At 48.2% G+C, this 57,671-nt stretch carries 45 protein-coding genes, 1 tRNA gene and 1 pseudogene (2 of these 47 cut by a window edge); 21 read left to right on the plus strand and 26 right to left on the minus strand.

Translation table 11 applies throughout. The features are described from left to right. A protein-coding gene (locus tag H8S52_RS06700) for a GNAT family N-acetyltransferase (protein ID WP_040316198.1) crosses the window boundary here: on the plus strand, positions 1–470 show its 3' portion. Its footprint begins 64 nt before the window's first position; 470 of the gene's 534 nt are visible here — the last part of the coding sequence; the start codon falls outside the window, past its left edge; it ends in the stop codon at positions 468–470. Positions 471–566: 96 nt separating this feature from the next. On the opposite strand, the gene H8S52_RS06705 is transcribed toward H8S52_RS06700, so the two are convergent. The 9 genes from H8S52_RS06705 to H8S52_RS06745 all read right to left on the minus strand — a co-directional run bounded on the left by H8S52_RS06705 (position 567) and on the right by H8S52_RS06745 (position 6,549). After that, positions 567–1,031, minus strand: coding sequence for a biopolymer transporter ExbD (locus H8S52_RS06705; RefSeq protein ID WP_005657168.1), 465 nt, complete (start codon positions 1,029–1,031; stop codon positions 567–569). Continuing rightward, positions 1,031–1,621: a biopolymer transporter ExbD gene (locus tag H8S52_RS06710; protein ID WP_117741151.1), complete on the minus strand. Its 591-nt coding sequence runs from the start codon at positions 1,619–1,621 to the stop codon at positions 1,031–1,033. The genes H8S52_RS06705 and H8S52_RS06710 overlap by 1 nt, the downstream gene beginning before the upstream one ends. Before the next feature lie 35 nt (positions 1,622–1,656). Next, entirely contained in the window at positions 1,657–2,142 is a 486-nt protein-coding gene (locus tag H8S52_RS06715) for a hypothetical protein (protein ID WP_005657172.1), read from the minus strand. A 5-nt stretch (positions 2,143–2,147) separates the two neighbouring features. Next, positions 2,148–2,957, minus strand: coding sequence for a MotA/TolQ/ExbB proton channel family protein (locus tag H8S52_RS06720; protein WP_005657173.1), 810 nt, complete (start codon positions 2,955–2,957; stop codon positions 2,148–2,150). Positions 2,958–3,037: 80 nt separating this feature from the next. Further along, positions 3,038–3,125 (minus strand) — tRNA-Ser (locus H8S52_RS06725). Positions 3,126–3,287: 162 nt separating this feature from the next. After that, positions 3,288–4,067 carry a TatD family hydrolase gene (locus H8S52_RS06730; RefSeq protein WP_186909521.1) on the minus strand — a complete coding sequence of 260 codons (780 nt, stop codon included), beginning with the start codon at positions 4,065–4,067 and terminating at the stop codon, positions 3,288–3,290. After that, a complete protein-coding gene (locus H8S52_RS06735) occupies positions 4,064–4,771 on the minus strand; it encodes a hypothetical protein (RefSeq protein WP_186909522.1) in 708 nt (235 codons plus the stop codon). The genes H8S52_RS06730 and H8S52_RS06735 overlap by 4 nt, the downstream gene beginning before the upstream one ends. A gap of 19 nt (positions 4,772–4,790) precedes the next feature. Continuing rightward, positions 4,791–5,765, minus strand: a complete 975-nt coding sequence (locus H8S52_RS06740; RefSeq protein WP_186909523.1) for a polyprenyl synthetase family protein — start codon at positions 5,763–5,765, stop codon at positions 4,791–4,793. A 97-nt stretch (positions 5,766–5,862) separates the two neighbouring features. Continuing rightward, a complete protein-coding gene (locus H8S52_RS06745) occupies positions 5,863–6,549 on the minus strand; it encodes an energy transducer TonB (protein ID WP_005657177.1) in 687 nt (228 codons plus the stop codon). A gap of 269 nt (positions 6,550–6,818) precedes the next feature. On the opposite strand from H8S52_RS06745, the gene cmk reads away from it, so the two are divergent. From cmk to pfkA, 3 genes are all read left to right on the plus strand, one after another. Beyond that, positions 6,819–7,508 carry a (d)CMP kinase gene (gene cmk, locus H8S52_RS06750; protein WP_117984164.1) on the plus strand — a complete coding sequence of 230 codons (690 nt, stop codon included), beginning with the start codon at positions 6,819–6,821 and terminating at the stop codon, positions 7,506–7,508. 16 nt (positions 7,509–7,524) lie between these two features. Beyond that, complete coding sequence (locus tag H8S52_RS06755; RefSeq protein ID WP_022104034.1) at positions 7,525–8,388, plus strand: 4-hydroxy-3-methylbut-2-enyl diphosphate reductase; 864 nt, start codon at positions 7,525–7,527, stop codon at positions 8,386–8,388. Between the two features lie 68 nt (positions 8,389–8,456). Further along, positions 8,457–9,437, plus strand: a complete 981-nt coding sequence (gene pfkA / locus H8S52_RS06760; protein WP_005657182.1) for a 6-phosphofructokinase — start codon at positions 8,457–8,459, stop codon at positions 9,435–9,437. Between the two features lie 194 nt (positions 9,438–9,631). On the opposite strand, the gene H8S52_RS06765 is transcribed toward pfkA, so the two are convergent. From H8S52_RS06765 to H8S52_RS06790, 6 genes are all read right to left on the minus strand, one after another. Then, complete coding sequence (locus tag H8S52_RS06765; protein ID WP_118939496.1) at positions 9,632–10,471, minus strand: SDR family oxidoreductase; 840 nt, start codon at positions 10,469–10,471, stop codon at positions 9,632–9,634. A gap of 40 nt (positions 10,472–10,511) precedes the next feature. Next, positions 10,512–11,735: an NADH:flavin oxidoreductase gene (locus tag H8S52_RS06770; RefSeq protein ID WP_186909524.1), complete on the minus strand. Its 1,224-nt coding sequence runs from the start codon at positions 11,733–11,735 to the stop codon at positions 10,512–10,514. A 38-nt stretch (positions 11,736–11,773) separates the two neighbouring features. Then, the gene (locus H8S52_RS06775; protein ID WP_060385428.1) at positions 11,774–12,544 is read right to left on the minus strand and encodes a DUF1295 domain-containing protein; all 771 of its coding nucleotides are present in this window, start codon (positions 12,542–12,544) and stop codon (positions 11,774–11,776) included. 223 nt (positions 12,545–12,767) lie between these two features. Continuing rightward, the gene (locus H8S52_RS06780; protein WP_117984162.1) at positions 12,768–14,111 is read right to left on the minus strand and encodes a citrate/2-methylcitrate synthase; all 1,344 of its coding nucleotides are present in this window, start codon (positions 14,109–14,111) and stop codon (positions 12,768–12,770) included. Between the two features lie 7 nt (positions 14,112–14,118). Beyond that, the gene (icd, locus tag H8S52_RS06785; RefSeq protein ID WP_117984161.1) at positions 14,119–15,300 is read right to left on the minus strand and encodes an NADP-dependent isocitrate dehydrogenase; all 1,182 of its coding nucleotides are present in this window, start codon (positions 15,298–15,300) and stop codon (positions 14,119–14,121) included. A gap of 3 nt (positions 15,301–15,303) precedes the next feature. Next, positions 15,304–17,547, minus strand: coding sequence for an aconitate hydratase (locus tag H8S52_RS06790; protein ID WP_186909525.1), 2,244 nt, complete (start codon positions 17,545–17,547; stop codon positions 15,304–15,306). Positions 17,548–17,681: 134 nt separating this feature from the next. Here H8S52_RS06790 and H8S52_RS06795 point away from each other — a divergent pair, with 134 nt between their 5' ends. Next, entirely contained in the window at positions 17,682–19,577 is a 1,896-nt protein-coding gene (locus tag H8S52_RS06795; RefSeq protein WP_186909526.1) for an AAA domain-containing protein, read from the plus strand. 118 nt (positions 19,578–19,695) lie between these two features. Here H8S52_RS06795 and ilvC read toward each other — a convergent pair whose 3' ends face one another. Genes ilvC through ilvD form a run of 5 tightly spaced genes read right to left on the minus strand, consistent with a single transcriptional unit; the run spans position 19,696 to position 25,664 of the window. Next, positions 19,696–20,739 (minus strand): ketol-acid reductoisomerase, encoded by a 1,044-nt coding sequence (gene ilvC, locus H8S52_RS06800; RefSeq protein WP_186909527.1) that lies wholly within the window; start codon positions 20,737–20,739, stop codon positions 19,696–19,698. A gap of 52 nt (positions 20,740–20,791) precedes the next feature. Beyond that, entirely contained in the window at positions 20,792–21,541 is a 750-nt protein-coding gene (locus H8S52_RS06805) for an acyl-[acyl-carrier-protein] thioesterase (protein WP_016661807.1), read from the minus strand. Next, positions 21,538–22,101 carry an acetolactate synthase small subunit gene (ilvN, locus tag H8S52_RS06810; RefSeq protein ID WP_005657201.1) on the minus strand — a complete coding sequence of 188 codons (564 nt, stop codon included), beginning with the start codon at positions 22,099–22,101 and terminating at the stop codon, positions 21,538–21,540. The genes H8S52_RS06805 and ilvN overlap by 4 nt, the downstream gene beginning before the upstream one ends. A gap of 27 nt (positions 22,102–22,128) precedes the next feature. After that, a complete protein-coding gene (ilvB, locus tag H8S52_RS06815) occupies positions 22,129–23,823 on the minus strand; it encodes a biosynthetic-type acetolactate synthase large subunit (RefSeq protein ID WP_186909528.1) in 1,695 nt (564 codons plus the stop codon). Positions 23,824–23,861: 38 nt separating this feature from the next. Beyond that, complete coding sequence (gene ilvD, locus H8S52_RS06820; protein ID WP_117955324.1) at positions 23,862–25,664, minus strand: dihydroxy-acid dehydratase; 1,803 nt, start codon at positions 25,662–25,664, stop codon at positions 23,862–23,864. A gap of 496 nt (positions 25,665–26,160) precedes the next feature. Here ilvD and H8S52_RS06825 point away from each other — a divergent pair, with 496 nt between their 5' ends. After that, positions 26,161–26,724 (plus strand): peptidylprolyl isomerase, encoded by a 564-nt coding sequence (locus H8S52_RS06825; RefSeq protein WP_005657206.1) that lies wholly within the window; start codon positions 26,161–26,163, stop codon positions 26,722–26,724. Between the two features lie 170 nt (positions 26,725–26,894). Here the strand turns inward: H8S52_RS06825 and H8S52_RS06830 are convergent, their stop codons facing one another. Further along, positions 26,895–28,175: a serine dehydratase subunit alpha family protein gene (locus tag H8S52_RS06830; protein ID WP_117984158.1), complete on the minus strand. Its 1,281-nt coding sequence runs from the start codon at positions 28,173–28,175 to the stop codon at positions 26,895–26,897. A gap of 166 nt (positions 28,176–28,341) precedes the next feature. Between H8S52_RS06830 and H8S52_RS06835 the strand changes: the two genes are divergently transcribed. Next, on the plus strand, positions 28,342–29,475 hold the full coding sequence (locus H8S52_RS06835) for a PCMD domain-containing protein (RefSeq protein ID WP_117955327.1): 1,134 nt from the start codon (positions 28,342–28,344) through the stop codon (positions 29,473–29,475). A gap of 9 nt (positions 29,476–29,484) precedes the next feature. Continuing rightward, a complete protein-coding gene (locus tag H8S52_RS06840) occupies positions 29,485–30,270 on the plus strand; it encodes a porin family protein (RefSeq protein ID WP_117906794.1) in 786 nt (261 codons plus the stop codon). A 608-nt stretch (positions 30,271–30,878) separates the two neighbouring features. On the opposite strand, the gene H8S52_RS06845 is transcribed toward H8S52_RS06840, so the two are convergent. Next, complete coding sequence (locus H8S52_RS06845; RefSeq protein ID WP_117858502.1) at positions 30,879–32,399, minus strand: PCMD domain-containing protein; 1,521 nt, start codon at positions 32,397–32,399, stop codon at positions 30,879–30,881. 369 nt (positions 32,400–32,768) lie between these two features. Between H8S52_RS06845 and aroC the strand changes: the two genes are divergently transcribed. Then, positions 32,769–33,845 carry a chorismate synthase gene (gene aroC, locus H8S52_RS06850; RefSeq protein ID WP_005657216.1) on the plus strand — a complete coding sequence of 359 codons (1,077 nt, stop codon included), beginning with the start codon at positions 32,769–32,771 and terminating at the stop codon, positions 33,843–33,845. A 52-nt stretch (positions 33,846–33,897) separates the two neighbouring features. After that, positions 33,898–35,250 carry a dipeptidase gene (locus tag H8S52_RS06855; RefSeq protein WP_016661810.1) on the plus strand — a complete coding sequence of 451 codons (1,353 nt, stop codon included), beginning with the start codon at positions 33,898–33,900 and terminating at the stop codon, positions 35,248–35,250. Between the two features lie 63 nt (positions 35,251–35,313). Here H8S52_RS06855 and H8S52_RS06860 read toward each other — a convergent pair whose 3' ends face one another. Further along, a complete protein-coding gene (locus tag H8S52_RS06860) occupies positions 35,314–37,467 on the minus strand; it encodes a DNA topoisomerase 3 (RefSeq protein ID WP_186909529.1) in 2,154 nt (717 codons plus the stop codon). A 380-nt stretch (positions 37,468–37,847) separates the two neighbouring features. Between H8S52_RS06860 and H8S52_RS06865 the strand changes: the two genes are divergently transcribed. The 4 genes and pseudogenes from H8S52_RS06865 to H8S52_RS06880 form a co-directional block, all read left to right on the plus strand. Then, complete coding sequence (locus H8S52_RS06865) at positions 37,848–39,236, plus strand: sulfatase (RefSeq protein WP_016661812.1); 1,389 nt, start codon at positions 37,848–37,850, stop codon at positions 39,234–39,236. A 44-nt stretch (positions 39,237–39,280) separates the two neighbouring features. Continuing rightward, a complete protein-coding gene (locus H8S52_RS06870; protein WP_186909530.1) occupies positions 39,281–41,911 on the plus strand; it encodes a DUF4962 domain-containing protein in 2,631 nt (876 codons plus the stop codon). Positions 41,912–41,935: 24 nt separating this feature from the next. Then, positions 41,936–44,155 carry a glycoside hydrolase family 95-like protein gene (locus tag H8S52_RS06875; protein ID WP_186909531.1) on the plus strand — a complete coding sequence of 740 codons (2,220 nt, stop codon included), beginning with the start codon at positions 41,936–41,938 and terminating at the stop codon, positions 44,153–44,155. Positions 44,156–44,619: 464 nt separating this feature from the next. Next, positions 44,620–44,787: pseudogene (locus H8S52_RS06880) on the plus strand (winged helix-turn-helix transcriptional regulator); the annotation flags it as partial. 132 nt (positions 44,788–44,919) lie between these two features. Here H8S52_RS06880 and H8S52_RS06885 read toward each other — a convergent pair. Further along, on the minus strand, positions 44,920–45,540 hold the full coding sequence (locus tag H8S52_RS06885; RefSeq protein ID WP_117899221.1) for an HU family DNA-binding protein: 621 nt from the start codon (positions 45,538–45,540) through the stop codon (positions 44,920–44,922). Between the two features lie 158 nt (positions 45,541–45,698). Between H8S52_RS06885 and H8S52_RS06890 the strand changes: the two genes are divergently transcribed. The 6 genes from H8S52_RS06890 (at position 45,699) to H8S52_RS19925 (ending at position 52,528) form a co-directional block, all read left to right on the plus strand. Then, positions 45,699–46,070 (plus strand): hypothetical protein, encoded by a 372-nt coding sequence (locus tag H8S52_RS06890; protein ID WP_222620298.1) that lies wholly within the window; start codon positions 45,699–45,701, stop codon positions 46,068–46,070. Next, positions 46,039–48,138 carry a BT4734/BF3469 family protein gene (locus H8S52_RS06895; protein WP_186909533.1) on the plus strand — a complete coding sequence of 700 codons (2,100 nt, stop codon included), beginning with the start codon at positions 46,039–46,041 and terminating at the stop codon, positions 48,136–48,138. Before H8S52_RS06890 ends, H8S52_RS06895 begins: the two co-directional genes overlap by 32 nt. Positions 48,139–48,429: 291 nt before the next feature. Next, on the plus strand, positions 48,430–49,119 hold the full coding sequence (locus H8S52_RS06900; RefSeq protein ID WP_186909534.1) for a DUF6250 domain-containing protein: 690 nt from the start codon (positions 48,430–48,432) through the stop codon (positions 49,117–49,119). Between the two features lie 162 nt (positions 49,120–49,281). Continuing rightward, a complete protein-coding gene (locus H8S52_RS06905) occupies positions 49,282–50,550 on the plus strand; it encodes a DUF4995 domain-containing protein (RefSeq protein WP_186909535.1) in 1,269 nt (422 codons plus the stop codon). Between the two features lie 16 nt (positions 50,551–50,566). After that, on the plus strand, positions 50,567–52,231 hold the full coding sequence (locus tag H8S52_RS06910) for a heparinase II/III family protein (RefSeq protein ID WP_255470002.1): 1,665 nt from the start codon (positions 50,567–50,569) through the stop codon (positions 52,229–52,231). 39 nt (positions 52,232–52,270) lie between these two features. Further along, on the plus strand, positions 52,271–52,528 hold the full coding sequence (locus tag H8S52_RS19925) for a hypothetical protein (RefSeq protein WP_255470003.1): 258 nt from the start codon (positions 52,271–52,273) through the stop codon (positions 52,526–52,528). A 249-nt stretch (positions 52,529–52,777) separates the two neighbouring features. Here the strand turns inward: H8S52_RS19925 and scpA are convergent, their stop codons facing one another. Together scpA and mutA are read right to left on the minus strand one after the other, a co-directional pair. Beyond that, a complete protein-coding gene (scpA, locus tag H8S52_RS06915; RefSeq protein ID WP_117739905.1) occupies positions 52,778–54,925 on the minus strand; it encodes a methylmalonyl-CoA mutase in 2,148 nt (715 codons plus the stop codon). 1 nt (position 54,926) lies between these two features. Then, on the minus strand, positions 54,927–56,825 hold the full coding sequence (gene mutA, locus H8S52_RS06920) for a methylmalonyl-CoA mutase small subunit (RefSeq protein WP_117741127.1): 1,899 nt from the start codon (positions 56,823–56,825) through the stop codon (positions 54,927–54,929). A gap of 265 nt (positions 56,826–57,090) precedes the next feature. On the opposite strand from mutA, the gene H8S52_RS06925 reads away from it, so the two are divergent. Further along, a protein-coding gene (locus tag H8S52_RS06925; protein WP_117666320.1) for a putative transporter crosses the window boundary here: on the plus strand, positions 57,091–57,671 show its beginning. 1,081 nt of this gene lie beyond the right edge of the window; the window shows 581 of its 1,662 coding nt (coding positions 1–581); its start codon is at positions 57,091–57,093; the stop codon falls past the right edge of the window.

Below are 57,671 nucleotides of genomic sequence, written 5' to 3' on the forward strand. Positions count from 1 at the left end.
TGACTGCTTCTTTCCCTTCTGAAGAATATCGTCCATTGGAAGAATTGCGTAATTATACAGATAGCAAACCGCATTTTTACTGTAACATTATTCTCCATCAAAATACTCCGGTAGGCTTTATTACCTACTGGGATTTCGGACATTTCTGCTATGTAGAGCATTTTGCCATTGACCCGTCTCAACGCAATGGAGGTCATGGCAAAAACGTTTTAAACCAATTATGTCACCAGCTAAAGAAACCCATTATCCTGGAAGTGGAAATGCCGGAAGAAGAAATGGCAATACGCCGAATCAATTTCTACAAACGGCAAGGTTTTACATTATGGGAAAAGCCGTACATGCAACCGCCTTATAAATCCGGAGATGATTACCTTCCCATGCTATTAATGGCTTATGGCGATTTAGAATGCGATAAAGACTTCGAACAGGTAAAAAAGTGCATCTATCGGGAAGTATACAACACTAAATAAATAGGAACACTCATTCTTCCAAAGTTCCCATACATAATAAAATAAAGGTCGCCTGTTTTTACAAGCGACCTTTATTCAATATAGTCTGAACTAACTTTACTGACGCGGCTGCGCAGAATAGTTAATCTTCAATGCATACGCTTTACGAAGAGCCTCTTTGATATCTGTTACGATACCCATTTTCGTATCTTGGTCAACTTTCAAAGACACTGTCATCTGCGGCTGATCCTCTTCCTTCATACTAGCACGTTCACCAATAATATAGTCTTGGATTGCTGCAACTTCAGCATAACTGTCATTCAACTGGATACGGCTTTCATTACCTAATTTCTTACGGAATTCAGCAGTAGGTTTTCCTACATAGATAAACGTAACCAAAGACTTCTTTTCAAGTTTTTCCAACTCTGTAGCTTGCGGAACCTTAAACTCAACCTTTAATGTTACCTCACGCATAGTTGTTACAATCATGAAGAAGAACAACAGGGTGAAGATAAGGTCAGGCAGAGAAGAAGTGTTCAACGCCGGCATTTCTTTTTTACCAGTCTTATTAAATTTTCCCATTACTTCTTATCTCCGTATTTTTTAGGTTCTGCCTCAGAGATCTTCTGAGGATAAATGTCACGAATTGCTTTTTGTTGATCGTCATTCAAATCAACATAGTTCTTTTGCCATTTTTCCTGAGCCAACTCATCACGTAACTCATTGTATGCTGCAACCAGCTCGTTTTGTACAGCAAGATATGCCTTATAAGAAGAACCACGGTCGCAACGCAAAGAAATTACATGCTTTTCCGTAATCATCATGTTACCAAAGAAAGGAATATCCTTTGCATGTTTTTCCGGTTTGGTTTCATCGTTATACGGATTGGCAATAAATTCTTTTGCTTTAGCACGTAACTGATCTGTTGTGATATAATCGTTTCCGCACATCAACTGGTCGTTCATATTCAAGAAGACCTGCAACACGTTGCGTTCCTTCAACTTAATATCGTCAGTATTTTGGTTCTGCTCCGGTGGTGGCGGCAAACGTCTTGCCAAACCACGGTCAGTATCCATTGACGTTGTAATCAAGAAGAAGATCAACAACAGGAAAGCAATATCCGCCGTAGAACTTGAGTTAATATCAGGAACTTTTCTTTTTCCTTTTGCCATTGTAATTACTCTTTAAATTGAGTTATCTCAATTGATTATGATAATTTCTTCTTAATACTACTAAAAATGATAGCAAGCACTGTTGCACCAAACAGGATGTAGATAGAATAAAGGAACATATCAGTGATCTTCAACCAGAACGGAACATTGTCCGTACCGTCATAACCCGGGATATTAAGCGGTTCATCACTACCCATAGCCCATGCTATAACAACAACTGCAACCAATACGATTACACCGATCAAAGACTTCAATGCATTTCCCGGATTATCTTTCAAGGCAGTTCCGAACTGGAACAGGAAAGCAGCCACTGTAGCAACGACAGCGATACCAAACAAACCGTACATCAAGAAGAGCAGTGCATCGGTTTGGGCGGGTTGCCACATTTCAGAGTCAACGCTCATAAGTACTGCATCGCCCTGAGCATCTCCACCGAAGTAGAACAAGCCCAACACTACCAGAATGGCAGCGAACATTACGTACAGTACGTAGTATGATACTTTATATGATAACTTAGCCATTTTACTTATTTTTTGTATTTCAAGTCATATTTGATAACCATATCCAACAGTGAGATAGAAGAATCTTCCATTTCGCTGGTCAAAGCTTCAATCTTAGACAGGATATAGTTATAGAATACCTGCAGAATCAAAGCAACGATCAAACCGAAGATAGTTGTAATCAAGGCAACCTTCATACCACCTGCTACAACCGTCGGAGAGATATCACCTACTTGTTGGATCTTATCAAATGCCTGCACCATACCGATTACAGTACCCAAGAATCCTAATGACGGAGCCATTGCGATAAACAGTGTGATCCAAGAGCAACCTTTTTCCAGGTAACCAGCCTGTACACCACCGTAAGATACAACTGACTTTTCAACTACATCGATACCCTGATCGATTCTCATCAAACCCTGATAGTAGATAGAAGCGATAGGACCTCTTGTGTTGCGTGCAATGTCTTTGGCAGCTTCAACATCACCTTTTTCCAAAGCAGCTTCGATAGCGGCAATAAACTTCTTGGTGTTGATTTCAGCCAAACTCAAGTAAATGATACGCTCGATACAGAAAGCAAGACCGATAACCAATGCGATAGCAACCAAACTCATGAAAGATGCAGTACCTTCAATAAATTTAGTCTTGATTTCTTTGTGAATACCGCCTTCTTCAGCTACAACAGGAGCGGCAGCTTCATCAGCAGGAGCTGCTTGTGCTGCAGGAGCAGCTTGTTCTGTTTGTTCAGCAGCAGGAGCATCTTGAGCCTGAGCAAGTTGAGTTGAGCCAAATGTTAAGACTCCCATCACAGCAACAATTGCAAATAACTTTTTCATTGTGTGTCTAATTTTTAAGATTAATTAATTAAATTACTTATTATGTTTATTTATTGTTCTTCTCTTATTTTAAAACTTCGCGGAGAGACGGGGATTCGAACCCCGGATACCCTTTAGGGGTATACACGCTTTCCAGGCGTGCCTCTTCAACCACTCGAGCATCTCTCCAATCAACATCTATTCTGAAATCGGGTGCAAATTACAAAAAAAATGCGAACCGCGAGCGTTTTCAGCTACAAATGTATTCTTTTTTTTGTTCTTCCACTGCATTCTCAAAGTTTTATCCGCAAGAAAATCTCAAAATTAATAAACTTTAAAATCTTCGGAACGTTATTTGAGCATTCCAAACACTTTTAAAGCGTTTTCAGAAGTGATACGGCCTATTTCTTCAGGCGAATTTCCGTATATTTCCGCTACTTTTAACAGAGTATCCTTTACATTCGCACTCTCGTTTCTTTTACCCCGGTTCGGCACGGGAGTTAGATAAGGAGAATCAGTTTCAAGAACAATCCGTTCCAAGGGGATATTTTGCAAAACTTCCGGCAATCCCGATTTCTTAAATGTCACCACACCGTTAATCCCAATGAAGAAATTAGAAAACTCCAGCATACGGAATGCCTCTTCCCGTGTTCCCGTAAAACTATGGAAAATCCCCCTTAGAGAAGACGTTTTATACGGTTTCAATATATCATATATATAGTCGAATGCCTCCCGGCAATGAATCACTACGGGTAATCCATACTCCAACGCCCACCGCACCTGCCGTTCAAAGACAATCTGCTGTTCCTCCAAGTAAGTTTTATCCCAATAAAGATCCATGCCTATTTCACCGATTGCGACATAACCGTCCGGCATTGCCAGATGTCCGGCCACAACAGCCAGTTCCTTCTCATAACCGGCATCCACGGAAGTGGGATGCAGCCCTATCATCGGAAAACAATACCCCTTGTACTCCGAACAGACCTTAAGCATGGGTTCAATAGTGGTACTGTCTATATTGGGCATAAAAATATGGGTGACTCCCGCTTCCCGGGCGCGCATCATCACCTGCGGCAAATCCGATTGGAAGTCCTCCAAAAAAAGGTGGGAATGTGAATCTACTAATTTCATTTTGTAATCTCTTCTTTTTCACCGGTACGGTAATAATAAATCAAGCCATAAGCGCGACACAACTCCAGACGTTTTTCATTCGGCATAACCTCTGCGTATTTCCGTTCCACCTGATTCCAGATATCCAGAATCAGAGCATCGGCTTCGGAGCGCATGGAAGCAAGAGCTTCCAGACTGCGCGCTGTCAGCGCCTGCAAGTTCCTCTGTCTCTCGTAGCTCTCCATGAAAATATCATAATGTACCCTGACTTTGGCAATGGTAGGATTATAAATAGGAATTCCGCCTTGGGAAATGCGCCGGCTCTCGCCTTCCACTATTTTACGTCCCCACTCTGCAAGGGCTGTCTCCGTAGACAAATCCGGAACATTATTGTTCCTCATATCCAAGCCGTAGAACTCCTTATGAACGGTACGCACCTCCGAACGAATCACTGCCAGATTCAGTACCTGGATAAAATGCGATATGTAAAGACGGGCAGTCTTTACATTCGCCTGATGCTTACGGCCCGCCTTTGACTGACGCTCAAAACATTCCACATAATACGAATGCGCCGCTTCAAACTTTACCAGGAAATTCCGGGCATCCGTAAGTACCTTCAGAGACACAGCCAAATCATACACATTATATGTATCACCTTTGGCAACAACGGCTTTCAACGCACGTATTCTTGCCTGATCTGTATTTGGTAATCTTCTATAAGGCATTCTAATCGGCTACTGACAATTACACTTCCCGGTACATCAACTCCTTTATAAGTCTATCCAGTTCTCTTTTCCTCTCAGCCGTCACATTCACGGCAGCCAGGCTCTCCAAAGCCTTATTGTTATATTCCGACATTTTGTTTTCACAAAGGACTTTAACCCCTATCCGGTTATACAAACCGGTTACAGCCTCTATCTTCTCAGTCGGGTCAAAGTCCGTAACGGTTATCCAATGCTTCAATTTCGCAGCCTGCTCCTTATCCGCATGTTCCAAGGCCTTTATCAACATATAGGTTTTCTTGTTGCACAGGATATCGCCACCTATATTTTTACCAAATACGGCAGTATCGCCGTACACATCCAGCAAATCGTCTTTCAGCTGAAAAGCGACACCCATATTCATGCCAAAGTCATACAGCCGTTCCGCATCTTCATCAGAGGCACCGCCCAACAACGCTCCGATTTTCAAACTTGCCGCCAGCAGCACGGATGTTTTCAGACGAATCATCTCCAGGTATTCCTCCTCCTTCACATCGCTCCGCTGCTCAAAATCCATATCCATCTGCTGGCCTTCGCAAATTTCAAGAGCCGTCAGGCTGAACAAATCCATCACGGCCTTTAAGTGTTCGGCCGGACATTGCGCCATAAACTGATAAGCCAGCACCAGCATTGCGTCACCCGAAAGGATGGCCGTATTATCATTCCATACCTTATGCACCGTTTCTTTTCCGCGGCGTTTATCGGCACGGTCCATCAGGTCGTCATGCAGCAATGTATAATTATGATAGACCTCGATGCCTGTTGCCGGTGAGAATACAGGTCTGACATCTTCCTTATAAAGATTATAAGCCATCAGCATCAGCACGGGGCGGATTCTTTTTCCACCCATGGACAAAACATAGGCAACCGGGTCGTACAACCCTTTCGGAGTACGTTCAAACTGCAAATCCGCAATATGGGAATTTATTTTATCGAGAAGTTCGGAAGCTGTAAACATAAGTATTTCAAATTAGGAATGGCAGAGAATGAAAAGAGGCTGCCTAAAAGCAACCTCTTTACGCAATATTTAAATATATTAACTAAAAAAAACAAAATTACTGCAAGCGGAACATCACAGGTACTGTGTATTTAACACGTACCGCTTTACCACGCTGCATACCCGGTTTCCATTTCGGCATGGAGCTGATCACACGGATTGCCTCTTTATCCAAATACGGGTCAACACCTCTAAGCACTTTAGCATCTACGATACTACCGTCTCTGTTAACAACGAACTGTACGGTTACACGACCTTGAGTTCCGTTTTCCTGAGCGATAGTAGGATATTTGATGTTCTTGCTCAAATACTGCATCAAACCAGCCATACCACCGTTAGGGAATTCCGGCATCTGTTCTACTACCTCGAAGATAGTTTGTTCTTCCGGTTCTTCCTCTTCAACAGCTACGGGAACATATTTGATTTCCACAGCCTGATTGGTTTCTTCAGATGTAGCTATCGTGGTTTCCTCCACATCTGCGTCGTCATCCACGATTGTCAGGGTTTCTGCAATCGACGGAGCTTCGGGGGGCGGTGGAGCCACCTGCTCGGGTTGTTCCGTAATCGGAATGATTTCCTCTTCAAATACAAGGTCGGTAATTGCCTGGCTCGTATCAATCTTGATATCACGTTTTGTCCATTCGAATGCAACGAACATAAACGCGAGCACAATCACGTAACCGACAAGCAGCCAAGTTGACTTTTTGTTCTCCAAGTCTGCCTTAGGTGTCTTTTTAATTTCCATAATTTATACTATAATTATTAGTGTTTCTCATTTTGGGCAAATATAGCACTTTTCCCATGATTGTTCTTGCCCGGCTGTGTTTTTTTACACAATAAGCAAGGCATTTTTATTTTTTTAATTCTTCAAAAGCCTTCGTCAGCTTTTGTAGCGCAAAAGTAACGAGATATTTTAAAAATACCGTATCTTTGGCAAGAATTTTAAATGAAACGTTCAAAAAAATCTACCGAGAGAGAGATTCCTATATAAATTATGGTATAAAATCATTTCATATGAAAAAGATAACAATCGCAATCGACGGCTTCTCTTCGTGCGGAAAAAGCACAATGGCCAAGGACCTCGCCCGTGAAATCGGCTATATTTATATCGACAGCGGAGCCATGTACCGTGCCGTCACTTTATATAGTATGGAGAACGGTATCTTCACAGCCGAGGGCATCGATACGGAAAAACTGAAAAAGCAGATCAACAACATCCGCATATCCTTTCAGCTAAACCCGGAAACGGGACGTCCCGACACCTACCTGAACGGCATCAATGTGGAAAAGAAAATCCGCACAATGGAAGTATCCTCCCGCGTCAGTCCCATTGCCGCCCTCGACTTTGTGCGCGAAGCAATGGTGGCCCAACAACAGGAAATGGGCAAAGCCAAAGGCATTGTCATGGACGGTCGCGACATCGGCACTACCGTATTTCCGGATGCCGAACTTAAGATATTCGTAACTGCCTCTCCCGAAATCCGTGCACAGCGCAGATACGATGAACTGAAAGCCAAAGGAGAGGAAGCCGGTTTCGACGAAATCCTGGAGAATGTGAAGCAGAGGGATTATATAGACCAGAACAGGGAAGTGAGTCCGCTCCGCAAAGCCGACGACGCACTGCTGCTCGACAACAGCCACATGACCATTTCCCAACAAAAGGAATGGCTGGCAGAACAGTTCGAAAAAGTGTGCAAATCATAACGCAAAAAACTGCAATATGGCAAAAGTGGAAATAGATGAAGGTTCCGGCTTCTGCTTCGGGGTAGTTACCGCAATCAATAAAGCAGAAGAAGAGTTATCCAAAAGCGGAACATTATACTGTTTGGGAGACATTGTGCACAACAGCCGTGAAGTGGAGCGTTTGAAAGCAATGGGGCTTATCACCATCAACCACGAGGAGTTCAACCGCCTGCATAATGCCAAAGTTTTATTGCGGGCACACGGCGAACCACCCGAAACCTATATAACCGCCAGGCGCAACAATATTGAAATAATCGACGCCACTTGTCCGGTGGTTCTCCGCTTACAAAAGAAAATCAAGCAGGAGTATATCCAGGAAGACAATGAGGACAAACAAATCGTCATATACGGAAAGAACGGACATGCAGAAGTCCTGGGACTGGTGGGGCAAACCACAGGAAAAGCAATTGTTATAGAAAAGCTGGAAGAAGCCAAGTCACTTGATTTCAGCAAGAGCATACGCCTCTACTCGCAAACCACCAAGTCGCTGGATGAATTTCAAAAAATCGTGGAATACATAAAGGAACATATATCCTCCGATGTCACTTTCGAATATTACGACACCATATGCCGGCAAGTAGCCAACCGCATTCCCAACATCCGGAAATTCGCAGCTTCGCACGATTTGGTATTCTTCGTCAGCGGCAAGAAAAGTTCCAATGGAAAAATCCTGTTCAACGAATGCAAGAAGGTAAATCCCAACTCGCACCTTATCGACAGTGCGGAAGAGATAGACAACCGGTTACTCATTGGCACAGAGTCCATTGGTATTTGTGGAGCCACTTCCACTCCCAAATGGCTGATGGAAGAAATATCCAAGGCAATAAAATCACGAATTTAAAAAGCTTTTGTTATCTTTGCGAGCAGATTTTTTTAAGGTAATTATTAACACTAAATAAAGAGATTGTTATGGGAACAATTAAGTGTATCGGTATTTTAACATCGGGCGGCGACGCTCCGGGAATGAATGCGGCTATCCGTGCGGTAACACGTGCGGCTATCTACAACGGACTTCAGGTTAAAGGCATATATAGAGGTTACAAAGGCTTGGTAACCGGTGAAATCAAAGAATTCAAGAGCCAGAATGTAAGTAACATCATCCAATTGGGCGGTACTATCCTGAAAACAGCACGCTGTAAAGAGTTTACCACGCCCGAAGGACGGCAGATAGCATACGATAACATGAAGAAAGAGGGTATCGATGCTCTGGTGGTTATCGGTGGCGACGGCTCTCTGTCCGGTGCACGCATCTTTGCGCAGGAATTCGATGTGCCCTGTATCGGTCTGCCGGGAACCATCGACAACGACCTGTACGGAACGGATACCACAATCGGTTACGACACCGCCCTGAATACGATTTTGGATGCCGTAGACAAAATCCGCGACACCGCAACTTCTCACGAACGTCTTTTCTTCGTCGAGGTTATGGGACGCGATGCCGGTTTCCTTGCCTTGAACGGCGCTATCGCATCCGGAGCCGAGGCTGCCATCATACCGGAATTCAGCACGGAAGTGGACCAATTGGAAGAGTTCATCAAGAACGGTTTCCGGAAGTCTAAGAACAGCAGCATCGTGCTCGTTGCCGAAAGTGAACTGACCGGTGGTGCAATGCACTATGCGGAACGTGTGAAAAACGAATATCCCCAATACGATGTACGCGTCACAATCCTCGGACACTTGCAGCGTGGCGGCAGTCCTACGGCACATGACCGTATCCTTGCCAGCCGATTGGGTGCTGCCGCAATCGACGCCATCATGGAAGGACAACGTAATGTGATGATAGGCATAGAACACGATGAAGTGGTTTATGTACCTTTCACGAAAGCCATCAAAAACGACAAGCCGATCAAGAAAGACCTGGTTAATGTACTGAGGGAACTTTCCATTTAATAAAGCCCCGATAGGATAAACCCAAGAGGGCCGAAGTGGTTTTAACATTTTCTTTCAGGCACGGAGTGCACAGATTTCATGGTTCTTGTAAACCGGAACCGTGAAATCCATGCACTCCGTGCCTGAAAAATTATCATAATGCAAGAGGTTCTTTAAATTTTCCTCAACAAGTGTTCTATCCGTTTTTTGAGGATTTATAACCACTTCTCCACAATCTTCTCCGTCCTGTTCCACAACTCCTGCATCTGCACATGGCGGGTATACTTCCCGGAAAGATGCTTGGGACGGCAACTCGCATTTAAAGTTCCCGTACGTTTTCCGGCATCCTCATCCAGCAGCAGATGAACGGCTGTTGCAGCTCCTTGCCGGGGAGTACGGATAAAAGGCCGGAATAAGATATCTGTCAGCGGGTCGAACCACATGTGCATCGTTATTATATCGGTAGACACGATACCCGGATCGGCCGCATTCACCACAATCCCTTTTTCCCTGACCCGATTCGCCAGATTAACGGTAAACAAGGTCAGAGCCAGTTTCGTATTGCTATAAACAGGAATGCGCCAGAAACCTCCTCTCTTTCCAAGATGGAAGAAATCCGGAAAGTCGAGACGCCCTATGGCATAAGTACAAGACACCATATTGACAATACGGCTCCCCTTTTCCATCAGAGGAATAAGTTTGCGTGTCAGCAAATAAGGAGCAACATAATTAACACTCACCGTACGTTCCAAACCATCCTCAGTGATGTGACGCCCTGTTTCCATTGTTCCGGCATTATTCATCAGCAGACTGACGGTATCACCCCTTTCCAACATTCTTTCGGCAAAAGCCGCCACAGATGCAAGCGAAGCTAAGTCAATGCCCAATACCTCAATATATGGGTTACCGGTGTCATGCACCAACATATCCCTTACCCTTTCCGCTTTTTCCGGACGGTAACAGGCCATGATTATTTTATATCCGGCTGTAGCCACAGCACGGGTTATTTCCGTTCCCATACCACCGTCTGCACCGGTTATGATAGCAAGTTTCATGTTTACCAAGTATAAATTGCCAATAATAAGAAAGATTCAATCACCCCTTCGCTTCTATTTTCTCTATCTCCTTTTTCAAACAGGCAGGCAGTTCTTCCTGCAAATGCTGATGACAAGCCATTTCTATGGAATACATCCGGGCTATGCAGTAATTACTATGCCTACAGCTGCAACGGGCATTCTCCTCCTTGCGCATACGGTTCACAAAGCCCGGTTCGTTGAGTAGGGCGCGTGCCATCTGTACAGCCTCAAAACCATTGTCCAGCACCTCATCTATCTTGGCACGCGACACCAGTCCGCCCACATATATCAACGGCATCTTCAGTTCTGCACGGAACTTCAGGGCATCTTCCAGGAAATAGGCTTCTTTGAACGGCACAGACGGTATCATCCACCTGCCCGCCATGCGTACTCCATACTTCAACCACCAGCATGTCATATAATGTGTCATGCTGCGAATCGGCATTTCCCCACGCATCACATACATAGGCGCTTTACTTACAAAACCGCCGCTTAATACCAATCCATGTGCACCCGAGCATTCAAGACGCTTTGCCACTTGCATCGTCTCATCTATCTCCATGCCGCCCCGGAAACCGTCACGCATGTTCATCTTCACAAGCACTGCCATATCGCTGCCGGCAGCCTCCATCACTTCATCCATCACCATATCCATAAAGCGCATGCGGTTTTCCAGAGAACCGCCAAATTCATCTTTGCGATGATTGGTCGAAGGCGAAAGGAACTGGCTGATAAGGTAGCCATGTCCGGCATGAATTTCCACTGCATCAAATCCCGCCTCACGGGCCAGATTCACCGCCTTTCCGTAAGCACGTGCCATCTCCGGCAGTTCACCGGCACGCAAACCACGCACAAAAGTAGGTGAATACAGGTTGAAACCGCTGCTGGCACCGACCGGGGTACACCCGCAAATACTCTTATGGGACATGTTTCCGCAATGCCCCAACTGGATTCCGGCGGCGGCACCTTCCGCATGTATCGCATCGGTCAGCTTGCGAAGCCCCGGAATTATTTCAGGGCGCATCCACAACTGGCGGTCAAAAGAAAGCCCGCTCTGAGTAACGGCCGCATAAGCCACAGTAGTCATACCGATGCCTCCTGCCGCAACCGAACGGTGATAATCGAGCAACATGTCCGAAGGAGCATTTCCGGGACACATACTTTCAAAAGCAGCCGAACGGATGGTACGGTTGCGCAATGTCAGCGGTCCGAAAGTAACCGGAGTGAATAATTTTGATTCCATGTGATAGTTTCCTGATTTATGATTTATGGTTTGTCCTTTCAATAGATATAAGGTATGATACGCTTGCGTTTTCCTACCGCCTCATCACCGAATTCTTTCCGGTAACGGCCGTAAATGGCATTGGCACGGGGAACGAGATTGGCAAAAGTCCACCACACAAACACCCATGCGGCAGGCGAAGCAGTAAGTATGGCAAAACCGGTCCATTCTACCAATTCACCGAAATAGTTGGCAGAAGTGACATAGCGATAAAGACCTTTCTCAGGAAGGTAATGATTCGTGTCGCCCGGCTTACGCAAATGGCGAATCACATGGTCGGAATGAAGATTGATAAGCATACCGGCAAAAAACAACAGAAGCCCCGACCACGCATGGGTCTTCAGCAAATAAGCCCAACCACCGGAATACATCCCTTCGGAAGCAAAGTAAAACAGACCGCCAGCCTGCATCATTCCGTTCAGTACATTAAATACAATGCCCATCATCATAATAGTTACCGGCATCCGGCTTTTTCCTTTCAGCAGAAAAGGAAAAATAAACGACCTTTGGAAATAGTGTAGCTGGAACAGCAGGAAGAAAAGATATACCGGCACGGCAAAGCCTGCCCCGCTCCTGCCCCACAACCAAAACATAACGATAAAGACCGGCGCTTCCATCAATACCCACGCCGCCTTGTTACTAATGGAATATCCCCACGATGCAGTACGGAACATCCCATATCCGGCTTTGACGAAATAAAGAGCGATGAATACAAAAAGCGCAATGACGCACATCACTCCCAAAAACAGATGAAACCCTTCTTCGCTCATGTTCTTTTGTTTAAGTGTGACAAATATAGGGAAAACCTGTAACAATCAAATCGTTTTCCCGCAGCAATTATCAAAAACATACAGAAACGGATAACGCAAAGAGCGTGGATGTTTATCCGTTCCGCCACGGGAAAATGAATAAGGTATCGCTGTCCGGCTTTCCAACCGCAACAACGATACCTTATACGACCCGGCAATCCGAGGTCTGTGCTTTGAAACGGATCTACCGCTTCTTAATAGGAATGTATGCTACTTCTTCCAATACATTCTTATATGCCGGACGAATAATGCGCTTACCTTCGAAGTTCAACTCTTCATTACGATGTGCACACCAGCCCACGATACGCGCCATGGCAAACAGCGGAGTAAATATTTCCTGCGGCAACCCGATCATTTCATATACGAAACCGGAGTAAAAATCCACATTGCTCGAAACCGTCTTACCGTTGTTCTTCACACGGCCGAAAACTTCGATGGCTCGTTCTTCCAGCAATTCAAGGAAAGCAAACTCACGCTCTTTCCCTTTCTCGCAGGCAAGGTCGCGGGCAAGTTCCTTTAAAAGTATGGCACGAGGGTCTGAAATGGTATAGACGGCATGTCCGATACCGTATATCAATCCCGTCTTGTTATATACCTCCTTGTTCAGCATACGGGTGAAATAAGTGTCAATCTCGTCTACATTCGTCCAATCCCGGATATTCTCCTGCAAATGGTGGAACATGTCGGTAACCTGGATATTGGCGCCACCGTGAAGCGGGCCTTTCAGGGAACCGATGCCCGCAGCGATGGCAGAATAGGTATCAGTTCCGGTAGAGGACGTTACGCGTACGGTGAACGTAGAGTTGTTACCGCCGCCGTGCTCCGCCTGCAACACCAGCAACAGGTCAAGGGTACGGGCATCCAGTTCCGTATAATCCTTTTTCAGCATATACAGGAAATTCTCCGCGAGAGAAAGATTCTCCTGCGGATGCCGGATATGCAACGAACGGCCGTGAGTGGCATGGCGAAGCATATTGAAAGCATAGGCTATGATGGTGGGGAACTTCGAAATAAGGTCTATGCTCTGGCGCATCAGATTATCGCGCGACGTATCATCGGCCTTCGGGTCAAAGCGGTACATCTCGAGCACGCTTCGCGCCAGGATATTCATTATATTATTCCCTTCAAGCTCGATGATGTTCATCTTCGTTTTCTGCTCCAACGGCATATTATCGTTAATCAGCTCACGGAAAGAAGCCAGTTCCTCCCTATCGGGCAAACGGCCTGAAAGCAGCAGATACGCCACTTCTTCAAAGCCGAAACGTTTCTCCTTGAGAATGGCATGTGCCAAATCCTCAAGATCGTAGCCACGGTAGAACAATTTGCCCGGAATAGGCTTCAGACCTCCGCCCGGAATGCGCTCGTACCCCACTACGTTGCCAATCTTGGTGAGCCCAACCAGCACACCTGTACCGTCTTCATTACGCAATCCGCGCTTCACATCAAACTTCTTGAACAGTTCGTTCTCAATCCGGGTCGCTTCTTTCAGGTCTTCGGAAAGTTTGTAAATCAAATATTCTTTCTTCATAATATTTTTATTTTTTCTGGTTTATGGGGGAATTATTTACGGAAGTTTCTATCCTGTTCACGATTTCCCGTGTAAAAGCCGATGTAGACAATGGGACACCACCCTGCATGAAGCGGGCCAAATCGACTGTAGCACGACCTTCTGTGAAACTCTTCTCCAGTGCTTCCTCTATCAGCAAGGCAGCCTCTTTCCAACCCAGGTGTTCGAGCATCATCACCGCCGAAAGAATCATGGAACACGGATTCACAATGTCTTTTCCGGCAATATTGGGAGCCGTGCCATGAGTGGCCTCAAAAATGGCATGTCCCGTCCTGTAATTGATGTTGGCTCCCGGAGCGATACCGATGCCGCCCACCATAGCAGCCAACTGGTCGGAAATATAATCACCGTTCAAGTTCAGAGTGGCAATGACCGAGTATTCTTCGGGAACAAGCAAGGTATTCTGCAAAAAGGCATCGGCAATGCAATCCTTGACAACAAGACGTCCCTCCGCTATATCTTTTCCAAACTCACGCTCCGCCAGCTCATAGCCCCATTTCTTGAAGCCGCCTTCGGTAAACTTCATGATATTGCCTTTGTGTACCAGCGTTACAGAGGGCAGACCGTTTTCGAGCGCATAACGGCAAGCCGCACGCACCAGCCGCTCCGTTCCCTCTTTAGACACAGGTTTCACGCCAAAAGATGAAGTTTCGGGAAAACGCACCTTGGTCACGCCCATCTCATCATGCAGGAAGCGATAGAACTTTTCGGCTTCCGGTGTTCCGGCTTCCCATTCGATGCCGGCGTAGATATCTTCCGTATTCTCACGGAATACGCACATGTTTACCTTCTGCGGTTCTTTCACCGGCGAAACTACGCCTTTATACCAACGCACGGGACGCAGGCACACATACAAATCGAGTGTCTGGCGCAACGCCACGTTCAGCGAACGGATACCGCCACCGACCGGTGTAGTCAACGGCCCCTTAATACCTACCTTATAAGTGCGGAATGCTTCCATCGTTTCTTCCGGCAACCAGGAACCCGTTTCATTAAATGCCCGCTCACCGGCCAGCACTTCTTTCCATCCGATACTCCGGCTGTCTCCATAGGCTTTCTTCAAGGCTGCATCCACCACAGCCTGCATAGACGGAGTGACCTCTGCCCCTACTCCGTCACCTGTAATAAAAGGTACAGTAATCTTTTCCATATTCTATCGTGCATTTAATGCAGAGCCGGCACGGAACCAGCCTATCTGCTGTTCATTATACGTATGTTGTACTTCGATGCTCTCCTTGCTGCCGTCCTCGTGATGAAGCACCACTTTCAGGTTACGTCCCGGAGCAAAGCCTTTCAAGCCGACAACGGAAAGCAAGTCGTGCTCCCGAATTTTATCATAATCCGCCTTATCGGTGAAGGTCAGCGCCAGCATGCCCTGTTTCTTCAAATTCGTCTCGTGGATACGTGCAAAGCTCTTTGCCAGTATGACACGTACATTCAGGAAACGCGGTTCCATAGCGGCATGTTCACGGCTGGAACCCTCGCCATAGTTTTCTTCGGCAACGACAATGGAAGGAATCCCTTCGGACTTATACAGTTTGGCTGTACCGGACACCGTTCCGTACGTATTTGTAGAACGGTTCCACACTTTATTCGTTTCTCCGTTAAAGGCATTGACAGCCCCCATCAGCATATTGTCCGAAATATTCTCCAAATGCCCGCGGAAACGAAGCCACGGACCTGCCATCGAGATATGATCGGTGGTACACTTACCCTGCGTTTTAATCAGCAAAGGCATATTCAGCAAATCCTCTCCGTCCCAAGCCGGGAAAGGAGCAAGCAGTTGCAGGCGTTGCGACTGGGGAGCCACCGCAATATCCGTCTTTGCATGGGAAGGCGCGATATATCCCTCGCTCCCTGCCGTAAATCCTTCCGGCGGCAGCTCTTCGCCTATCGGTTCGGAGAGTTTAACCTGTTCGCCATCGGCATTGAGCAATGTATCTTTCAGCGGATTGAAACACAAATCTCCGGCAATGGTCAATGCCATTGTCAGTTCGGGAGAGGCTACAAAGGCATACGTATTCGGATTTCCATCCGCACGCTTGGCAAAGTTCCGGTTGAAAGAAGTTACAATAGAATTCTTACGAGTAGGATCATCGGTCACACGCTTCCATTGTCCGATACAAGGGCCGCAGGCATTTGCCATAATTGTAGCGCCTATTTTTTCAAAAGCGTCAATCATACCGTCACGCTCTGCGGTTGCACGTATGCGTTCCGAACCCGGATTGACAATCAGCGGAGCAGCCGCACGCAACCGCTTCTCTGTTACCTGATGCGCCAAAGACACCGCACGGCTCAAATCCTGGTAGGATGAATTGGTACAGGAACCGATAAGCCCTACCTCCATCTTACGGGGATAGCCGTTCTTCAAAACCTTCTCGGCAAACTCCGAAACAGGCGTGGCGGCATCCGGAGTAAACGGTCCGTTGATATAAGGCTCCAATGTGGAAAGGTCTATGTCGATAATACGGTCATAGTATTTCTCCGGATTGGCAACTACTTCATCATCGGCACGAAGTCCTTCGGCAACGGCAGTAGCCATATCTGCCACTTCCGCACGTCCGGTAGCTTTCAGATAGGCAGCCATACGCTCATCATAAGGGAAAAGAGAAGTCGTAGCTCCCACTTCCGCACCCATGTTGCAAATCGTAGCCTTTCCGGTAGCTGAAAGTGAAGCAGTACCCGAACCGAAATATTCGATAATGGCATTTGTTCCGCCTTTTACAGTCAAAATTCCTGCCAGTTTCAAGATAACGTCTTTAGGAGCAGCCCATCCGTTTAATTTTCCAGTGAGGCGCACGCCAATCAAGCGGGGCATCTTCAACTCCCATTCCATACCTGTCATCACATCCACCGCATCAGCACCGCCGACACCGATAGCCACCATTCCCAAACCGCCGGCATTCGGGGTATGAGAATCGGTACCTACCATCATGCCGCCGGGAAAAGCATAGTTTTCCAACACCACCTGATGGATGATACCTGCCCCGGGTTGCCAGAAACCGATACCGTAACGGGAAGAAACATCCCGAAGAAAATTATACACCTCCTCATTCGTTTTGGTTGCAGTGGCAATATCTTCTTTCGCTCCTTTATAAGCCTGAATCAGATGGTCGCAATGTACGGTCGAAGGAACAGCCACCTCATCACGTCCTGCATTCATAAACTGTAATAATGCCATCTGTGCTGTTGCATCCTGCATAGCCACACGGTCGGGCCGAAAGTTCACATAGTCTTCGCCGCGTTTATAGTCTTTCACATTCTTCTCATCGTACAAATGAGCATACAAGATTTTTTCCGCTAAAGTCAACGGACGTTGCAATATCGTCCGAATGCGTTCTATTTTCCCCTCATAAAGTGTATAAAACGCTTTAAGCATTGCTAAATCATATACCATAACCACTCTTTTTTTAAGAAATTCAATATTGTAAATATTACAAATTAATACAATAAACAAATCATAATAAGGAAAAGTTTAACAAAATAAAGCATTTCTTCCCCTAAAGGCTGAGATTTATTACCTTTGCAGGTATGAAAGAACAAGATACAAACAGTCCTATTATACATCTCCAGCGGCAACAGCTTCTGTTGCGTATGGAATACGAATACGAAAAAGAAGAATTCAAGCGACAAACAGAGAACATGGGCGTCGCCCGAAAAGTCAAGCGGGGAGTTTGCTGGTATCCTGCCTCACCGGGTCGAAGTTACTATAACTCGTTGAATCAATTAGTAATAGAAATTACACATACCGGGAACCTCGATATAGAACATAACTTTGAGTTCGGACGCCCCGTCTGTTTCTTCCGTCAATCTGCCGACGGTAAAATCACTTACTTCAATTTTACAGCCACCGTCAGTTATGCTGACGAAGCACGCATGGTAGTGATTATGCCCGGTGCCGGGGCTATTATGGATATACAATCCGCAGATAATCTCGGAGTCCAGCTTTATTTCGACGAAACTTCTTACCGCACGATGTTCGAGGCACTGGAAGATGTCCTGCGTGCAAAAGGCAACCGGCTTGCCGAATTGCGGGATATCCTGTTGGGTACGGTCAAAACCGGTTTCCGTGAGCTTTATCCGGTACGCTTCCCCTGGTTGAACTCCACTCAGGAGAGCGCCGTCAATAAAGTGCTATGCGCCCGCGATGTAGCCATTGTACACGGTCCTCCGGGAACAGGCAAAACCACCACGCTTGTAGAAGCCATCTACGAAACCCTGCACCGCGAACCCCAAGTATTGGTATGCGCCCAAAGCAATATGGCTGTCGACTGGATTTCCGAAAAGCTAGTGGACAGAGGCGTGAATGTGCTACGAATCGGCAACCCCACACGCGTCAACGACAAAATGCTCTCTTTCACTTATGAACGCCGTTTCGAAAATCATCCGCTTTATCCCGAATTATGGAGTATCCGTAAAGAACTGAGGCTACTGGGCGGTAAATCCCGCCGCGGCAGTTACGATGAACGCGAAGGGATACGCAACCGTATGAGCCGTCTGCGTGACCGTGCCACCACATTGGAAATACAAATCAACAGTGAGTTGTTCGACAGCGCCCACGTCATAGCCTCCACACTTGTAAGCAGCAATCACCGCCTTTTAAACGGACGCCGTTTCGGCACACTGTTTATCGACGAAGCCGCCCAAGCCCTGGAAGCCGCCTGCTGGATAGCCATCCGTAAAGCAGACCGTGTAGTATTGGCAGGAGACCATTGCCAGCTTCCGCCTACCATCAAATGTTACGAAGCCGCACGTGGCGGGCTGGAACGGACTTTAATGGAAAAAGTCGTAGCCGGCAAGCCGTCTGCCGTATCTTTATTGAAAGTACAATATCGCATGCACGAAGACATCATGCGCTTCTCATCGGATTGGTTTTACGGCGGAGAGCTGGAAGCTGCTCCCGAAATACGTCACCGGGGAATATTGGATTGGGATACTCCCGTTACATGGCTCGACACATCCGAAATGAATTTCAAGGAAGAGTTTGTCGGAGAAACCTTCGGGCGTATCAACAAAGAAGAAGCAGGCTTATTGCTGAAAGAGCTGGAAGCGTACATTCAACGGATAGGCGGAAACCGGATTCTCGAAGAACGTATCGACTTCGGACTCATCTCACCTTACAAGGCACAAGTGCAATACTTGCGGGGAAAAATAAAAGGCAGCGCTTCGCTACGTCCCTACCGCAGTCTGATAACAGTCAATACCGTCGACGGATTTCAGGGACAGGAACGTGATGTAATCTTTATCAGTCTGGTACGTGCCAATGAAGAAGGGCAAATCGGCTTTCTGAACGACTTACGCAGAATGAATGTAGCGATAACCAGGGCACGCATGAAATTGGTTATCCTGGGAGAAGCGGCTACCCTAAGCCACCATGCTTTCTACAAGAAACTGCTTGAATATGTAAGGACAATTAATGATAAGTAATGGAAAAGAGGGTATGTCAAAACTAAAATCCGCTTGCCATTTGTTTCTTTTCAGATACGGAATCATCAAGCGTATTTTGACACACCCCCTTTTGTCATTCTCCGATTTACACCGGGAATCAGTTGTTTTCCGGACGGAGTTTGCGAACCGTTACGGCTGTCTGCCACATTTCGCTTTCACGCAATGCTTTCAGCTCTTCGTTCAGTTTCTCACGATAGTCGGGTTTGGAATTGCTGTCGATGGAAATCTGGGCTTCATTACCGGACTTCACGCTCTGATACAGTTTCTGTACAACCGGCTTGATAGCATCGTGGAACGGGCCCATCCAGTCAAGTGCCCCGCGTTGGGCAGTAGTGGAACAGTTGGCATACATCCAGTCCATACCGTTCTTTGCAAACAACGGCATCAATGACTGGGTCAGCTCTTCAACCGTTTCATTGAACGCTTCCGACGGAGTATGGCCGTTTTCACGCAACACCTCGTACTGAGCCAACAGCAATCCCTGGATAGCACCCATCAAAGAACCGCGTTCACCGGTCAGGTCGGAAGTTGCTTCACGGATGAAAGTAGTTTCAAACAGATAACCGGAACCGATGCCGATACCCAATGCAAGCGTTCTGTCCAAAGCCTTGCCCGTAGCATCCTGATAGATAGCGTAAGAAGAGTTCAAGCCACGGCCTTCGAGGAACATTGTACGCAGTGACGTACCCGAACCTTTGGGGGCAACCATAATAACATCAATATCCGTGGGAGGAACCACACCCGTACGGTCGCTCCAGGTAATAGCGAAACCGTGAGAGAAGTAAAGAGCCTTTCCGGGAGTCAAGAACGGCCTGATAGTAGGCCATACGGACATTACAGCCGCATCCGACAACAGACACATAACGATAGTACCTTTCTGGCAAGCATCCTCGATGCTGAACAACGTCTCGCCCGGAACCCATCCGTCTGCAACCGCTTTCTCATAAGTCTTACCCTGACGCTGGCCTACGATAACGTTGAAGCCATTGTCGCGCAGGTTGCAAGCCTGGCCGGGACCCTGTACACCGTAACCGATAACTGCGATTGTCTCATCCTTTAAAATCTCACGTGCTTTTTCCAAAGGAAACTCTTCGCGGGTCATTACATTTTCAATAACACCGCCAAAATTCAATTGTGCCATTTTTTAGTTTTAATTTTTATTTGTGGCTTATGCCAACCGATTGATTAATAAATTATTTCTCTACAAATATCACTTTAGAACGGCAAACCGCTTCGCCGCCATTCTTTCTTACTTCTATATCATACGTGCCGTTTCCTACATAGTCCTTATAAAAGGTAAGCTCGTCACCGTAATAACTCTCCGCCACATATGCCATTTCGAAACGGCGGATGCGGCTCTCCTTATACAACTCTATCGGAAACAAATCAAGAATATGCTCGATATAGCGAATGCTGTTCACATGTCCGTTAATATCAATATCGCTATATTTGGCATTCAGGGAAGAAGCCGGTTCCGCAGATGTCACTTTTATACGCGAGGGCTTCTCGATGGGGCAAGGCTCATCGCACACATAATCCACGATACTGCCGCCATGCAAAGCCAGCAGGTCGGCGGGTTTACGGGTCTTGAGGCTAATCATCGCCCATACGGAACGGGCATACCCTATCTTCTTTCCGTCTTTGTCGATAATGGCAAAGTTACGGTCGGTGAAGAGACGGTACACGTTTTCCACCCACGTCCGGATAGAAAAATCCTCGTATTGATACGGCATTTCATCCAACTCGACAGCCAGGCGGGAAAGCACCCACGTATAATTGTCCTCATTCAAGGTAGCAATACCGAAACCGCGTTCCGTGGCATGAAACCCTGCACAGTTCAGCAGATGGTTGCCAAGCACACCCATTGTCAGGCGGCCGGTAAAGTCCACATGGAACGGTTCGGCTACAAACTTATAAGTTCCTATCTTGTTATTCTCACTCATAGTCCTTCTTGTTCTTTACTCCGGCGGTATTTTGCTTCACGATCCGCCAGATATTCGTTTACGCGTTCAAAGCAGCTTGTCGTGATGGCCACGCGGCCGGAACGTACAAATTGGAGTACGCACTCCAAAGCACTCAGCTCTTCATAGAGGTTGGTTATCTCCTCGCTCATGCCGTTCTTTTCTACAATGGAGAACACGGAATTCACCTCCACGATGCGCGCGTTGTATTTACGGATGATTTTGGAAACTTCCGGTTTTTCTTCCAGTATGGGGGTCGTTATCTTATACAGCGCAATCTCATGCTGGTAGATTTCATCGTCCGTGAAATAGTGCGCCTGCAGCACATCTATCTTTTTGGTGATTTGCTTCGTCACCTTCTCGATAGTATCCTTATCCGTCCAGGCTGTAATGGTATATTTATGTACCCCCTTGATAGAGGATGCCGAAACGTTCAAACTCTCGATATTGATTTGCCGGCGGGTAAATACAGCCGTTACCTGATTCAGCAAACCTGCAAAGTTTTCCGAATGAACGATGATTGTATATAATGTCTTGTCCACGTTGGTTTAATTATAATTCATAATTCTCTAACATTCCAGCAACATCTGGTTCACCGAACCGCCCGGCGGTGTCATCGGCATCACATTTCCTTCCTCCTCTACGCAAGCTTCCAGCAGGAACGGGCCGTCTGTTGCAATCATCTCACCGATGGCTTTCGCTAATTCCTCGCGGGTAAATACCCGACGTGCCGGAATTTCGTAGGCGGAAGCAATCTTCATATAGTCGGGATTCATCATCGGAGTGAACGAATAGCGGCGGTTGAAGAACATGGCCTGCCATTGACGAACATTACCGAGGAAGTTATTGTTCAGCAAAATCATCTTGACGGGCGCTTTCTGTTCCATTACCGTACCCAGCTCCTGCAGGTTCATCTGCAAACCGCCGTCACCCATAAAGACGCAAACCGTGCGGTCGGGGCGACCGAAAGTAGCGCCGATAGCGGCAGGAAGACCGAAGCCCATTGTGCCCAAGCCGCCGGAAGTGACGATGCTGCGTTCCTTGCTATATTTAAAGTAACGGGCGGACATCATCTGGTTCTGACCTACATCCGTCACCAAAACAGCCTCATTGTCCGTAGCCTCGCTGACGGCACGCACCACTTCGCCCATGCTCAACTTATCTCCTGCCGGATGCAGTTCGGGACGGATAACCTTCTCCTCTTCCATCTGTTCGTAGGGCAGGAAGCTGTCCAGCCACTCTTTATGTCCGGCAGGTTTCAGCAATTCGGTTACTGCGGCAAGAGTCTCCTTACAGTTGCCCAATACGGCTACATCCGTCTTTACGTTCTTGTCTATCTCCGCCGGGTCGATGTCGAAATGGATTATTTTTGCCTGCGACGCATACGTAGCCAGCTTGCCCGTAACACGGTCGTCAAAGCGCATACCCACTGCAATCAGCACATCGCATTTATTGGTATTGATATTCGGTCCCAGATTGCCGTGCATACCCAGCATGCCTTTGTTCAGAGGATGAGCCGTGGGCAATGCGGAAAGCCCCAGCAGCGTACATCCCGCAGGCATATCCGCCTTTTCGATGAAAGCACGCAATTCGTTCTGCGCATTGCCGAGTTCCACTCCCTGCCCCACCAATACCAACGGACGCTCCGCCGCATTTATCAGTTCGGCGGCTTGTCGTATGGCTTCCGGTTCCATTTCGGGCACAGGCAGATAACTGCGTACATAATCCACTTCGACAGGCGTGTATTCCGTCTTATCCACCTGGGCATTCTTGGCAAAATCCAGTACCACCGGACCGGGACGTCCGCTCCGTGCGATATAGAAAGCGCGTGCCACCGCCCATGCCACATCTTCCGCACGGCGAATCTGGTAACTCCACTTCGTGATAGGCTGCGTAATGCCTACCAAATCCACTTCCTGAAAGGCATCCGTTCCGAGAAATCCCGTAGCCACCTGTCCGGCAATGACAACAACCGGTGTGCTGTCTATCATGGCATCTGCAATACCTGTAATGGTATTCGTAGCGCCCGGACCGCTGGTAACCAGACATACGCCGACCTCGCCCGACACACGTGCAAAGCCTTGTGCGGCATGAGTAGCCCCCTGTTCGTGGCGAACCAGGATATGATTCAAATTCTTCCGGTGATCGTACAAGGCATCGAATACCGGCATGATGCTGCCACCCGGATAACCGAAAATGGTCTTTACTCCCTGATGCTCCAGAGAGCGCATCAATGCTTCTGCGCCTGTTATTAAGTTTTCCATATCTATTTATTATTGTTTTTCGGGTACGGAATTCCCAATTATTCTATCAGTCTCACAGCCCCTTTATCAGCCGAGCTTACCATACTTGCATACGCTTTCAATGCTTTCGACACCTGGCGGTCGCGGGTTACCGGCGTCATGGGACGGGCAGCCAGCTCCTCATCCGTCAGTTTCACATTGATGGAGCGGTTCGGTATATCTATTTCGATGATGTCACCGTCCTGAATCTTACCGATATTGCCTCCGGCAGCAGCTTCGGGAGAGATATGTCCGATGCTCAGTCCGGAAGTGCCGCCACTGAAGCGTCCGTCGGTAATCAGCGCACACTCCTTGCCCAAATGGCGGGATTTGATGTACGAAGTGGGATAAAGCATTTCCTGCATGCCCGGGCCGCCTTTCGGCCCCTCGTGGGTAATGACAACGACATCGCCGCTGACAACCTTTCCACCCAGAATACCGTCGCACGCAGCTTCCTGCGAGTCGAATACTTTGGCAGGACCGGTAAACTTCCAGATGCTTTCATCCACTCCCGCCGTTTTTACCACGCAGCCGTCCTGCGCTATATTTCCTTTCAGTACAGCCAGTCCGCCGTCCTTGCTGTAAGCATGCTGCAGGTCGCGGATACAACCTTCGGCACGGTCGGTGTCCAATTCCTTATAATAAGTATCCTGCGAACCGAGTGCCAGATTAAACTTTCCGGCAGCGGCACTGGAATATTTCCTGACCGCCTCCTCACAGACATTCGGGCCGGTGATGCAATACCTGTCTATCTCCTCGGCCAGCGTCATTCCGTCTACGCGGCGTACGGCCGTGTCCACCAATCCGCCTTTGGCAAGTTCGTCCATAATGGCAACGATGCCGCCGGCACGGTTTACATCCTGTACATGATATTTTTGGGTATTGGGAGCAACTTTACACAGGCAGGGCGTTTTGCGCGACAGCATATCTATGTCGTCCATCGTGAAGTCCGCTCCGGCTTCATGGGCCACCGCCAGCAGGTGAAGCACCGTATTGGTAGAACCGCCCATTGCAATATCCAGCGTCATCGCATTCAGGAACGCCTCGCGGGTGGCAATGCTGCGGGGGAGCACACTTTCGTCTCCTTCCTCATAATACTTATAAGCGTTTTCAACAATCAGCCTGGCAGCGTCCTTAAACAGTTGCTTGCGGTTTGCGTGGGTAGCCACAATCGTACCGTTACCCGGAAGAGCCAGACCGATAGCTTCGTTCAGGCAGTTCATGGAATTGGCGGTAAACATACCCGAACAGCATCCGCAGGTGGGACAGGCATGTTGTTCAATCTTGGCAACCTCCGCATCGCTCACGCTGTTGTCGGCCGACTTAATCATCGCATCGATCAAGTCGAGATGCTGTCCGTTCCACTCCCCGGCTTCCATAGGACCGCCGGAGACGAACACCGTAGGGATGTTCAGCCTCATCGCAGCCATAAGCATACCCGGAGTAATCTTGTCGCAGTTGCTGATGCACACCATGGCATCCGCCTTATGCGCATTCACCATATACTCCACGCTGTCGGCTATGATGTCGCGCGAGGGCAACGAGTACAGCATACCGTCATGCCCCATCGCAATGCCGTCGTCAATGGCAATCGTATTGAATTCGGCGGCAAAGCAGCCTTGCTTTTCTATCTCTTCCTTTACAAACTGACCTATCTCGTGCAGATGCACATGTCCCGGCACAAACTGGGTAAAAGAGTTGACTATCGCGATTATGGGCTTTCCCATCTGTTCTTTCTTCATGCCGTTGGCCGTCCACAACGCGCGGGCACCTGCCATACGGCGGCCTTGTGTGCTGAACGAACTGCGTAACTGATGTTTCATCTTATCTGTCTCCTTTTATGAAAAAAGCCTTTCTCACCGTAATGAGAAAGGCTTACTATAAATATCTTTACCGTACAAATACATACACAACCTTTCTCACGCTCTTGATGCCACCACCACGACGCGAATAATATGCAGGACTGCCAGGTTTATGGATGTATGCAGGTTCATAACTAAATTATCTTTATTATTCTCTTATCCGTTATTTATGCTGCAAAGGTAAGTGCTTTTTTATAATCTCCAAACAAATTGAAGAAAAAAAAGATATAAACATGAATAATCGTAAGGAAACCATGCTTTAAAATCTTATTTTATCACTTGTCGATTATCCATAAAACGATTCGGATACTTTGCAGAAGTAATGCCAAACACTTACAAAGCACTTAATAATCTGAAAATTACCGGGACGCTTCCTCTCCCGAAGCAAAATATTCGTATCTTTGCGCATTGTCAAAACAGACAATGCAGTATTTACTAATAAAGAAATAACAAATTAATGGAAACAGTAGAAAACAAGTACATCACCTTAGCATATAAGTTGTACACAATCGAAAACGGAGAAAAAGAGTTCACAGAAGAAGCTCCCGCAGAGCACCCGTTCCAATTCATATCGGGACTGGGCCTCACATTGGAATCTTTCGAAAACCAGGTGAAAGACCTGAACAAAGGCGATAAATTCGACTTTACAATCAAAGCCGAAGAGGCTTACGGCGAGTATGACGAGGAGCATGTCATCGACCTCCCCAAAAACATCTTCGAGATAGAAGGCAAGTTCGACAGCGAACGCGTAGTAGAAGGCGCCGTAATCCCCTTGATGACCTCGGAAGGCCAACGTATCAACGGAAGCGTAGTCGAAGTAAAGGACGATGTAGTAGTAATGGACATGAATCACCCCCTGGCAGGCTGCGACCTGAACTTCGTAGGTGAAATCACCGAAAACCGTCCTGCCACCAACGACGAACTGTCGGAAATGGCACGCATGATGAGCGGCGGCGGATGCAGCGGCGGATGCGGTGGCGGATGCAACTGCGGAGACTGTAGCAGCGAATGCTGTAGTTAACGGTTAGTGATTAAGGGTTAGTGATTAAGGGTTAGCGATTAGTGGTTAGTGATTAAGAGGTGGTGATTTGGTTTATCAATGGCACATATTCATAATGCTGCGATTAATCGCTAACCATTAATCACTAATCATTCCCCCTTAATCACTAATCACTAATCGCTAACCGCTAATCACTTACCTGTCATTATTTCCAGGACTACTTTGTCGGTTTCATTCATTCCTTTGGAACCTATCTTCGTGAGGTTTCGGATACTTTGGTCTACATCTTCATCAATAATTCCTTCGACGGAAGTAACGCAACGGTTTTCCATAGCCATGATGGCGGAGAGGACGGCGGTAGAGACGCCGGTAGTTACTTTCAAGGCGCAACTGGGTTTGGCGCCGTCGCAAATCATTCCGGTAAGGTTGGCAATCATGTTTTGGACGGCAAAGGACACTTGTTCGTACGTACCGCCCATGAGCCAGGTAATGCCGCAACTGGAGCCGGTGGCGGCTACTACGCAACCGCACAGGGCAGACAGACGTCCCAGACTTTGCTTGATATAAATCACGGTCAGATGGCTGAGCATGAGGGCACGGATCAACTCTTCTTCCGATTTGCCGTTCTCCTCGGCATAGACCAGCACGGGCAATGTAGCGGAAATACCCTGGTTTCCACTGCCCGAATTACTCATGACCGGTATCATAGCGCCTGCCATACGGGCATCGCATGCACCGGACGTATAAGAAAGGATATGGGAGAATACGCTATCGCCCAAAATCTTGTGTTCATAATTGCCACGTAACATTCTGCCCAGTCCATGACCGTAGTTCCCGTCGAAAGAACGTTCGGCGGCGGCTTTATTCAAACGGGCGGTTTCAAGGATAAAACGGATTTCGTCCAGCGGGGCATTCATGGCAAAGTCATATACCTTCCGCAAGGTCAGGCCTGCGACTTGTGCCTCCTCTTCTCCGCAACCCGCACTTTGCTTGTTTAAAAGGACATCACCGTTACGGGCTATATATATAAAGGTGGTATGGCCGCCGGCTATAATGGCAGTGGCTTTATTCCCGCCGGATTTGCAGCACACCTCGATATAAAGCTTTTCCGTGATATTCTTCTTCAGCGATATATCGATGCGTTTTTCGCCGATAAAGCGTTTTCCCTCTTCTACGGCGGCAGGATTGCTGTCTTTCAGCACTTCCAACTGATACTCCGACTTGCCTATCAGCGCTCCCAAGGCTATAGCTATGGGCAGTCCAATCATACCTGTGCCGGGAATGCCCACTCCCATTGCGTTTTTCAGGATATTGGCACTCAACAAGACATCTATTTTCTCCGGCTTTGCACCCAAGGCTTCGGTTGCTTTCGCCACACATAAGGCAACAGCAATGGGTTCCGTACAGCCAATGGCAGGAACTACTTCGCGCTGTACCAAAGCAATTATTTGTTTTCTTTCGGCTTCAGTCATACCATATATATTTTTATTCAATCCTTATACAAAGATATACGGAATAACAAATAAATACCAGAGTTTACCGCACTTTTTTCTTCTTGTACCTGTTATTACAAAATAATAGCGTATTTTTGCAAACTGCTAAACTGTATTTATTTATCAACATTCAAAAAAGAAGGATATGAATTTTAAGAAGTGGACTACTGCTCTCATGCTTGCCTTAGCCGTTTCGTCCTGCATACAAGACGAAGCGCTCAACTCCGAAGCAGCCATTGACGCCTGTACAGGCGCGGATGTACAATTGGCTCACATCAACAGTGACTCTAAAGAAATAAACATATATGTACATAAAGGGGCAAACCTTGCCAAACAGCAACTGCTGTTTACGCTGCCCGACGGTGCTACCATCAAGGCGGACGAACATTCACCGAATGACATCCTTAACAATTACGATTTCAGCAACGAGTCTCACTCCCGCACCTTCACCGTCACTTCCGAAGACGGCGAATGGACCGCTACCTATACCGTAAAAGTAGTACCTGCCGAAATGCCGGAAACATTCCACTTCGAAGACCTGCTTCCCTCTGCCGGTACCGAATACGACATTTTCTACGAATTCGAACCCGGAACTTCAACCAATGTTTCGCGCGTAGCGCAATGGTCCAGCGGCAACCCCGGCTACAAACTTACCGGCATGACAGACAACCGCACCGGCTATCCTACGCAGCAGGTTACTGACGGCTACCGCGGCAACGGACTGAAACTGACCACTTGCGACACCGGAAGTTTCGGAGCCATGGTGCAAATGTATATTGCCGCCGGAAACCTGTTTATCGGTTCCTTCGACCTGGCAAACGCACTGAAAGATCCTCTGCGTGCCACCAAGTTCGGCATACAGTATTACAAACGCCCCATAGCGTTGAAGGGTTACTTCAAATTCAAGGCAGGAGAGGTTTATACCGATGAAGGCGAAGTACAGAAAGACATGAAAGACCGTTTCGACATTTACGCCATACTGTACGAAGCAAACGAGAACTCCTTTATGCTGGACGGCAGCAACAGCCTGACTTCCGAAAACATTGTAGCCAAAGCTCAAATCAGTGAAGAGGCTGCTGTAGAAACCGATGAATGGACAGCATTCGAGTTACCTTTCGAACCTATGAACGGTAAAGAGATAAACAAGTCGAAACTGCAGGACGGCAAGTACAAATTAAGCATCGTCCTCTCCTCCAGCGTAAAGGGCGCGTACTTCAAAGGAGCAGTCGGCAGCACATTATACGTAGACGAATTAGAACTTATAAGCGAAGAAATCTGATTATAGAATATGAAAAAGCATCATTTTATTTGCACGATAGCCGTACTGCTGGCAATGGTAGCCAACGTACAGGCACAAGAAGAGAGAAACAAAAGTCTTATCAACTCCTATCTGCACGGTTGGGAATACAACATTAAAGCCGGATTCAATATCGGCGGTACATCTCCCATTCCCCTGCCCAAGGAGATACGCAAGATAGACAGCTACGCACCGGGCATCGCCATTGCCATCGAAGGTAATGCCACCAAGTGGTTCGACGAAAAGAAAAAGTGGGGACTTACCCTGGGAGTGCGGTTGGAGAACAAGAACATGACTACCGAAGCCACCGTAAAGAACTACGGTATGAAAATCATCAATACCAACGGCGGAGAGCTGGCAGGTCTTTGGACGGGTGGAGTCAAAACCAAAGTGAAGAACTCCTACCTCACCATTCCCATCCTTGCCGACTACCGTATCAGCAAGCGCTGGATAGTATCGGCAGGTCCGTACTTCTCCTATCTGCTGGAAGGCAACTTCTCCGGACACGTGTACGAGGGTCACTTGCGCACACCCGACCAGACCGGTTCCAAAGTAGAGTTTACCGGTGAAAGCATCGCAACTTACGATTTCTCCAACGAGCTGCGCAAGTTCCAGTGGGGTATCCAATTCGGGGGCGAATGGAAAGCGTTCAAGCATCTCACCGTGCATGCCGATGTAACGTGGGGATTAAACAATATCTTCCAGAAAGACTTCGATACGATAACGTTTAATATGTATCCTATCTATCTGAACTTAGGATTTGGATATGCTTTCTAAACAAGATTTTTTCGTTTTTTGTCGTCACTCGTCACTTTTCGTCTTAATGCATTAAGAACAAGAGTATTAACGGGTAACGATAAGTTATATCAACGGTGATGACCAATATTGGTCGTCACCGTTTTTTCTATAGCATCTTAAATCAAACAGAGCTATCATTCTGTTATTCAGCATAAAATGAAGAGATTATTCTTCTCGTATAAAAAATGTGAAAATCTTCGTTTTCTCCCTAATATCCTACATTTCGTACAAATTGTTCCACTTAACATCAACACTTGGTGCTTAATGTATCGAAAAGCGGTACTTATATTATATTGATAACACTCTTTTTAAAGCTGTCATAAAGATATTCTTTTCCTATATTTCATAGTATTTCGCAGCCGCTAAAGTAGACCTTTATGATGCCCGAATAAGTAGTGATGATTAATTGGGAGCGTCACTTTTTACAAAACTTATCATTCTTAATAACTATATTATTTTTCAACATTTTATACATAAAAGTGACGAGCAAGAAGAAGAATAATTATAAAAAAAGAGTATATCAGAATAGAAATTTTCAAACTTCTATTCTGATATACTCTTTAAAGAATCAATATATTATAAACTACTTATTCACAAATAACTTCAAAGTTATCTACAGTCAAAGTACTACCTCCTGCTCCTTTGAATCTATCCCCATCCTTACTTGAAGAACACACAATAGCAAATTTATATTCATTTCCTACTTTATATTCTTTTCTATAAGTAAACTCTATATTAAATGAAGTAAATTCTTCTTTTTCAGTACCATCAGCAAGTACAGCTGACGCAACAATGTAATCAGAATCATTTATATCATGTCCATTCAAGACAACTTCTTTTCCATCAGCATCCTTAGCTTCATACAATACAGCCTGAATAGCACATTCGTCTTTCTTGCCTTCAATGACATCTCCTTGTATATTTTCTGAAGCATCTAAATATTTATCTCCAGATTTATATTTATATACCCCTCTGAAAAACAAAGGCTTTCCTGAAATCAAGCGTGATGCTTCCACACCGAAAGATGTACATTTTAATCTATCGTTTGTTGGCGGCAATGCAGGTGTCATATCAAATGAACCTGTATATAAAGATCCTGATGTTATTTTGGGGATTAAAAAATTTGCAGCATTGGGATACTCAAAAGTTGTCATTTTAGCAGCATAAGTATTTTCACCTATAGGCTCATTTTCCAATAATACACCGCCTAAAAATCCCGCAGCCGAAGCACCAGATGCCCATATATCATTAGGTAAAAGAGCATTATTTTTTCCTAAACCATATTCCGGATGCTCCCATTCGTCAAAATTAAACTTCATCACTGTATTTTTAGTCGGAGATTTCACTACATACTCCACTATTGTACCATCTTCCGCTGTCACAGCAATAGTCACATCTGATGAAAGATTCATAGCCTTACCACTTTCTACAGAAGAAGTAGCCTTATCAGAAATAGTGAAGGTAGGAACCAAGTTTTTCAAAGCATCCGGATTCTCTTCAACTTTTGCTTCATCTACTCTGAATGTAATCGTATTATCCTCATTAATAACCGGTTGTTCAATTACAATCGCATTCGCCTCATTGGACATATCGAAAGAAAAAGCTGTAATCTTTGCCTCGCTACTTTCAGAACCTGTCAGACGAGTACCCTCGTATACAACTTTTACACTCTGCTTCAAGCCGCCTACAGTAGCATCAATATCCATATCTACCTTTACAGCACTATTTGCAATAGTACCTTTGGCATTGATTGTACAAGACAAGGCATCAACCTTTAAATCTTGAGTACCGGTAAATGTATATACATTACCATTTTGAGATAATACACAATTCTTTAACTCTACATCACCGATAGTAATTCCCATAAAGCTAAAATTGGCCAAAGAGAGATTTATAGCAGAAGGACCGGCCTTTTCAATCTTTATTTTTTGAGGTTCTGAAGGCATTGTAGTCCCCTCTACTGTTACAGTCAATGTACCTTTATAGTTACCGGCCATCTCACTTTCAATGACCTTAGAATAATCCGGCGCCTCATCGTCATCGCTACAAGCGGTAAATAAACTCATTGAACAAATCAATGCGAATAAATAAAACAAATTTTTCTTCATACAAATACTTGTTTAGTTAATAAAATCCCTACATAGTTAAGGGTTAGTTAATATTCTCTTTTATATCGAGGGTGCAAAATAACAGTTTTTAAAGCCTTTAAACAAGGTCTTTAATAAAAAATAGATGTCCTTTTTTTCATATAGGAAGAATTATAAGCATTCTTTACATTATTAAATACTCTTACATGTTCCCGCAAAAAGATACGGTTTCAAACAGTATTTTTATTCTCTAAAAGTCGGGAAATAAAAGATTTATTGTCATTTTTGAAACGTTTTACAAAAAAAATTGTTACCTTTATAAAGTCAAAGCCTTTTATAACAAGGCAAACTGGCACATTAACCTCATTATAAACCCTTAAAGCAATTGATATGTTCAACTCATTCGGCAATATTCTCCGCCTTACCAGTTTCGGAGAATCACACGGTAAAGGCATAGGCGGCGTAATAGACGGATTCCCCGCAGGAATCACCATCGATATGGACTTCGTACAATCGGAGCTCGACCGCCGGCGACCGGGGCAATCACGCATCACTACCTCACGCAAAGAATCCGACAAGGTGGAATTCCTTTCCGGTATCTTCGAGGGCAAGTCCACCGGATGCCCCATCGGATTCATCGTGTGGAACGAGAACCAGCACTCCAACGACTACAACAACCTGAAAGAAGTGTACCGCCCCTCGCACGCCGACTATACATATAATGTAAAATACGGAATACGCGACCACCGTGGCGGCGGACGCTCATCGGCACGCGAAACCATTTCGCGCGTAGTGGCAGGCGCATTGGCAAAACTCGCCTTGAAACAGCTTGGCATCCGCATCACCGCATACACCTCGCAGGTAGGCCCCATCAAACTGGAAGAAAACTATACCGCCTACGACCTCGACCTGATTGATACCAACCCGGTGCGTTGCCCCGACCCGGAGAAAGCCAAAGAAATGGAAGAGCTTATCTTCAAGATAAAGGGCGAAGGCGATACCATCGGCGGCGTGGTGACCTGCGTCATCAAAGGATGCCCCATCGGACTGGGACAACCCGTTTACGGCAAACTCCAATCCGCCCTTGCCGCCGGCATGCTCAGTATCAACGCCGCAAAAGCGTTTGAATACGGCGAAGGCTTCAAAGGACTGAAGATGAAAGGCTCCGAACAGAACGACGTGTTCTATAACAACAACGGACGCATCGAAACGCATACCAACCACTCCGGCGGCATTCAGGGCGGCATCAGCAACGGACAAGACATCTACTTCCGCGTAGCCTTCAAGCCCGTGGCAACCGTACTCATGGAGCAGCACACCGTAAACATGGACGGCGTGGACACCACCCTCAAAGCCCGCGGACGTCACGACCCCTGCGTACTGCCCCGAGCCGTGCCCATCGTGGAAGCCATGGCAGCCATGACCCTGCTCGATTTCTACTTGATTGACCGTACTACACAATTATAACAAACGGGTGATAAAGTAATAGGATATCACCTCATCATTTCACATTATTATTATGGAAATAAAGAAATATATCGCAGAGAACGAATCCGGAATGCTGGAAGAACTGTTCAGTCTTATCCGTATCCCCAGCATCAGTGCCAAACCCGAACACCACGACGACATGCTGGCGTGTGCCGAACGCTGGGCGCAACTGCTGCTCGCCGCCGGTGCAGACGAAGCACTGGTAATGCCTTCGGCTGGCAATCCCATCGTATTCGGACAGAAGATTGTAGACCCGAAAGCCAAAACCGTATTGATATACGCACACTACGACGTAATGCCCGCCGAACCGCTGGAACTCTGGAAAAGCAATCCCTTCGAGCCCGAAGTACGCGACGGCCACATCTGGGCGCGCGGTGCGGACGATGACAAAGGACAGTCCTTCATCCAGGTAAAGGCTTTTGAATATCTGGTAAAGAATAACCTGCTGACTCATAACGTCAAGTTCATCTTCGAAGGAGAGGAAGAGATTGGCTCGCCCAGCCTCGAAGGCTTCTGCCGGGAACACAAAGAACTGCTGAAAGCCGACGTAATCCTCGTGTCCGACACCAGCATGCTGGGTGCAGACCTTCCCTCGCTGACTACCGGCCTGCGCGGACTTGCCTACTGGGAGATAGAGGTGACCGGTCCGAACCGCGACCTGCACTCCGGACATTTCGGCGGTGCGGTGGCCAACCCCATCAATGTGCTTTGCGGAATGATAAGCAAGGTGACGGATGCCGACGGACGCATCACCGTTCCCGGCTTCTACAACGATGTGGAAGAAGTGCCGCAGGCGGAACGTGAAATGATAGCGCACATCCCGTTCGACGAGGAGAAATACAAAAAGGCTATCGGCGTAAACGCCCTTTTCGGCGAAAAAGGATACAGCACGCTGGAGCGCAACAGTTGCCGTCCGTCTTTCGATGTATGCGGCATCTGGGGCGGCTATACGGGCGAAGGTTCCAAAACCGTACTGCCCTCCAAGGCATACGCCAAAGTATCCTGCCGACTGGTTCCGCATCAGGATCATCACAAGATTTCGCAACTGTTTGCCGATTACATCATGGCTATCGCTCCCGATACCGTACAGGTAAAAGTCACCCCCATGCACGGCGGGCAGGGATACGTATGCCCCATCACGCTCCCGGCATACCAGGCTGCGGAGAAAGGCTTCGCCAAAGCTTTCGGCAAAAAGCCGTTGGCAGTACGTCGCGGTGGCAGTATTCCCATCATCTCCACATTCGAGCAGGTATTGGGCATCAAAACCATACTGATGGGATTCGGTCTGGAGTCCAACGCCATCCATTCTCCCAACGAGAACATTCCGTTGGATATACTGCGCAAAGGAATCGAGGCAGTTGTTGAATTCCATCTGAACTACTGACACCTGAAAAGATTTCAGAGCTGCAACCGGAAAATACGGAAAGGATTATAACCGGATATAACTTTACTCGAACGGCTTGCGGAATGTACAACCGCTTTTCCATTCGGAACAACCGTAAGCCGTTTTTCCTTTAATAACCGTTCCTTTTCCGCAAAGCGGGCAAGGCTGGCCTACCAGCGCATCGGCAGGTTGCTTCTCACCGGCTGCCTGCTCCGTTTTCTTCGTTGCAGACTTCCGCGGCGCTCTTTTCTTCGGTTCTTTTTTCGGTTTATCGGATGCGGCAGCAGCTTTTTCCCCCTTACCCTTTTCTAGCACGGGAGCCTGTATTGTGATATGACGGTTGCTGTTATCGGAAAGTACACTCATCACAATCTCCGATACCATCTGCTTCAGCTCCTCCAAAAACTGTCCGGCATTATAGGTACGCTTCTCTATTTCACGCAACTTCTTTTCCCATATACCCGTCAGTTCGGCAGATTTCAACAACTCTTCGTGGATAATCTGAATCAGTTCCACACCCGTAGGGGTAGCTATCAGGTTCTTTTTCTCCTTACGGATATAGTTGCGCTTGAAGAGCGTCTCGATAATGGCGGCACGTGTGGAAGGACGGCCGATGCCGTTCTCTTTCAAGGCATCGCGCAGTTCGTCGTTGTCCACCAGCTTACCGGCAGTTTCCATGGCGCGCAGCAAGGTGGCTTCGGTGTACGGACGCGGCGGTTGCGTCCACTTCTCGTACAGGTCGGGCAGGTGCGGGCCGCTCTCTCCCACCACAAAGGCGGGGAGCACGTTCTCTTCTTCGCCGCCCTTCTCCTCTTTTTCCTCCTGCGACTGTGCCGAGGGCGTGCCGAATACCACACGCCAGCCGGGTTCCAGTATCTGCTTGCCCGAAACCTTAAACTCTATCTGCTCCACCTCGCCTATTACGGTGGTTGTAGCGAACAGACAGTCCGGATAGAACACGGCAATGAAACGGCGTGCAATCAGGTCGAATACGCGGCGCTCCATATCCGTCAGGTTCTGGGGCGGCTGGCCGGTAGGAATGATGGCATGGTGGTCCGTCACTTTCGAGTTGTCGAACACCTTCTTCGACTTCGGCAGAGTAGCCCCGTCCAACGGAGCAGTCAACGCCTGATAATCGCGCAGTCCCTTCAGTATGCCGGGACATTTGGGATAGATGTCGTCACTCAGGAAAGTGGTATCTACACGCGGATAGGTCGTTACTTTCTTTTCGTAAAGCGACTGGATGGTTTTCAGCGTCTCATCGGCGGAGAAAGCGAATTTCCGGTTGCACTCCACCTGCAGGGAAGTCAGGTCGAACAGACGGGGCGGAGCCTCTTTCCCGTTCTTACGGGTGACGTTCGTTATGGTAAAAGGAGAATTCTTTATCTGTTCCAGCAAAGCCTCACCCCGTTCCCGGTCTGTGATAGGTTCTATTCCCCGGTTATCTTCGGGTTTGGCAGCTTTGGCGGCTGCCCCTTCTTTCTGTTTTTCCGCTTCCAGCACCAGTTCCTCATCGCTCTTGCGGAGAATGGCGGAGAAGGTGGTGTCGCGATACACCGTCTTCAGTTCCCAGTATTGCTTGGGAACGAAGTTCTGTATTTCGAGCTGTCGGTTTACGATGAGCGCGAGCGTAGGCGTCTGCACACGTCCTATGGAAAGCACCTGCCGGTTCTGCCCGTACTTCATGGTGTACAGGCGGGTGGCGTTCATGCCCAGCAGCCAGTCGCCGATGGCACGCGAAAGCCCCGCCTCGTACAACGGCTGGAAATCGGACGCATCCCTCAGTTTGGCAAACCCTTCGCGGATGGCTTCTTCCGTCAGCGAGGAAATCCACAGACGCTTCACCGGACAACGCGCACCGGCTTTCTGCATCACCCAACGCTGAATCAGCTCTCCCTCCTGTCCGGCATCACCGCAGTTTATAATCATGTCGGCATGCTGCATGAGGTTCTCGATTACGTGGAACTGGCGTTCGTAGGTAGGGTTGCTGATAAGCTTGATGCCGAAACGGGGCGGAACCATAGGCAGGCTGCCCAAGCTCCACGACTTCCAGTTGGGTGTGTATTCGTGCGGTTCCTTAAGGGTACAGAGATGCCCGAACGTCCAGGTCACCTGGTATCCGTTTCCCTCGATGTACCCGTCTTTCTTATCTTTCGCTCCGAGTACATCGGCTATGTCACGCGCCACGGAAGGCTTTTCGGCAATACAAACTATCATTCGCTTTTCTTTTTTAGGCAATGCAAAGATAATGCAAAAATTCGATTAAGCGAGCCGGGGAAGGAAGTTGTTCTTGTTTCAGACACAGAGATGCAGAGACACAGAGTCTTAAAAACGGCTCTTTTCATGTAAGGCTGTTCCTCTCCCTATCCCCTCTTCTGCTCTGTGTTTCCGCATCTCCGCGTTCACATTCCTCCCCGCGTTTCAGTGCCTCCGTATCCCTCTTTTAGCACAAAATTAAAACAGAACTATACAAAATTAGCAATCAAATAAACATTCCGTACCATAAAAAAAACATTAGAGTCCGCAGATACATGGAAAAAGGCGTAATTTAGCAATCGAGGAACAGTCTCCGAAAAAACAATTATAAAACTAATAATATGGTAAAACAAATCTCAGTGAAGCACATAGCCTGCCTATCCCTGCTCAGTACATCAATGGCACACGCTGCCGAACGTCCCAACATCATCTACATCTTTACCGACCAGCATACGGCAAACGCCATGAGCTGCGCCGGAAACCCGGACTTGCACACGCCCAATCTGGACAGACTGGCTGCCGCCGGTATCATGTTCCAGAATGCTTACTGTACCGCACCGCTCAGCGGCCCTTCACGCGGCGCCATGTTTACAGGATGCTATCCAGGCACAACAGGACTGTTGGTCAACGGTGCTCCGCTACAAGAATCGCTCCAGACACGAACCCTGGGCACACTGGTAAAAAATGCTGGATACGAATGCGCCTACGGCGGCAAATGGCATGTGCCCGAACTCGATATCCCGGATAAAGTGCGAGGATTCGACCAAATTTACAAACACAGCGATGACGGACTGGCAGAAGCATGTGTGGAATTCCTTTCGCGCAAACACAACAAGCCTTTCTTCCTGGTAGCTTCTTATGACAATCCGCATAATATCTGCGAATATGCACGCAGCCAGAATCTTCCCTACGGCAACCTGGACATACCCGAAATACGCAATTGTCCGGGACTTCCCCCTAACTTTGCCAAGAATCCGTACGATGCCGATGTCATCGAGAAAGAAAGGGAAAACAATTTCAACGTCTACCCCACCGCCACTTTCACCCCCGAAGACTGGCGTATGTACCGCTACACATACTACCGCCTCGTAGAGAAAGTAGACCGTGAAATCGGCAAGATTGTAGACGCCATCGACAAGAATAACTTGTGGGAGAATACCGTCGTTATCTTCTCCAGCGACCACGGAGACGGAATAGGCGCCCACCACTGGAACCAGAAATCGGCCCTGTACGAGGAAGTGGTAAACATCCCGTTCATCGTAACCCTGCCCGGCAAGAAACATGCCGGCACAAAGCTGCCGCAGCTCATCAGTAACGGTGTGGACTTCTTCGCTACCGTTTGCGACTGGGCAGGCGCCAAACTGCCGGAAGACGCTGACGGAAAGTCGTTCCGCAAAATAGCCGAAGAAGGCAATCCGCAAGCTCCCCACCAGGAGTATGTCATTACCGAAACACAATTCGACGGCAGCAAGACACGGGGCTGGATGGTACGCACCGCACGCTACAAATATGTATTGTACGACAAAGGAAGACACCGCGAACAACTGTTCGACATGCAGAACGACCGGGGCGAGACAAGAAACCTGATGATGGAGAACGCCTATACGAAAGTGGCGCAGGAACATCGTGATATTCTTGAGAAATTCATGAATAGCCATAAAATCAGACCGACGCGTCCCAAATTGCACGATGTACCGGGAAAGGTGCTCACAAAAGCAACCAAACATTAAACCGCCATCAGACCAAGAATCAATAAACTTATATAACGCTGTATATGAATAAAATAGTATCCACCATCATTTTCTTCAGTCTTGCAGCCACTGCACAGGCGCAAACGGCCGGAGAAGCCACCATCAGGCTCACCGGCACAACGCTGATGCACGAAATGCGTGCAACTCCCTCGCCGCTGGACGGCGCTGAAATCAGCGACCGTGCCGTGTCTTTCCAATGGCCGCTGCCGGCAGGCCTCAACATCCTGCGAAGCGGACTGGACGGTGCGGAAGAGAACACCCCAAAAAAAGAAACAGACAAAAGCAAGCTACGCTACTTCCTGCGCTACTCGCAAACTCCGGCATTCAAGCCGGAAGCGACCGTACAGGCCGAGACGCGCTGGCCGTTCTTCAACCCCAAACAGGATTTGGCTCCGGGCACATGGTACTGGCAATACGGCTATGTTACGGACGGAAAGACCGAATGGAGCGATACGCTGCAATTTACGGTAAACAACAATCCCCGGAAATTCTGCCCGCCCGCACTGGATGCCGTACTTAAGAACCTGCCTGCCCACCACCCCCGCGTATGGCTCGACAGGGACGAATGGGACGGTTTCATAAAGCGCAGCGAGGGCAAAGCCGAACGCAAGACTTACCTCAAACGTGCCGACAAAGTACTTGCCACCCCGATGAAGTCGGTAAACGACATCAACTCGGACCTGGCAAAAGGGCTGGCTAACGAGATGCAGAAAAATGCCATGCTCACCCGCGAAAGCCGCCGCATCATCGACAGCGAAGAAGCGAATACCGACGTACTTATCCGCGCCTACCTGCTCACCAAAGACCGCCGCTATGCCGACGAAGCCGTGAAGCGCGTCAAGGAGATGGCCACCTGGGGAGACAACAAAAACGTGGTGGGCGACTTCAACGAAGCCACCCTGCTTTCGCTCTGCTCCATGGCATACGACGCACTGTACGATGTTCTGGACGATGCCACGCGCAGATTCCTGCTGAACGAAATAAAAGCATTCGGCAACAGCATGTACATGCACGATATCAACCGCCTGGAAAACCACATCGCCGACAACCATGTGTGGCAGATGACTTTCCGCATCCTCACCATGGCAGCCTTTACCGTTTACGGTGAACTGCCCGAAGCCGATGCGTGGACGGACTATTGCTATAACCTGTGGCTCGCCCGCTTTCCCGGCCTGAACAAGGACGGAGCCTGGCACAACGGCGACTCCTACTTCCACGTCAACATCCGTACACTTGTAGAAGTGCCCTATTTCTATACCCGCCTCACCGGCTTCAACTATTTCTCCGACCCCTGGTATCAGGGAAATGCCCTGTACGTCATCTACCAGCAGCCGCCATTCTCAAAATCGGGCGGCAACGGCAGCTCGCACCAGAAGATACTTACCCCGAGCGGTACGCGTGTTGGCTACGCCGATGCTCTGGCGCGTATGACCGGCAATACATTTGCCGCAGATTACGTGCGCCACATCAGCGCCCGCCAGCCCGACATACTCGAACAGGGAAGCACCTCGAAAGCCGGCGGCCTTGCATGGTTCCGCCTGCAATGCGACAAGCCCTTGCCGGACGGGCCGGGTTTGAAAGACCTTCCCATGGGACATGTATTCCCACAGAGCGGACTGGCCTCGTTCTCCACCAACCTGGACGATACCGGCAAAAGCGCAATGCTCAGCTTCCGCAGCAGTCCTTACGGCAGTACCTCGCACGCCATAGCCAACCAGAATGCTTTCAATACTTTCTGGAACGGCCAGTCGCTCTTTTACAGTAGCGGACACCATACCAGCTTTACCGACATACACGGCGTTTACTGCCACCGCGCCACCCGCGCCCACAACACCATTCTGGTGAACGGCATGGGACAACGCATCGGAACGGAAGGTTACGGCTGGATTCCCCGTTACTATGTCAGCGACAATATCAGCTATGTGGCAGGCGATGCTTCCAATGCTTACGGAAAGGTTATCTCTCCGCTCTGGCTGCTACGCGGCGAACAGAGCAACCTGGAATTTTCCCCTGAAAACGGTTGGGACGATACCGGTCTGAAAATCTTCCGCCGCCACATCGTAACTTTAGGCAAAAGCGGTTATTCCTTTATATACGACGAGCTGGAAGCCGAAGAACCCGTGACCTGGAGCTACCTGCTACATACGGTTACCAACCCCATGAATGTGGACAAGACCCGGGAATACGTACACATACAGGCCACCAGCAAGGACGGTGCGTCCGATGCCTATCTCTTCTCCTCCGGAACGCTGGAAACGGATACGACCTCCCGGTTCTTCGTACCTGCCGTCAACTGGCTGCGTGCCGATGAGAAGGGACACTTCGCACCCTATCCCAACCACTGGCACTTCACCGCAACATCGGACAAGCAGAAAGTGTACCGCTTCGCTACAATTGTGTACACACATGCCAAAGACAATGATGCGGAAAACGCACAAGCTGCTCCCCGCAAACTGAAAGACGGTAGTATCCAAATCGGTGACTGGAATATCAAAGCAAACATATCCACTGCCGGAAAGCCTTCTTTCGAGGTACGCAACACGCGCAAAGACTGCGACGCAAGCATCAGTTACAAGGATTACGGTGCAACCGTGATACACGATAACGGCAAAAAGACCGAGTTGAAAGACGAAGTTCCCGAACTGGAAATCTAACAGCAAGAAAACATATACGGACACATGAAGAAACTGCTACTGCTCACAATCGCAATCTGGTACCTGACAGCCGGCTGTTACAGCCAGACAGACTGGAAAAGTTTCATGTCCCGGCAGGACATGACCTGGACCCGCCTGCCCCAAACCTGGTACGAAGCCCCCTTCATGGGAAACGGCAGCATGGGTTCCTATATCTGCAAAGAACCCGGAAAAAACGCCATACGGGTAGATGTAGGCAACAGTATGGTACACGACCACCGCACAGACGATGCGAGCATCTATGGAAGAGGCCGGCTGCTTATCGGTTATTTTCTCCTGCATCCCGTGGGAGAAATAAAATCCGGCGACCTGAGGCTGGACTTATGGAACGCTGAAACCACCGGGTGTATCCGTACCACCCGGGGAGAGATAAAGCTAAGAGCCTGTGTCACTTCCGAGAGTCCCTATATCCTGGTCGAAGCCGAAGCTACGGCAGGCGAAAAGGAGTTCACCTGGAAATTCTATCCGGAAAACACGGATTCGCCGAGGCAGTTGAATGCAATCCGGAAGGGTAACAAGAACCACCTCAAAAAAGACTATGTGTCCAATCCCGCCCCGCAACTGTCCGCACGCAATGGGCTGAACCTCTGCTGGCAGCCCCTGCTTGCCGGCGGCGGTACTGCCACAGCCTGGAAAGAGATAAGGAAAGAGAATACAAGCACGCTTATCGTAAGCAACGCACATTCCTTTCCCGGAACAGAGGCTTTGCAAAAGGCGGAAACGGCACTGGCAAGCCTGCAGGAAGCCGACCTGCCCGTGCTCCGGAAAGTACACCGGGAATGGTGGCATAACTACTATCCGCAAAGTTTCGTGAGCCTTCCCGACAAGAAGATGGAGAATTTCTACTGGGCGCAGATGTACAAGCTGGCATCGGCCACCCGCACCGGCGGCGGACTGCTCGACAACAGCGGTCCCTGGCAAGTGCTGACTCCCTGGCCCAATGCCTGGTGGAACCTGAATGTGCAACTGAGCTACTGGTCCGTATACCCATCCAACCGGCTGGAACTGGGCATGCCGCTGGTGGATGCGATAGGAAACAATCTGGATAACCTGATAAACAACGTTCCCGAACCCTACCGGAAAGATGCCGCCGCACTGCCCGTAGCCACCGACTTTACCCTGACGGGAGCAACGGTGAATGTTCCCGGAACCGAAAAGAAAGCCCAGGTAGGCAACCTGACGTGGATTTGCCATAACCTCTGGCTACAATACCGCTTCAGCATGGACGAATCGATATTGAGGAGTACCCTGTACCCTACACTGAGACGGGCCGTCAATTTCTATCTGCCTTTCCTGACAGAAGACAAATCGGGCAAGCTTCATTTGAAAAGAACCTATTCTCCGGAGTACGGTACTGCCGAAGACTGCAACTACGACATCGCCCTGTTGCGCTGGGGATGCAATACATTGCTCGAGGCAAGCAGGATTCTATCTGTCGATGACGAGCTGATACCCCGCTGGAAACAAGTTGCAGAATACCTGACCGACTACCCGCAAGACGAAAACGGCATGATGATAGGCAAGGATGTACCTTTCAGCCGCTCGCACCGCCACTACTCGCACCTGCTGATGTTCTATCCGCTCTACCTGTTGAATGCCGAGCAGAACGGCAGCAAGGAACTTATGGAAAAATCCGTAGAGCACTGGCACAGCCTGCCGGGCAATATCCTTGGATATACTTATACGGGGGCTTCTTCGCTGTATGCGGCATTCGGCGAGGGAGACAAGGCGCTGGAGAAACTCAACGGCCTGTTTGCCCGCACCCTGCGCCCCAACACCATGTATATGGAAAGCGGACCGGTTATCGAGACCCCGTTGTCGGGCGCACAGTGCATACACGATATGTTGCTGCAAAGCTGGGGCGGAAAGATACGTGTGTTCCCTGCCGTACCTTCCCAATGGAAAGATGTACAGTTCAAGGACCTGAGAACCGAAGGCGCTTTCCTCGTATCCGCTGTGCGGAAAGGCGGAAAGACAAGCTTCATCCGTATCAAAAGCCTTGCCGGAGAACCGTGTATCCTACGCACCGATATGGCAAATCCGGTTGTAAAGGCAGGCAATGCCACATTGACCCTGCAAAAAGAGGGTGAGTACCTATTGGATTTAAAGAAGGGAGAAAGCGTAATCCTGACTGCCGCAGGGGGGAATATTCCCGTCATAAGTCCTGTCGGCGGAGAAGGAGAAAATTATTTCGGACTGAAATAGAAGGGCGGCTTTAGCGGAATGAAAAACAATCGGTAAGCAAGCCCCCGCAAATACCCGTAAAAACAGCCTGGGTTTACGTATTCAGCGTAATCCCAGGCTGTTTTTATATACCTGTCCCATACTTTTTCTACAAAAATATAAGAAAACTGAACAGAACTAAAAGCCAAATCAACGATACTGTAGAATTACAACACACACTAAAAAGCGATTGAGCGGGAAAGAACCTAATTTAGCAAACACAAAAACAAATTGTTATTACTATCATAGATTCCGTATGAAAAACATCCAAAGAATCGTCCTTGTAAGACAGAGATAATAGCTTGATTGATAAGGAAAAATCGCTTATTTTTTTTATTTGTTCCGTTATCCAATATCACTAATTTTGCAAAAGGCAATTTGGGAATATAGCCCAATGATACGGTTAAAGACAAATAAAATAAAGCTTGATGGAGTTATATAGAACAAATGATACTGTAAATGATACCGTAAATGATACTGTAAATTCCAAAGAGCAGGAAGTCTTAGATATCATCAATCAATATCCGGGACTTAATTCGTCTAAGATAGCCAAATTGATAGGGAAAAGTACATCTACTACTAAGCGCTATTTAAATTCTTTAGTTAGATTATGAATATTTGTCATCACTCATCACTACCTACATTAACCTACTGATTATAGGACAATTGACGTAGTAAAAAGAACATTATAACAGTGACGACCAATATCCGGTCGTCACTGTTTTTAAGGTACATTCCGTTATATCTTACTCTGCAACACACTGATTTACAACCCTTACATACACTTTATGCGACCCTTGCCCCAATGTTGTTAAAATACCTTTCTCCACCAGTAAATTGAGGTCATTCAACGCCTTGTTCTTCAAAAGTCCCGTAATTCCGCTGTAATCCTTGCGCGTAATGAAAGGATTTGCATCCAAAAACGCGCATAGTCTGCGGTAACGTTCCGCACCGCTGATATCCTCACTGTGCCGGAAGCCATACCCTGCCCTTACACGTTCCACAAATCCGGCACACTGTTTCCGGAAGCCGGGCGATACGCGGAAATGCACCTTGCCGAAAAATATCGTCTGCGCATGGATTTCCTTCTTGTCCATGACGGGACGCGCTGTCAGTCCCGCCGAGAAATGTCCCATATTGCCCAACTGTACATGATGCCCTTCGGAAAGGTAATAGGAGATGCGGCTTTCCAATGCAGCAAGCACTCCCTCGACGTCTCCGGGAGTAAAACTGGTTGCCTGTGAAATATCGCTGACCAGACGTTTGCCGGTGATAGTCCCCTTGTTCACGATGCGGGGATACATGGGTTGTAATTCGCCGTCTCCTTTCGGGTTGGGCTTTCTTTGGAAATCATACTCTGCTGCCATTGTCGTTCTGTTTTTTTAGTTATGTAATAATTGAAAATCCTGTTGTATCGGTAGCTTACGCCATTCGGCCGCATAAATTCGGATATTCTCCGCGGTCCGTTCGGGAAAAGCCGGAAGATAAACAACGCTTTGCTTCGTTGTTTTTATTTGTCCGGACCATGCAAAATGCCATTATGCTTACAGTAAAACCCCGTTTTGCAGTTGCAGGCCCGGCGGTTGCCGGCTGCGGGCTGTGGGGCCCGCATATGAAGGCTCTTCGGCCCGCAATTGCAAAACGGGGTTTTACACCTTGTAAAGGTACAAAATCCATCAGGAAAAGTCAAGTTTTCAACGGTTTGTTTTCCGATTATTTCCATTTATTTCCGGAGATAAATGCTGGCAAAAATCTTAAAACAAAAGGGCGGATTTGCTTGCTTCCGGCCCATTTTATGCGTATCTTGCAGAGCCTAAGAGAAACGCTCTTATCTCCACTAAATTTTTCCAAACAACCAACACCGGATGAGAATAACCTTTATCAAGGAAAACCGTGACGCGGGCACGGAAAGTATCAGCACCTGCGATACAGCCGCATTTATTACCAGAATCAAGTCGGAAACCAAACCCGGACACGTCAGTGCATTACGCACCATGCTCGAATATACAAGCCATGGTAGCGGCGGAACCTACGGACATATCGACAAGCTCCCCCGCATATGCCCCGCTACGGAGTACGGACGCAACCGCGAGGGCGAACGGCGGATGAAACGCTACAACGGCATCGTACTGCTGGAAGTGGGCGGTCTATCCGGCATGTCCGAAGCGGAACTGGTAAAAGAACAGGCGGCACTCCTTCCCCAAACCTATGCGGCTTTCGCAGGAAGTAGCGGACGGAGTGTGAAGATATGGGCGCTGTTTGCCTTACCGAACGGCAAACTTCCGCAGCGGGAAGAAGAAATCAGCCTGTTCCATGCACATGCCTACCGCATGGCGGTACAATGTTACCAGCCCCTGCTTCCGTTTCCCGTAACGTTGAAAGAACCCTCGCCTGCCGATACTTTCCGCATGACGCTGGACGAAACGCCTTACTTTGCTCCCGATGCCGTGCCTTTCTGTCTCGAACAACCCGTGACGATGCCCGGCGAGCGGACATTCAACCAACGAAAATTGGCGGAAAACAACCCTTTAAAGCGGTTGCAGCCAGGATTCTACTCCTCGCAAACTTTCACTCTGCTGTTTGAAACAGCCCTGGGTCGTGCGCTGGACGAAGTGGAGAACTGGCAGCGCGACCGGGATGATTTTCACCCGCTGCTTATCTCCATAGGCGAGCAATGCTTCAAAAGCGGCATCCCCGAAGAGGAAGCCGTCCGGCAGGTAATGATGCACTACCGACGGCAGGCAGACGAACAGACGGTGCGCACCGCACTGCACAATCTCTACCGCGAGTGCCGGGGATTCGGCAGAAAATCCGTACTGACTCCCGAACAGGACACGATGCTGAAACTGAACGAGTTCATGGAACGCCGTTACGAATTCCGGTACAACCAGCTGATGGGTGATTTGGAATATCGCCAACGCGACTCCATCCACTTCTATTTTCATGTAATGGACCAGCGAGCGCGCAACAGCGTGGCTATGGATGCCCTGCAAGAGGGATTGCGTGTGTGGGACAGAGACGTGAACCGCTACCTGACCTCTAACCGCGTGCCGCTGTACAATCCAGTGGAAGAATACCTGTGCGGCGTAGGCCGCTGGGATGGCAAAGACCGCATCCGTGCGCTTGCCGGACTTGTACCCTGCAACAATCCGTATTGGCGTGAGCTGTTCTACCGTTGGTTTCTGAACATGGTGGCGCATTGGCGCGGACTGGGCAACAGGATGCACGCCAACAGCACATCACCGCTGCTGATAGGTGCACAGGGTTACCGCAAGTCCACCTTCTGCCGTATTATCCTTCCTCCCGAACTTCGCTTCGGCTATACCGACAGTCTGGATTTCGGCAGTAAACGCGATGCGGAAATGTACCTGGGGCGCTTTCTGCTGGTGAATATCGACGAGTTCGACCAGGTGAGCATCCATCAGCAAGGCTTTCTGAAACACCTTCTGCAAAAACCCGTTGCCAACCTGCGCAAGCCCTACGGAAGCAGCATTCAGGAGATAAGGCGGTATGCCTCGTTCATCGGGACGAGCAACCACAAAGACCTGTTGACGGACAGCAGCGGCAGCCGCCGTTTTGTATGTGTGGAAGTGACTGCTCCCATTGATACGAACGTGACGATAAACTACCGCCAGTTGTATGCACAAGCCATGCAAGCGATACGCAGCGGTGAAAGATATTGGTTTAATGACAAGGATGAAGCCGTTCTGAAAGAAAATAACCGGGAATTCGAGCAAATCAGTCCGATTGAGCAGTTGTTCCATTGTCATTTCCGTTTACCGCAAGAAGGGGAAGAGGGAGAGTGGATGTCGCCGATACAGATTTTGGAAATTCTGCATGCAAAAAACAGTGACATAAAGCTGACAGACGGGCATGCAAAGCATTTCGGACGTATCTTGAAGAAGAATAACCTGGAAAGCAGGCATACTCAAAAAGGAGTTGTATATCGAATTGTAAAATCCTGATATTTTACTTTTTGTGGTGATGACCGGAATTTGGTCATCACCACAAAACTGTTATCAACATGCAATAAAACACTATCTCTCAATATATTACCACATAAATGATGAGTGATAACCAAATATCCGTTTTTACCATTGCAGATAAAAACCACCTATCCAATGCAATGCACAATAAAATATAACACATAAAATCCTTCCAGCACAACCGGGCTCTACTTTATAAATATTTGGTTACCTTTGCCACAACAGCAAAAACTACTATCAGAATATCAACTGTAAACTAAAGTAATATTTATGACAAAAAGCTCCTTTCACAAATTGCTATTGGGAAGTGTACTGATGTTACTTCCTTTCACGGTTCAGGCACAGGTCGTTTTAAAGAACTGGACCATCGAAGACCACTCCGGAAAAGTAAAAATCCTTATATCAAGCGATACGCTGGAAATTACCGCACCCGACGGTCTCACACTTTGGTACAACCAACGCCTTACCGGTGATTATGAAATCGGCTATCGTGTGAAGATGCTGATGCAAGGCGGAAAATACGACCGACTTAGCGACCTGAACTGCTTTTGGGGCGCCAATGACCCGGAATACCCCGACAATCTCTTCGCACGCAGCGAATGGCGAAACGGAATTTTCCAACATTATAAAACGCTAAGCCTGTTTTATGTGGGATATGGCGGAAACCACAACTCCACTACCCGCTTCCGCCAGTACTTTGCCAAAGCGGCGGATACCAGTGATGCCATAGCCCGCCCCGTAATCAAAGAGTATACGGACAAGGCGCACTTGCTGATTCCCAATAAATGGTACGACATCAAAATCCGTGTGGAAAAAGGAATCACAACTTACAGTGTCAACGGCGAAGAGTTGTTCCGACTGCCGGTTAAAAAGAATGAGGGAGACGGATATTTCGGACTCCGCTTATTGGAAAACCACACACTATTTACAGGCTTTCAGGTAAAAAGCCTGAAGGGGTAAATGTAAGGCTTCCACCCAAGAAAATACAGAATTAAAACAGTATTCGACAAAAGTAACATACCTTTAAACTACACCCAAACACCTTTCAACAATCCTGCACAGGATATTTCACGAATATCCATATTTTTGCCGGTGAACAAAAATCACTAAATACTTACTGACATGAAAAGAAACTCTCTGTTGCTTGCAACCGCTCTGCTCATAGGCATGACAGGCTGCAAAAACACTCCGGTCCAGAAAGAAGCCTGGATAAGCAACGCACTCGATGCCGCTTCCTATCAGTTGAAATCAACCGCCGAGGAACTCTCCGGAACAAACAAGTTCCCACGTTCCATACATTCCGGCTATGATGTAAACTTTCTCGATGCTCAGTTGCAGCGCGAGGACAAAGCATACATCGACTCTTTACACCCCAACCCCGAAGCCCTGCAATTAGGACAAAAACGTCTTTGCGGCATTGCCGACTGGACCAGCGGGTTCTTCCCCGGAAGCCTTTGGTATGCCTATGAACTGACCGGTGATGAAGAGTTGAAAAAACGCGCCATCGAATATACCAACATCCTGAATCCGATACGTGAGCTGAAAGGTACCCATGACGTGGGCTTCATGATGAATTGCAGCTATGGCAATGCCCTCCGCCTCGCCCCTAACGACACCATTAAAGCCGTACTCGTAGAAACAGCGGATAATCTGTGCGCCCGTTTCAACCCGGAAATCGGTTGTATACGCTCGTGGGACTTCGGTGCGTGGAACTTCCCCGTAATCATTGACAATATGATGAACCTGGACCTGCTGTTCAACGTATATAAGCTGACAGGAGATGAGAAGTATAAGAATGTGGCTGTAAAGCATGCACAAACCACTATGAAAAACCACTTCCGTCCGGACTACACCTCCTATCACGTGGTCAGCTATAACAATGACGGAAGCGTGGAAATCAAACAGACACACCAGGGTAAAAATGCAGAATCGGCCTGGTCGCGCGGCCAAGCGTGGGGAGTATACGGCTACACTTCCTGCTATCGCGAAACCCGGGACACGGCTTTCCTGCAGGAAGCCGTTCACATTGCAGACATGATTATGGAACGTGTAAAGACGGACGACCTGATTCCTTACTGGGATTATGATGCCCCGGCAGGTGAAAAGACTCCGCGTGATGCGTCTGCCGCGGCTGTCACGGCATCTGCCTTCCTGGAGCTCAGCACATTTGTACCCGACGGCAAAAAATATTCCGACTATGCCGAAACAATCCTGAAAAACTTGTCCGGCACGAAATATCTGGCAGCCAAAGGCAGCAATCAAGGTTACGTGCTGATGCATTCCACCGGCTCACTGCCGCATGGCTCTGAAATAGACGTACCGCTGAACTACGCGGATTACTACTATATGGAAGCATTAAAAAGATACATCGATTTGAAAAATAAAGGGTAAAGAATACATTCCGCAAATGTCAAAAATAAAAAGCCTGTTACTGGCAAGTTCAGTATGTATCGCAACTGTCTGTATCAATTTTCCCGCCCACGCAACCGAAAGGCATCTTCTTGAACAGACCGTTTCTTACGAGGAATTGGGCAATGTACTCCGCTACCGGCAAAGCTGGGTGGACTATCCCGCCTATACCGACCGGAAATCCTGGAAAGAGAAAACAGCCCCCGAAATGAGGGAGCTTATCATCAGGAACGGCGAACGCGCCCTGAAACACGAATGGAAACCGGATCTTGCCTCCGACTACCTTGCCTTTAAGCGCACCGGCGAAATCCGCACCGGACGCGCCAACCACAAAGCCCTGCAAGCCTTGACCCTCGCAGAACTGGTAGAGGGACAAGGCAGATTTATGGATGCCATCATAGACGGTGTATGGTTTCTGTGCGAGACATCCTGGATACACTCGGCACATCTCGGCTTTCAGAAAGACCGCTCCGGACTGCCCGACAGGCATGAACCGACCATCGAACTGGTAGTGGCCGACATCGGCGCGCAAATGGCATGGACTTACTATTTCCTGAAAGACGAATTCGACAAGGTAAGCCCGCTGATTAACGAACGGATTATCGAGGAAGTCAACAGAAACCTGATAAACCCCTACTTCGCACGGGATGATTACTGGTGGATGGGATTCGGCGGCCAGCAGGTAAATAACTGGAATCCGTGGATTAACTACAACGTGCTGCAAGCCCTGATGCTGATAGAGAAAGACCCGGAACGTGTACGGCAAGGAGTCTGGAAACTGATGAAATCCACTGATTTCTTTTTCAGCATGTATCACGAGGACGGAGCCTGCGACGAGGGTCCCACCTATTGGAGCGGGGCTTCCGGCTATGCCCTGAAGTTTCTGGATTTGCTGGCTAAAGTAACCGGAAACAAGGTGAGCATATTCAGCTCTCCCCTCTTGCGCAATATGGCGCAATACATTTACCGGGTACACATCGGCGGCAACTATTTTGTAAACTTCGCCGACTCCGCACCCAAAGTAAGTCCAAGCCCGGGTATCCTCTACCGGTACGGAGAACTGACCGGAGACCCCGCCATGATGAAATTCGCCTCATTCATGGCACAGCAAAACCAAAGTTTCAAGGACGGGGTAAACGGATACTTCGCTTCTGCATTGGACGAGCTTTTTATGTACAAAGACATCGTCGGCCATCCGCAAGGCGAACCGCTAACCGGCACTTATTGGTTTAAAGACACCCAAATCTGCGTGGCACGCGACACCGAAGGCAAAAGCGACGGCTTCTTCTTCGCAGCGAAAGGCGGAAACAATCAGGAAAGCCATAACCATAACGATGTGGGGTCGTGCATCCTTTACTACAATGCCCTGCCGGTGCTTATCGATGCAGGCGTAGGTACTTATACCCGACAGACCTTCGGACCGGAACGGTACACGATATGGACCATGCAGTCCGATTATCACAACCTGCCCCTCATCAACGGAACCCCGCAGAAGAACGGCCGGGAGTTTGCCGCACACAGCCAGCAATACAAAGCCACCGCCAAAACCGTATCCTACCAGGTGGACATTGCCCGTGCCTATCCGCAGGAAGCAAATGTAAAAAGCTGGATTCGCAACTATACGCTGCACAGGAAAAAGGATTTCATAATCACCGACAAATGAAAACTTTCGGCATGCAACGAACCGAGTGTATTAAACCTGATGACCTGCTGCGAAGTCGAAATCGACCGCAACAAAAACATTATACTGACAGGAGAGGCAGGTAGGTTCAGAGTGGAATACGATAAAAAGCTCTTATCGCCCGCAACGGATACCGTCGAACTGACCGATCCGAAATTAATCCACTCCTGGAACCGGAAGAAGCTGACGCGCATCCGTTTCACAATTGTGCCGCAACAAATTTCCGGTGAAAGCAAACTAGTGATAAGGAAGGCTCAGTATAAGACCTTGAATGATTGATAATCATTGATTTCATAGTCTCTCCCCTAAGCTCATCCTGACGTAAGGGCATAAAAAAAGGAGTACCGCTGTACTCCAACCTTTGTTAACCTTAAATCTAATACTATGAAAAACACATTGCAAAGATACGGACATTTGCTAAATCTGCAAATTATCCAAGAAAAAAAGTATGTTTTATAACACAGATTAAGAAAAAAGGACGGATATGCAAACGCACACCGTCCTTTTTTTAACATTTATCGTTGCAGATTATTCCTCATCCAACAGGATTTCAAGAATCTGGCAAGCAGCCTTTGCCACCGGAGTACCCGGCCCGAAGATGGCAGCTACGCCGGCCTTATAAAGGAAATCATAGTCCTGTGCGGGAATCACACCGCCTGCAATCACTACGATATCCTCACGGCCCAACTTCTTGAGTTCTTCAATAATCTGCGGAACCAATGTCTTGTGTCCGGCAGCCAATGAAGAAACACCCACTACGTGAACGTCGTTTTCCACCGCTTCGCGGGCAGCTTCGGCAGGAGTCTGGAACAGCGGTCCCATATCTACGTCGAAACCGCAGTCGGCATAACCCGTTGCCACTACTTTGGCACCGCGGTCGTGACCGTCCTGACCCATTTTAGCTACCATGATACGGGGCTGACGTCCCTCTTTCTTCGCAAATTTCTCAGCCAACTCACAAGCTCTGTGGAAGTCGCTGTCGTTCTTACTTTCTGATGAATACACGCCTGAAATAGTTCTGATTACTGCTTTATAACGTCCTACAACTTTTTCGCAAGCATACGAAATCTCGCCCAATGTGGCACGGACACGTGCTGCTTCCACTGCCAGTTCCAGCAGGTTACCTTCCTTCGTCTCCACACATTTGGTGATGGCATCGAGCGCTTTCTGCACGGCAGCCTCATCACGGCCTTCCTTCAATGTCTTCAGGTTCTGGATCTGCTCCTGACGGACAGCCGTATTGTCAATCTCAAGAATATCGATAGGAGCTTCTTTCTCCAGACGATACTTGTTTACACCCACAATGGTCTGCGAACCGCTGTCGATACGTGCCTGCGTGCGTGCGGCAGCCTCTTCGATACGCATCTTGGGGATACCGGTTTCGATGGCCTTCGCCATACCGCCCAGCTTCTCGATTTCCTGAATCAGCTCCCAAGCCTTGTGTGCGAGCTCATTGGTCAGAGACTCTACATAGTAAGAACCGCCCCACGGGTCGACATTCTTGCAGATGTAAGTTTCTTCCTGGATATAAATCTGCGTATTACGTGCGATACGTGCAGAGAAATCGGTTGGCAATGCGATAGCCTCGTCCAAAGCGTTGGTGTGCAAGGACTGGGTATGTCCCAAAGCGGCAGCCATAGCCTCGATACAGGTACGGCCCACGTTGTTGAACGGGTCCTGCTCGGTCAGCGACCAGCCGGAAGTCTGGGAGTGCGTACGCAATGCGAGTGATTTCGGGTTTTTCGGGTTGAACTGTTTCACAATCTTCGCCCACAACATACGTGCGGCACGCATCTTGGCTATCTCCATGAAGTGGTTGGTGCCGATAGCCCAGAAGAATGACAGACGCGGTGCGAATGCGTCGATGTCGATACCTGCGGCAACACCTGCACGAAGATATTCCAGACCGTCGGCCAGGGTGTAAGCCAACTCGATATCCGCTGTGGCGCCGGCTTCCTGCATATGGTAACCGGAGATAGAGATAGAGTTGAACTTAGGCATCTTCTGAGATGTGTATTCAAAGATATCGGAGATAATCTTCATGGAGAATGCAGGCGGATAGATATAGGTGTTACGCACCATGAACTCCTTCAGGATATCGTTCTGGATAGTACCCGCCATTTCTTCCAACTTGGCGCCTTGCTCCAGACCGGCATTGATGTAGAATGCCATGATAGGAAGCACCGCACCGTTCATGGTCATGGACACGGACATCTTGTTCAAGGGAATGCCGTCGAAAAGCACCTTCATGTTTTCCAGTGAACAGATGGACACACCTGCCTTACCGACGTCGCCTACCACACGTTCGTGGTCGGGGTCGTAGCCGCGGTGGGTAGCCAGGTCGAATGCCACGGACAGACCTTTCTGTCCGGAAGCCAGGTTACGGCGATAGAAAGCATTGGACTCCTCGGCAGTAGAGAACCCTGCATACTGGCGGATAGTCCACGGACGCAAGGTGTACATTACAGAGTACGGACCGCGCAGATAAGGCGGGATACCTGCCGCATAGTCGAGGTGTTCCATACCTTCGAGGTCTTCTTTGGTGTAAACAGGCTTCACTTCAATGTGTTCCGGAGTCTTCCAGTCGGCTTTGATGCCGTTAGCCTTTTGCCACTCAGCACCATTGGCGGGCTGGAAAGCGGCATATATATCTAAGTTTTTAAAATCTTTTCTCATCTTACTTCAAAAGTTTAGCGTTGAATTCCTTTAATGTTTCCAGAACGTTGACACGAACATGGATAAAGTTCTCGATACCTGCCGCTTTCAGCTCGTCCATGCAAGCGGGAGCGCCGGCTACGATGAACATGGCGCGGCCGTTCAAGGCCTTGAAAGCGGGAACTGCATATTCCGCATATTCATCATCGCTCGAACAGAGAACCACAATATCGGCTTTAGCCGCCATTGCAGCTTCCACACCTTCCTCTACGGTCGGGAAACCGAGGTTGTCAACAACTTCATATCCGGCACAGGCCAGGAAGTTACAAGAGTATTGGGCACGTGCCTGACGCATAGCCAGGTTGCCGATAGTCAGCATAAATGCTTTGGGACGCTTGCCAGACGCTTCCGTTTCCAGACGCAACGCTTCAAATTCGCTGGCTGCACGGTCGAAGTTCAGTGACGGAACATCCTTTTCGCAAGTGCTGTGTCCGCCGCAGCAGCAAGAGGCTTCCAACGGTTTCTTGTCGCCCGCCTTCTCGTTGAAGTTCGGGAACTGGTTAGTACCCAACAGCACTTCCTTACGCTTGGCAACGGCTGCATGGCGGGCCGTATTGCTCTCGTTCACGGCAGCCTGTATCTTGCCGGATTTTACGGATGCGTAGAAACCGCCGTCTTCTTCCACTGCAAGGAACAGCTCCCAAGCCTGCTTGGCAATAGCCACGGTCAGGTTCTCGATGTAGTAAGAACCGGCAGCCGGGTCGATAACCTTGTCGAAATGCGATTCTTCCTTCAGGAGCAGCTGCTGGTTGCGTGCCAGACGTTCGGAGAATTCATCGGGAACGGCATACGTCTTGTCGAACGGAACGACCGTCATGGAGTCAACGCCTGCAAGAGCGGCACTCATAGCCTCGGTCTGCGTACGCAACAGGTTTACGTGCGCATCGAACAAAGTGAGGTTGAAAGTGGACGTTTCCGCATGTATTCTCATCTTGGCAGCACAGCGGCATTCGTTGTGTTCGCCCTTGTTTTCGCAGTCGCGCAGGCATTCCGGGTTATAGGAAGCCACGATATTGGCCCACAACATACGGGCAGCGCGGAATTTTGCTATTTCAAGGAAATAATTGGAACTGATACCGAAGTTGAACTTAATCTTCTTGGCTACCAAAGCTGCCGGCAGTCCGGCATCGGTCAGCTGGTTCATGTATTCATTACCCCAAGCCAGCGCATAGCCCAATTCCTGATAGATATATGCACCGGCATTGTTCAACGTCAGCGCATTCACGTTCAGGACGCGGTATTTCGGAAGCATGGCGGTAGCTTCAATCAGAGCCTTGGCAGTAGCCACCATATCGCCCTTTTCCTTGCCTTTGGCAAGCATCTTGTTGAAATAATCGTAGTTAATGGAGCCTTGCAACTTCGTGAGGTCATAATCTTTCTTCTGGAAATAACCGACCAGAAGTTGTGCCAATTCCACCACGTGTCCCTGACAGGTGGAGAAATTCAACTCTATGCACTCCGCACAGATGTCTTTCAGCAAAGTTTCGATATACTCCGCACTCAGTTCTTTGGCTTTCACGTGGAAAGAGAGCGAATCGACCCCCTTGTTCAAAATGTCCAACGCCTTGGCATTGGCTGCTTCGGGAGATTCCACCTTTATTTCCTGACGGACGAACCACTCATTATTGTTTTTCTTTGTACCTCTAAGATAAGGGAACTCACCGGGAAGAGCATCCGTGGTCTTTAAACCTTCAAGGTCTTCCATACGATAGAAAGGTTTTACCTTGAATCCCTCATTCGTCCTCCAAACGAGCTTTTTCTCAAAGTCCGCACCCTTTAAGTCTGCGGTTACTTTCTCCATCCACTGTTCCGTAGAAACCGGAGAAAAGTCCGAGAAGAGTTTTTCTTTACTGTCTGCCATAGTTTATTTAAAATTAAAATAGATGAATAGTATTCATTTTGTCATCAAGAGACTTGCAAATATAAGGAAATACTTCAAACAAAAAGGCTTTTTAGGGAAAATTGCACTTACGGATAACACTATGCCCATCCTTATTCCCGGCATCCCTCCATAGATACCTTGCTTTTGCAAAGCTGGTATTACAAAAAGAAAAGAAAACCCTTTGCCAGCTCCCCTTTATTAAGTAATTTTGCGCAAAATTTTAAAAAGCAATAAATAAGGTACTATGAATTGGTTAGAAAGTCTTCTTTGGGACCCGACATCCGTCGCACATATCGTTTGCCTGTACGCATTCGTTATATCCGTGGGGGTGCTGCTGGGCAAGATTAAAGTTTTCGGAGTATCGCTGGGAGTGACGTTTGTCCTCTTTACCGGTATTCTGATGGGACATTTCGGATTTACAGGTGAAATACACATCTTACATTTCATCCGCGAATTTGGTTTGATTTTATTTGTATTCTGCATCGGTCTGCAGGTAGGGCCGTCGTTCTTCTCCTCTTTCAAGAAAGGGGGTATGACGCTGAACATGCTTGCCGTGGGCATTGTGGCACTGAACATAGTGGTCGCACTGGGCATTTATTTCATCGATGGAAATATAGACCTGCCGATGATAGTAGGTATCTTGTACGGTGCCGTAACCAACACTCCCGGTCTGGGTGCGGCTCAGGAAGCGTTGAACCAGCTGAATTATACGGGAGACCCCATCGCATTGGGATATGCCTGCGCCTATCCGCTCGGTGTGGTCGGCATCATCGGCTCTATTATCGCCGTACGTTATATCTGCCGCATCAACCTGAAAAAAGAAGA

It is taken from the genome of Bacteroides sp. NSJ-48, assembly GCF_014287405.1.
GTDB lineage: Bacteria > Bacteroidota > Bacteroidia > Bacteroidales > Bacteroidaceae > Bacteroides > Bacteroides stercoris.

Coding starts and splice junctions, on each gene's coding strand:
- H8S52_RS06705 (WP_005657168.1), bottom strand. CDS start 1,031: ATGGGAAAATTTAATAAGACTGGTAAAAAAGAAATGCCGGCGTTGAAC.
- H8S52_RS06710 (WP_117741151.1), bottom strand. CDS start 1,621: ATGGCAAAAGGAAAAAGAAAAGTTCCTGATATTAACTCAAGTTCTACG.
- H8S52_RS06715 (WP_005657172.1), bottom strand. CDS start 2,142: ATGGCTAAGTTATCATATAAAGTATCATACTACGTACTGTACGTAATG.
- H8S52_RS06720 (WP_005657173.1), bottom strand. CDS start 2,957: ATGAAAAAGTTATTTGCAATTGTTGCTGTGATGGGAGTCTTAACATTT.
- H8S52_RS06730 (WP_186909521.1), bottom strand. CDS start 4,067: ATGAAATTAGTAGATTCACATTCCCACCTTTTTTTGGAGGACTTCCAA.
- H8S52_RS06735 (WP_186909522.1), bottom strand. CDS start 4,771: ATGCCTTATAGAAGATTACCAAATACAGATCAGGCAAGAATACGTGCG.
- H8S52_RS06740 (WP_186909523.1), bottom strand. CDS start 5,765: ATGTTTACAGCTTCCGAACTTCTCGATAAAATAAATTCCCATATTGCG.
- H8S52_RS06745 (WP_005657177.1), bottom strand. CDS start 6,549: ATGGAAATTAAAAAGACACCTAAGGCAGACTTGGAGAACAAAAAGTCA.
- cmk (WP_117984164.1), top strand. CDS start 6,819: ATGAAAAAGATAACAATCGCAATCGACGGCTTCTCTTCGTGCGGAAAA.
- H8S52_RS06755 (WP_022104034.1), top strand. CDS start 7,525: ATGGCAAAAGTGGAAATAGATGAAGGTTCCGGCTTCTGCTTCGGGGTA.
- pfkA (WP_005657182.1), top strand. CDS start 8,457: ATGGGAACAATTAAGTGTATCGGTATTTTAACATCGGGCGGCGACGCT.
- H8S52_RS06765 (WP_118939496.1), bottom strand. CDS start 10,471: ATGAAACTTGCTATCATAACCGGTGCAGACGGTGGTATGGGAACGGAA.
- H8S52_RS06770 (WP_186909524.1), bottom strand. CDS start 11,735: ATGGAATCAAAATTATTCACTCCGGTTACTTTCGGACCGCTGACATTG.
- H8S52_RS06775 (WP_060385428.1), bottom strand. CDS start 12,544: ATGAGCGAAGAAGGGTTTCATCTGTTTTTGGGAGTGATGTGCGTCATT.
- H8S52_RS06780 (WP_117984162.1), bottom strand. CDS start 14,111: ATGAAGAAAGAATATTTGATTTACAAACTTTCCGAAGACCTGAAAGAA.
- icd (WP_117984161.1), bottom strand. CDS start 15,300: ATGGAAAAGATTACTGTACCTTTTATTACAGGTGACGGAGTAGGGGCA.
- H8S52_RS06790 (WP_186909525.1), bottom strand. CDS start 17,547: ATGGTATATGATTTAGCAATGCTTAAAGCGTTTTATACACTTTATGAG.
- H8S52_RS06795 (WP_186909526.1), top strand. CDS start 17,682: ATGAAAGAACAAGATACAAACAGTCCTATTATACATCTCCAGCGGCAA.
- ilvC (WP_186909527.1), bottom strand. CDS start 20,739: ATGGCACAATTGAATTTTGGCGGTGTTATTGAAAATGTAATGACCCGC.
- H8S52_RS06805 (WP_016661807.1), bottom strand. CDS start 21,541: ATGAGTGAGAATAACAAGATAGGAACTTATAAGTTTGTAGCCGAACCG.
- ilvB (WP_186909528.1), bottom strand. CDS start 23,823: ATGGAAAACTTAATAACAGGCGCAGAAGCATTGATGCGCTCTCTGGAG.
- ilvD (WP_117955324.1), bottom strand. CDS start 25,664: ATGAAACATCAGTTACGCAGTTCGTTCAGCACACAAGGCCGCCGTATG.
- H8S52_RS06825 (WP_005657206.1), top strand. CDS start 26,161: ATGGAAACAGTAGAAAACAAGTACATCACCTTAGCATATAAGTTGTAC.
- H8S52_RS06830 (WP_117984158.1), bottom strand. CDS start 28,175: ATGACTGAAGCCGAAAGAAAACAAATAATTGCTTTGGTACAGCGCGAA.
- H8S52_RS06835 (WP_117955327.1), top strand. CDS start 28,342: ATGAATTTTAAGAAGTGGACTACTGCTCTCATGCTTGCCTTAGCCGTT.
- H8S52_RS06840 (WP_117906794.1), top strand. CDS start 29,485: ATGAAAAAGCATCATTTTATTTGCACGATAGCCGTACTGCTGGCAATG.
- H8S52_RS06845 (WP_117858502.1), bottom strand. CDS start 32,399: ATGAAGAAAAATTTGTTTTATTTATTCGCATTGATTTGTTCAATGAGT.
- aroC (WP_005657216.1), top strand. CDS start 32,769: ATGTTCAACTCATTCGGCAATATTCTCCGCCTTACCAGTTTCGGAGAA.
- H8S52_RS06855 (WP_016661810.1), top strand. CDS start 33,898: ATGGAAATAAAGAAATATATCGCAGAGAACGAATCCGGAATGCTGGAA.
- H8S52_RS06860 (WP_186909529.1), bottom strand. CDS start 37,467: ATGATAGTTTGTATTGCCGAAAAGCCTTCCGTGGCGCGTGACATAGCC.
- H8S52_RS06865 (WP_016661812.1), top strand. CDS start 37,848: ATGGTAAAACAAATCTCAGTGAAGCACATAGCCTGCCTATCCCTGCTC.
- H8S52_RS06870 (WP_186909530.1), top strand. CDS start 39,281: ATGAATAAAATAGTATCCACCATCATTTTCTTCAGTCTTGCAGCCACT.
- H8S52_RS06875 (WP_186909531.1), top strand. CDS start 41,936: ATGAAGAAACTGCTACTGCTCACAATCGCAATCTGGTACCTGACAGCC.
- H8S52_RS06885 (WP_117899221.1), bottom strand. CDS start 45,540: ATGGCAGCAGAGTATGATTTCCAAAGAAAGCCCAACCCGAAAGGAGAC.
- H8S52_RS06890 (WP_222620298.1), top strand. CDS start 45,699: ATGCAAAATGCCATTATGCTTACAGTAAAACCCCGTTTTGCAGTTGCA.
- H8S52_RS06895 (WP_186909533.1), top strand. CDS start 46,039: ATGAGAATAACCTTTATCAAGGAAAACCGTGACGCGGGCACGGAAAGT.
- H8S52_RS06900 (WP_186909534.1), top strand. CDS start 48,430: ATGACAAAAAGCTCCTTTCACAAATTGCTATTGGGAAGTGTACTGATG.
- H8S52_RS06905 (WP_186909535.1), top strand. CDS start 49,282: ATGAAAAGAAACTCTCTGTTGCTTGCAACCGCTCTGCTCATAGGCATG.
- H8S52_RS06910 (WP_255470002.1), top strand. CDS start 50,567: ATGTCAAAAATAAAAAGCCTGTTACTGGCAAGTTCAGTATGTATCGCA.
- H8S52_RS19925 (WP_255470003.1), top strand. CDS start 52,271: ATGACCTGCTGCGAAGTCGAAATCGACCGCAACAAAAACATTATACTG.
- scpA (WP_117739905.1), bottom strand. CDS start 54,925: ATGAGAAAAGATTTTAAAAACTTAGATATATATGCCGCTTTCCAGCCC.
- mutA (WP_117741127.1), bottom strand. CDS start 56,825: ATGGCAGACAGTAAAGAAAAACTCTTCTCGGACTTTTCTCCGGTTTCT.